The following is a 57,671-nucleotide window of genomic DNA, read 5'->3' as shown; positions in this document are numbered from 1 at the left end:
AACTATATTTTCTTGTTTGTAAGTTTCAAAACCATTAAAATAAACTTCTAAACTGTAGTTTGAATCGGGTTGTAATTGATTGAAAGCAAAAAAACCATTTTCTTGGGAAATAGCAGTGTATTTTGTTCCAGTTGAATTTTGAGTTACAGTAATAGCAGCTAATCCAATGGGATTATTCTGGTCATTATCTATAGTGCCTCTCAACACGCCTGTGGTTTCCTGTGCGTAGGAATTTGCAATTATAAAGAAACAGAACAAACAAAATAATTTTTTAATCATAGTTTTTTTGTAAAATGTTAAATAAATGTAAAAACAAATACGTAGTAAGTTTATTTTAAGTTTGTTTGTTAAATCGTATAGTTACGATTATCAATAAATTATTTTTTAATAAGTCATTGCTTTTAAGTTGTTTATGTTAAAATATAGTATGTTTGTTTTAATTTTTTTATTATCTAATAAATACGATTAATGCCAAAAAATAAAAATGTAGAGTTTCATTCTTTTGAAATTGAACTAGCTACTTTATCAAAATGTTTATCGCATCCCGCACGAGTTATGATTATTTCGATACTATCGAAACACAAGGACAGAACCTGTAAAGAGTTAGTAAGCGAAATCCCTTTATCACAATCTACGGTTTCGAAACATTTAGATGATTTGATAAAAGTAAAATTGATTTGTAGAAAAATTAGCGGTACCCAATCGCTTTATTCTTTAGAATGGAATCATATCGAGAGAGTTTTTACTCTTTTTAATCGATTGAATACTAAAATAATGCCGAATAGGCCTAAAAGAAATTGTTGTTAAATAGTGTAGAAAGACTTTTTTTATTGAAATTTTGAAAGCAAAATAATAGAAGTAGGCGATGTTTTTGAATTACAAACTGAAAAAGAAATGAAAATATATTTTCAATGTGTTCAAATTCCTGAAGATATTAGAAATGAAGTTGAACTGATAATAGTTTATATGACTATCCGTACCTAATACCAAATTGTTTCTAAAGCAGCAATCAAGAGTGTATCCGATAGTTTGTTTCCAAAATAGCCTCTATTAAATTTATAACAGAACTTATCAAGATAATTTTGTACATATTGCTGGTTTGCACAATTATGATGAATGCCTAAAAGTACTTTTTTAGCATTACTGATTGTTTTATTTACCTGAGGAAATATCTTTGCCGACTTTTTCTTGTCTGGTTCTACGACAACATATAATTAAATTATTATTTAATAGTTTGAGAATTTGTTCGACTTGTTTTCATGCTACTAGGATTGTAATGGTTATGTTACCGTTAAATTTATATGTAGATTTTCCTTAGTTAAGTTTTTTCGAAATCAAAAATGTACTTTTGTAAAATTAAAATTTTTATTATGAAAAAAATATTTTTGTTTTGTGTCTTTATTCTTATGTCAAATTTGCAAGCGCAGCAAAGACCCAAATTAGTAGTTGGTATCGTTGTGGATCAAATGAAAATGGAATATTTATATCGTTTTTCAGATGATTTTTCATCAAATGGATTCAAAAGATTAATGGATAAGGGGTACACATTTCATAACATGCATTATAATTTTGTACCCACCTATACTGCCCCTGGTCATGCCAGTATTTTTACTGGAGCTACACCATCTACTCATGGCATTGTAGGGAATGATTGGTTTAATAAAGCGACAGGAAAGGATTTGTATTGCACTGACGATGCCTCTGTGAAAACAGTTGGGGATGGTTTAGAAAATGAGGGGGCTATGTCTCCAAAAAACCTTTTAAGCACTACCATCACTGATGAGTTACGAATGGCAACAAATTTTGAAGGCAAAGTAATCGGGTTGAGTATCAAAGATCGTGGTTCCATTTTACCAGCAGGTCACTTTGCCAATTGGGCTTTTTGGTACAGTAAAACAGGAGCCTTTATTTCAAGTACTTTTTATGGTTTAGCATTACCGGATTGGGTTACAGAATTCAATGAAGAAAAACGATACATGAATTATATCAATAGAGGCTGGGATTTATTTAAGCCGGTTGCTACTTATAATGAAAGTCTTGCAGATGATAATCCATATGAAGGAAAATTGGATAAAACTAAAAGACCTGTTTTTCCTTATGATTTGAAAGAAATTTATAAAGAAAAAGGGGCTGATATTTTACGTTCTACTCCTTTTGGCAATGATATTTTAGCTGACTTGGCGATGAAAGCTATAGAAAATGAATCCCTCGGAAAAGATGATATAACAGATTTTTTGACTGTTAGTTTCTCTTCTACTGATTATGTTGGTCACACTTTTGGGCCTCGTTCTATGGAGTTGCAAGATACTTATTTACGTTTAGATGAGACTATTGCTCAGTTTTTAACCTACTTAGATAAAACGGTTGGAAAAGATAATTATTTGCTTTTTTTGACTGCTGATCATGCAGGCGCCGAAAATCCAAATTATTTAAAAGATAATAAATACAATGTAAAAAATATACCTTCTAAAGATATTGTTGCAGCATTGAAAAAGTTTTCTAACGAAAGTTTCGGTGCTGATTTAGTTTTGGATTATTCTAATTTTAATCTGTTTTTTAATACAGAAATTATTAAGAATAAAGGATTGGATATGAATGTTGTAAAACAAAGTTTTAAAACGTTTTTGATGACACAGGAGCAAGTTAAAAGAGTGTATACTGAGGAAGAAATTTTAGCTTCTTCCGGAGATGATTATTTTTTGAGTTTTATTTCTAAGGGATATGATCCGAGACAAAATGGTGAAATTGTGGTGTTAGATAAGGCGGGTTATATGCAGTATCAAGCTACCGGAACTACGCACGGAACACTTAATAGCTATGATACTCATGTACCGTTGCTTTTTTATGGTTGGAAAGTTCCTAAAGGAGAGTTGCATGCTAAAAAGTACATTACGCAAATTGCTCCTACACTTTCACAAATGCTAAAAATTCCTTTTCCAAATGGTACGGAATCTGAAGTGTTAGACACACTTTTAGATGACGATAAATAAACCTAAGTTGAGTTTAATAATAAAACGCCCGTCTTAGGATAAAGACGGACGTTTTTTATTTTACTTGGATTTTCAGAGTCTTGTTTATGCTAAAATTTATTTTCTATTTCAGCAGCTTCTAGCATTAGATGATGCAAGTCAGTGTTTTTTATAAATGGTTTTAGTAAATGGCTTCCAGGACCATATAGGGCTAATTCAGTATAATCAGCGGAATGATCCATACTAATCCAACCTACTGAATTGTGTTTCTTTTGAATTTCTGCCAGCACTTTGAACGGTAGATGTTTAGGATTATATAGGCCTTCTTCCAGTTTAATATTCGAATAAAAATTTAAAATTTCCTTAGCTTCATTTTCTTTTAGAATTGTTCTATTTGCATATTCAATTCTTTCTATCACTTGTGATACGGTAGTTTCCTGACCAATTCCATTTAAAATCCAATCGTTTGTTTGTTTGTACTTTTGAATGCTGTCAAAATTAGCATCAGCATCTTTTCCGTAAATAATTCCAGGATTAGCATTTCCATGATCTGTAGTAATGATGACTAGAGTATTTGTGTCTTTTTCTGCAAAATCAATTGCTACTTTCACCGCATCGTCATGGGCAACTTGATCATAAAGTAAGCCCGTGATGTCATTTCCATGTGCGGCCCAATCTACTTTTCCAGCTTCGACTTGAAGCACAAAACCATTGGGGTGGTCTTTCATTTTATCAATTGCACGTTCCGTCATTTCAGCTAAAGTAGGAATGGAACCCGATAATTCCTTGCTACTTTCTCTATCTTTTGAGTAAGGAAGGCCATCATTATGAAATAGGCCAAGTATTGGTTTACTGTTGTCGCTAGCCAGCATTTCACTTTTATTTTTAACTACCGAAAATCCGTTGTTAGAAAATTCTTGGTACATATCGCGTTTGTCTTTACGGCTTTCGGATGAAAAATAATTATTTCCGCCACCCATCATGATATCAAATTTCAAGTCTAGATACATTTCAGCAATACTTTCCTGGCTGTTTCTGCTTTTTGAGGCAATACAAAAACCGGCTGGTGTGGCATGTGTGATAGGTACTGTAGTTACACAACCAGCCATTTTTCCTGCTTTTTTAAATTTTTGCCATATTGGGAGGTATTCTTCTCCATTTATTCCAACATTTAACGAGCCATTTTTGACTCGGAAACCGCTTCCCCATGAAGAACTTGCAGCAGCAGAATCTGTAACGATGGAAGAGGCAGAAGCCATATCCATTAATGCGCGAGTTACTTTATTGTCTTTGTACAATTGAATCCAATTGCTTCCCTTTCCCATTTTTCTATTCAGGTACAGATCAGCCATATTTAGGGTTCCGATACTCATTCCGTCGCTAATAATCACAATGATGTTTTTGGCTTTTTTATTTTTGTTTAAAGTATCAAAATCTTGTGCATTGCCTTCAAAAGGATTTAGTACAGTTGCGCCAATTGCAAATAAAGAGCCATTCTTGAAAAATTTTCGTCTATTCATTGTTTCTTTTTTTTGTAAGAATTCCAAATGTAAAGAAACTACTTCATGCAGTATGTTAAGGATTGATTATTTTTTTGGAATGAAACAGGTTTCAAATTGCTATGGGTTTAATAATAAAAAAATCCCATTTGCATGGACAAATGGGATTCCTATTTTAGACTGTCGCTGCTATGGGTAACGGAATCTGGTTTTTAAGTAAATCTTCAAAACTTTCGCGGGCACGGATTAAATGGCCTTCTCCATTGAGCCATAAAACCTCTGCAGGCTTGTATCTGGAGTTGTAATTTGATGCCATTGAGAAGCAGTAGGCTCCGGCGTTTCTAAAACATAAAATATCCCCTTCTTTGATTTCTGAAATCCTTCTGTTGTTTGCAAAAGTATCCGTTTCACAAATGTATCCTACTACGGAGTAAAAACGTTCTTTTCCTTTGGGGTTAGAGATGTTTTCGATATGATGTTGCGATCCGTACAACATTGGTCTGATAAGGTGATTAAAACCACTGTCTATTCCAGCAAAAACAGTCGAAGTAGTTTGTTTCACTACATTAACTTTAGCTAAAAAGAAGCCAGCCTCGCTTACTAAAAATTTGCCGGGCTCAAATATCAAGGTTAATTCTTTTCCATATTCAGTACAAAACGCATTGAATCTTTTGGATAGTTTTTTGCCTAATTCTTCGATGTCCGTTTCGATATCGTCTTTTTTATATGGCACTTTAAATCCACTTCCAAAGTCTAGGAATTCAAGATTTTTGAAGTTTTTAGCCGCATCAAATAATATTTCGGCAGCATATAAAAAGACTTCGATGTCTAAAATATCAGAACCAGTGTGCATGTGAATGCCAACAATATTCATTTTGGTGTTTTCTACAATACGAACAAGGTGTGGCAATTGATGAATCGAGATTCCAAATTTACTATCGATATGTCCTACAGAAATATTTGTATTTCCACCAGCCATTACGTGTGGATTGATTCGAATACAAACAGGTACGTTAGGATGTTTAGTCCCAAATTGTTCTAATATTGATAAATTATCAATATTTATTTGAACTCCCATCGCGTTTACTTCTTCAATTTCTTCGAGAGAAACTCCGTTTGGAGTATAAAATATTTTTTCGGGTGCATAACCGGCATGAAGGCCTAATAGGACTTCTTGAATAGAAACGGTATCTAGACCAGCTCCCATATCCTTTAATAACTGGAGTATTGCAACATTTGACAATGCTTTCATGGCATAATTGATGCGTAACTTGTCTACTTTAGAAAATGCTTTAGTTAATCTATTGTATTGAGATTGTATTTTTTCGGCATCATAAACGTATATTGGACTGCCAAATTGTTCTGCTAATTGAAGTAAGTCTTTTGATTGCATGGTTATTAATTTTCAGCAAATTTATTACTCTTTATTTAGTCCCACAAGCTAATGAATGAATTCTAACAAATTCTAACAAAAAGTTATAAATTGAACATTTATTATTGATTTAAAAAAAATAACCCTTGACAAATTTTTCTGTCAAGGGTTAAAAAATGATAGCAAGAATTATAAGTTGGGTAAATCACCATTTCCTTTGGTAGGTAAATTGGTATACCCCATCAAGTATTTATCGACTTCTCTGGCTGCCTCTCGACCTTCAGATATTGCCCATACAATTAAAGATTGTCCTCTTCGCATGTCACCTGCAGTAAATATATGAGGAATATTCGTTTGATAATTGGTTGCTTTATAATTGCTTCGGATGTCAGTTTCTAATCCTAATTGATCACTTAATGTTTTCTCCGGACCCGTAAATCCAAGTGCCAATAAAGCTAAATCACATGGCCAAATTTTTTCTGAACCTTCTTTTTCTATCAATTCAGGTCTTTGTCCCGGCGTCATTTTCCAAGCCACTTCAACGGTTTTTAAACCTACAAGTTGGCCGCTTTCATTAGAAATGAATTCTTTGGTATTGATCAACCAGTTTCTATTACACCCTTCTTCATGAGAAGAGGACGTTTTTAATTGTAATGGCCAAAACGGCCAAGGGGTAGTTTCACTTCTTCCAACGGGTGGTTTAGGTAAAATCTCAAAATTAGTCACTGATTTAGCTCCATGTCTGTTTGATGTTCCCACACAATCAGAACCAGTATCTCCGCCACCTATAACGATAACATCCTTACCGGTAGCCATTATTTGACCTGGAATTACTTCACCATATAGTGATTTAGTTTGTTGTGTCAAGAAAGTCATTGCCTGCACCACTCCTTGACTTTCTATTCCTTTGGTAGGCAAACTTCTTCTTTCTGTGGCGCCACCGCATAATACGATTGAATCAAAAGCGTTCAATTCTTCAACACTATAGTTTACGCCAACATTTATATTCGTTTTAAAAGTGATTCCTTCAGCTTCTAAAACAGTAACCCGTCTGTCGATAATTCCTTTTTCTAATTTGAAATTTGGAATTCCGTAACGTAGTAATCCACCGATGGCGTTGTCTCTTTCAAAAACGGTAACGGTGTGTCCTGCACGATTTAACTGTTGTGCTGCTGCTAATCCAGCAGGACCGGAGCCAATAACGGCGACTGTTTTTCCTGTTCTAACTTCTGGAGGTTGTGGTTTGATCCAACCTTCAGCAAAACCTCTTTCGATAATATTTTTTTCAATATTTTCAATTGCTACTGGCTCACTTATAATTCCTAACACACATGACTTTTCACATGGAGCGGGGCATAAACGACCCGTAAATTCAGGAAAATTATTGGTTGATTGTAATATTTTCAAGGCACCTTCCCATTCTTCCTGATGCACCATATCGTTAAAATCAGGAATTAAATTTCCCAACGGACAGGCGCTGTGGCAAAAAGGAATCCCACAATCCATGCACCTGGATCCTTGTTCTTTAATTTTATCTTTTTCTAACTGAATTGTAAACTCATTGTAATTTGATACACGCTCTTCAACTAGTACAGTGCTTTCATCTGTTCTAGTATATTCTTTAAATCCTCCTATCTTTCCCATAACTATAGTGCTAGTAGTTCTTCAATTTTTTTTTCTTCGGCTAATCTTTCTAATGCCTTTTTGTAATCAGTAGGCATCACTTTGACAAAATGGTTGCGTTGGTTTTCCCAATCTTCTAAAATTCTTTTTGCAAGTGGACTATTGGTGTACAATGAATGATTTTTTATTAAACGTCTCAGTTTAGTAATGTCATCATCTTCTAATGTTTCAAAAGCGACCATTTCCATATTACAAAGAGTAGCATCGAATTTTTTATTTGGATCAAAAACATACGCAATACCACCGCTCATTCCAGCTGCAAAATTTCGTCCTGTTTTTCCTAATACAATTACAGTTCCTCCAGTCATGTATTCACAACCATGATCTCCAATTCCTTCCACAACAGCTGTTGCTCCCGAGTTTCTCACGCAAAAACGTTCTCCAGCCATTCCGTTGATATAGGCTTCGCCGGTGATTGCTCCATAGAGCGCCACATTACCAATGATAATATTCTCCTCTGGCTTGAATGTGGCAGCGGGTGGGACTTTAATAATTAATTTACCTCCGGAAAGTCCTTTCCCCAAATAATCATTACAGTTTCCATGTATTTTAAAGGACAAGCCATTAGTTGCAAAAGCACCAAAACTTTGACCTGCTGAACCTGTGAAATCTACCAATATGGTATCATCTGGTAATCCTTGTGCACCATATATTTTTGAAATTTCATTACTCAATATAGCGCCAACGGAACGATCTGTATTTTTAATATCAAATGTAACTCTCGTTTTCTCTTTCCTGTAAATGGATGGAATAGCGGCTTTTATGATGTCAAAGTCAAGCACGTGTTCTAGTGCGTGATCTTGTGTTGTAGTATTGTGGTTTGGAACCTCTTTTGCTTTTTCAGGTTTATACAAAATAGCCGATAAATCTAATCCGCTGGCTTTATAATGCTTGATGGCTTTATTGACATTTAATTTTTGAGATTGTCCCACCATTTCTTTTAAGGTTCTATATCCAAGTTGCGCCATGATTTCTCTTAACTCCTCAGCAATAAAATACATAAAGTTAATAATATGTTCCGGTGTTCCTTTGAAATTTTTTCTCAGTTCTGGATCTTGTGTCGCAATACCTACGGGGCAGGTGTTCAAGTGACAGGCTCTCATCATAATACAACCGGATGCGACTAAAGGAGCAGTCGCAAATCCAAATTCTTCAGCTCCAAGTAAAGCTGCAATAGCTACATCACGTCCTGTTTTCAATTGTCCGTCACATTCTAATACGACACGGCTTCTTAAATCATTCAAGATTAAAGTCTGTTGTGCTTCGGCAAGGCCAAGTTCCCATGGAATACCGGTGTGTTGTAGTGAAGTTAATGGTGCAGCTCCAGTTCCTCCATCATATCCTGAAATCAAAATCACATCGGCTTTTGCTTTGGCAACACCGGCAGCGATCGTTCCAACGCCCACTTCTGAAACTAATTTTACATTAATTCTAGCTTCACGATTGGCATTTTTTAGATCAAAAATTAATTGGGATAAATCTTCAATAGAGTAAATATCATGGTGGGGTGGAGGCGAAATTAATCCAACATAAGGAGTAGAATTTCTTACTTCGGCAATCCAAGGCACTACTTTTTCGCCGGGTAATTGTCCACCTTCTCCGGGTTTTGCACCTTGAGCCATTTTTATTTGAATCTCTTTGGCATTGGTCAGATAATTAATAGAAACTCCAAATCTTCCGGAAGCGACTTGCTTGATAGCACTATTTCTTGAATCTCCATTTAAGTCTTTTTGGAATCGTTTTGGATCTTCTCCACCTTCTCCAGAGTTGCTTTTTCCACCAATTCTATTCATAGCAATTGCTAGATTTTCATGGGCTTCCTGACTGATTGAACCATAGGACATGGCTCCAGTTTTGAATTTTTTTACAATTTCGGTCCAAGGTTCGACTTCATCAATTGAAATAGGATCCAGATTATTGAACTCAAACAAACCTCTAATTGTCATTAGATTTTCACTTTGGTCATTGACCATATCAGAGTATTCCTTATAACTTTCAGGACTATTTAAACGTACCGCTTGTTGTAATTTAGAAATCGTTGTTGGATTAAACATGTGTTTTTCTCCGGATCTTCTCCATCTATAAATTCCGCCAATTTCCAGAGGCAGTAAATTACTCACTTTCGAATTTGGAAAAGCTTTCTGGTATCTTTTTTTGATTTCTTTTTCGATTTCCATTAGACCAATTCCTTCAATTCTGGAAGGAGTGTAGGGAAAATATTTAGAAGTGAATGTTTTATTTAATCCCAAAATTTCAAAAATCTGTGCAGCTCTGTACGAATGTAGCGTAGAGATGCCAATTTTATTCATAATTTTCAGGATCCCTTTTGCAATCGCTTTATTATAGTTTTTAATGGCATAATCTGCTTTAATACCAGTAATAAAACCTTCATTTACTTGGTTGTGAATAATTTCATTCACCATATAAGGATTAATTGCACTTGCACCATAGCCAAATAATAAGGCAAAATGATGCGGCTCTCGTGGTTCTGCAGATTCAATGATGATTCCAAACTTAGAACGAGATTTCAGGATGTTCATCGAATGATGAATATAGGAACAAGCCAATAGCATTGGGATTGGAGCCATTTTTTCGCTCACGCCTCTATCCGAAATGATTACAATATTACATCCTTCAGAAACGGCTTTGAAAGTAGCTTGAACCGCGCGTTCTAAAGCGCGTTCTAAACCATTTACTCCTTTTTCGATATCGTATAAAGTTGTAATTGTTACTGATTTGAAATCAGCATGATCAATGTTTTTTACTTTATCTAAATCCTCATTTGAGATTACTGGATTTTGGATTTTTAGTTTCTTACAATGTTTTGGAACAATGTCAAATATGTTATAATCTCCCCCAATAGCCAGACTAATATCAGTTATGATTTCTTCGCGAATCCCATCTAGTGGTGGATTGGTAACCTGAGCAAATAACTGTTTGAAATAGTTGTACAAAAGCTGTGGCTGATCTGACAAAACCGCTAAAGGAGTATCATTTCCCATAGAACTTAATGCCTCTGCCCCTCGGATTCCCATAGGATTTATGATGGTCTTTAAGTCTTCTAGTGTATATCCAAAGAGTCTTTGTCTGGTCTCAAAATCAATATTTTCTACAGGAATTTGATTATGAGTATACGGTATTTGAGATAATTGTACTAAATTTTCATCCAGCCATTGCTGATAAGGACGTTTTGTGACAATTGCATTTTTGATCTCGTCATCTTCTATAATCCGGCCTTCATTCATGTCAACCAAAAACATTTTTCCGGGTTCTAAACGACCATGTTGCACTACATCTTCGGGTTTAATATCAAGAACACCAATTTCTGAAGACATAATTACGAAACCACTTTTAGTCAATGTATAACGAGAAGGACGCAATCCATTTCTATCTAACAAAGCACCAATAACATTACCATCAGTAAAAGGAATAGAGGCTGGGCCATCCCAAGGTTCCATGATGCAAGCATTGTATTCGTAAAAAGCTTTTTTATCGGCGGACATCGTCTGGTGTTTTTCCCACGCTTCAGGGACAACCATCATCATAGCTTCCGGCAAGGAGCGGCCTGTCATCAATAACAGTTCAATTACCATATCCATTGAAGCTGAATCTGATTTTCCTTCTAAAATGATTGGAAATAATTTTTTGATATCGTCACCAAAAACATCACTTTTCATCAATTCCTCACGAGCACGCATGCGACTAATATTACCACGTAGTGTATTGATCTCACCATTGTGGCACATGTAACGGAACGGTTGCGCTAATTCCCAAGATGGGAATGTGTTGGTAGAAAAACGTTGATGAACCAAAGCTAATCGGGTTACCAAATCGTCATCTAGTAAATCCGTATAATACCTACTGATGTCTTCCGGCATCAATAATCCTTTATAGATGATTGTGGTGGTGGAACAACTGGAAAAATAGAACATGTGGCTTTCTGAAATCCTTGAATTTTGGATCGCATGTTCTGCAATTTTTCTCGCTGCAAATAATTTAGCATTAAATTGTTGTTCCGTAAGGTCTAAGCCTTTTTTACCCACAAACACTTGTTTCACGGTTGGTTCTTTCTCACCGGCAATTCGGCCTAAATTAGTGGCATCAACCGGTACGTCTCTCCATCCTAATATTTCTAAATTTTGATCGCGTATCGAAGTTTCGAAAGTCGTTTTACAAAAAACAACTTGGTTTTTACTTTTGGGCATAAAGACCATTCCTACGGCATATTGTTTTGTCTCGGGGATTTCAAAATCACAAACTTTCTTAAAAAAATCATGAGGGATATCAAATAATATTCCCGCTCCATCTCCCGTTCTGCCATCTGAACTCACCGCACCTCGATGTTCTAATTTGATTAGAATATCCAATGCTTTGTGTATGATATCATTTGATTTGATTCCATTTAGATTACAAATGAATCCTGCTCCGCAATTGTCGTGTTCAAATTCGGGCAAATAAAGGCCTTGTTCTTTAACTTTCATGCTTAATATTTTTTATACAAAATTAAAGATTTAGTAACATATAATAGGGGTAAAAGTTAAAAACGGCTTGTTTTTACAGTTATAGTAGAAAAAGGTTAAATAAAACATAATAATAGGATTTTAACGCATTCGATTTGATTTTTCTACAACGAGAAAACCAAATAGGAGCCGATGGATTGATAGTTTTGAAAGAAATATTTTACCGATCATTTTGCTTTTGAATTTATAACAAATTTGGAGTTAATCTTTATATTTTTTTATTTTGAAAGGAGTTGTAGTTTCGTTTGGACTATTGAAATTTAGACTCCATTTAAATCAAAAAAAAAATAACAGTTACGTTTAATTTTGCTATTTTTGTGGCACTTTTATTCTGAAATAAATTCAGAATCCAGACAAATTCTATATTATGAACATACACGAATATCAAGGAAAAGAGATTTTAGCTAGTTACGGGGTTCGCATTCAACGCGGAATCGTTGCTAATAGTCCAGTAGAAGCGGTTGCTGCTGCCAAACAATTAACTACCGAAACTGGTACAAGTTGGTATGTTGTAAAAGCCCAAGTTCACGCAGGTGGACGTGGAAAAGGTGGTGGAGTTAAGCTTGCTAAAAACTTACAACAAGTAGAAGAAATTGCAACACAAATCATCGGGATGCAATTGATTACACCTCAAACTTCTGCAGAAGGTAAAAGAGTACATAAAGTTTTAATTGCTGAAGATGTTTACTATCCTGGGGAAAGTGAAACTTCAGAATTTTATGTTTCTGTATTATTAAATAGAGCAACTGGACGTAATATGATCATGTATTCTACTGAAGGTGGAATGGATATTGAAGAAGTTGCGGAGCATACACCACATTTAATCTTCACTGAAGAAATTGATCCTTCTGTTGGATTACAAGGTTTTCAAGCAAGAAGAATCGCTTTTAACTTAGGTCTTTCTGGTAATGCTTTCAAAGAAATGGTAAAATTCATCGATTCTTTATATAACGCTTATATTGGATCTGATGCTTCGATGTTTGAAATCAACCCGGTTTTAAAAACATCTGATAATAAAATTATGGCTGTAGATGCTAAAGTAAATATCGATGATAATGCTTTATACAGACAAAAAAAATATGCTGATATGCGTGACATTCGTGAGGAAAACCCAATCGAAGTGGAAGCAAAAGAAGTAGGTTTGAACTATGTAGATCTTGACGGTACTGTGGGATGTATGGTGAACGGAGCTGGTTTAGCGATGGCAACTATGGATTTAATTAAATATGCTGGTTTTGAACCTGCTAATTTCCTTGACGTAGGTGGAACTGCTGATGCAAAACGTGTTGAAACTGCTTTCCGTATTATCTTAAAAGATCCAAATGTAAAAGCTATTTTGATTAATATTTTTGGTGGAATCGTTCGTTGTGACCGTGTGGCGCAAGGAGTTGTTGATGCATACAAAAATATGGGAGATGCCATTAAAGTGCCTATCATTGTTCGTTTACAAGGTACCAATGCAGCTATTGCAAAAGAATTAATTGATAATTCAGGAATGCCAATTTTATCTGCTGTTGAATTTCAAGAAGCTGCAGATCAAGTAAAAGCTGCACTTTCTTAATTAGAAAATTGTTATAAATTTGAAATCCTGTTTGCTAAGGCGAACAGGATTTTTTTTGGATTAATTTTTAATTATTTTGACCGAACAAATCATAATAATAATCGAAAGTGCAAAGTTTTCTGGCTTATAACAATTATCTTTGTTTTTAATGTTTTTTAGTATTATGAAACTCCACATAAAAAATAATTTCACTTCTGAATTGCCTGCTGACCCCATTGAAATCAATACACCAAGACAGGTTCAGCAATCGGCATATTCGTATGTGTTGCCCAAAAAACCATCCAACCCATCACTAATTCATGCTTCTAATAAAGTGGCTCATGCCATTGGCATTTCTGATGAAGACCTACTTTCAGCTGATTTTTTGGACATTTTTTCAGGAAGCACCGTTTATCCGGAAACAAATCCTTTTGCCTTGTGTTATGCCGGACATCAATTTGGGAATTGGGCGGGACAATTGGGAGATGGTCGCGCCATCAATCTCACCGAAGTTATTCATGAAAATAAGATATATACTTTACAACTAAAAGGAGCAGGTCCAACTCCATATTCCAGAACTGCAGATGGTTTTGCGGTATTGCGTTCTTCCATACGGGAACATTTATGCGCTGAAGCCATGCATTATTTAGGTGTTGCCACAACACGTTCGCTATCGCTTATGCTTTCTGGCGATCAGGTATTGCGCGATGTAATGTATAATGGAAATCCTGCCTATGAAAAAGGCGCTATCGTTTGCAGAGTGGCTCCGTCATTTATCCGTTTTGGTAGTTTCGAAATGTTTGCTTCTCGAGAAGATTATGTTAATCTCAAATTACTGGCTGATTTTACGATCAAACATCATTTTCCTCACATTCAAGGGGAAGATATCGAAAAATATCTCGCCTTTTTTCAGGAAGTAACCCGAACTACACTTAAAATGATTGTACACTGGCAACGCGTTGGTTTCGTTCATGGCGTTATGAATACTGATAATATGTCTATTCACGGGATCACGATTGATTATGGGCCTTACGGTTGGTTGGAAGATTATAATTCCGGCTGGACACCTAATACAACGGACAGTCAACATAAAAGATACCGTTTTGGCAATCAACCTGAAATTGCACTCTGGAATTTGTATCAATTGGCGAATGCGTTGTATCCTTTGATTAAAGATGCAAAACCACTTGAAACTATTTTGGACGCTTTTAGTACGGAATACGAAAAGGAGTATTTGGATATGATGCGAAATAAACTCGGTTTCCAAATTAAAAAAGAATCCGATATTGTTTTGATTCAGAGTTTGACCCAATTGCTGGAACGGGTAGAAACAGATATGACGATTTTCTTTAGAAATCTGAGTGATGTTACTAAAGCTGATCTTGCAATTACCGCTTTCGATTCAATAAAAGACGCTTTTTACAATGAAAAGGATTTGGATGAAACGGTGTTGAAAGATTGGTACGATTGGTTGGAGAAATACAGCATTCGAATCAATGAAGAAATACTTTTGGATACAGAAAGAAAAAATCAAATGAATGCCGTAAACCCAAAATATGTATTGCGGAATTACATGGCGCAATTGTGTATTGATGACGCGGATACAGGAGATTATGCTTTGTTGAAAGAATTATTCGAAATGCTCAAAAATCCTTATGATGAACAACCAAATTTTCAAAAATGGTTTGCCAAAAGACCCGATTGGGCTAGAGATAAAGTGGGATGTTCTATGTTAAGTTGTAGTTCTTAAATTGAGATTAACTATTAAAAAAAGGAAATCTATTTTATGCCAATTGCTTCATGACCTCTTAATAAAATCTTATTTTTATTTTCTAAATTCTCTTTCGTTTTTCCCAAGATGTTGATAATGTCAAATTTTGTATCGCTTTTCCTTAAATTGTAAAATGCTTCTGAATTAGTGACTTCAACTTCTAAAATATAGTTGCGGTCTAATTTGAAAGTATCAATATTATCTTTTATAAATGTTCCATTTACCATATAAATGATATCGTTACTTTTTATATTGGTAAATTCAGTTTTGATTTTTTCTAAAGTTAGAAAGTCGTATTTCTTGGGTTTTTTTAAACTAATAAAAAGTTGACCTTGGTACAAAACATTATCTATTAAAGTGTCATTTTTAATAACATTTACAGATTCAATTTCACTTTGGTTAATATATTCAATTGCATTTCTTGCAATTAAGTTAGAATCAATAAACACCGCTGGTTCTTCTGTTTTATTGTTTTGTCCAAAAAATAGTGTTGTAAAAAATAATGTGTAAAGGATAAAGAGGCATTTCATATTTGAAGGTTTGAATTCATTGATACAAACAAACTTACAGAAAATCCTGAACTCTCATTCAGGATTTTGCTTTTGTATTACTTTCCAATTTCTTGAGTCACATCCGATTCATATATTTTGAAACCTATATTATTAGTTTGAGCAATTTTCAAAAGTGCTTTTGCTACTGTTTTGGCTTCAATCGCCTTATATTTTTTCAAGTTGCCTTGAAATACAAATGAAAACGTTTGCATGAAAAAGGCACCCAATCTTTCGCCAAATCTAAATTCTGCTCGGTTTCCTAAAAGTAGGGAAGGTTGCACTACAACAGCGCTTTTAAAATTACAATCCTTAAGAAAATTTTGAATTTCTCCTTTTGTTTTCAAATAGAAATTTCCAGAATTTGCATCAGCACCCAAAGAGGAAACAATCAAATATTGGTTGGCTTTATTGTACAATGCAATAGTGGCAAACTGGCGTGGATATTCAAAATCTACTTTTCGGAAGGCTTCTTTATTTCCTGCTTTTTTGATTGTGGTACCAATGGTACAAAAGAAATCATCGCCAATAACTAAATGTTTATACGTTTCCGGCTTGTCAAAATCAATAAGGTGTTGGGTTAGTTTTTTATGCTTTATGCCGGTATCTCTTTTTACGAAAGTGATTACTTTTAGATAGTCATTGCTATCTAAAAGTAAATTCAACAATTGAGATCCTATCAGACCGGTGCTTCCAATAACAAGGGCCGTTTTCACTTAGGATTTTTTATTCTTTCCGAAATTAAATTTCACTTTCTCCACTATTTGGACTTTTGAATTTCCTTTTGGATACTGTTTTTTAGAAGTGTTTTTTGTAGCAGGTCTTGATTTTGAAGGTGCTTCATCACCTCTTGATTTTTCTTCGTCTCTTGGTTTTGCCTTAAACTCGGGTCTATCTTTAGCTCCTTCTTTTGCAGGAATTTGAGCTTTGTGCTTGGCTAAAACATCATTTGGGTTTTTTGGATTTTCTTTGGTTCCACGCAAGTGAATAACCAATGCATTTAGAAAATTACGCAACACCTGATCACCACATTCTATGTAGTTTTCATGTTTTTCATCGCGAAAAAAAGCACCCAATTCGGATTTAGTGATTCTAAAATCTACCAATTCCAATATTTCAACTATTTGATCGTCACGCAACATTAAAGCGACGCGAAGTTTTTTAAAGATATCGTTGTTTGTCATCATATTCTAATTTTTTATAAAGGTACGGTTTAAAAGCAATTGCAACACAATTTTAGATTTAGAATTGGTTGCAATTCAAAATCTGAATTAGAGTATCTAAATCTTCTTTCCTATGATTGGCAGTAATTACAATTCTATTTAAATTTTGAGTATCTGTTGAGTATTTAAAATTGGTTACTATGATCTTATTTGCGGTCAAAATTTCAGTAAGTCCAATGATTTTCGGATAAATAAGCGGATACTTGGGGTCAAAATGAATGGCTTTGTTTTTAATTAAATGAGCATCTATATACTGAATATTTTCTTTTAGTTTTTGATGCTGTTGCAAATAAATTGCTGCTGCATCAGCCATGGTTTGTACAAATGCGGCATTCATTCCAGCACTGGAAATATAAGTATCACAAGTTTTTATCTGATTAATAAATTCAGAATCACTGGCAATTACGCCTCCTGTCAATCCAAAGGCTTTCCCTAAAGAGGCCACTATGATTTTTCTTTTGATGTTAGGAAGATTGATGGTCGAATAAATTCCGCAACCATTTGTTCCCAAAATTCCAAGCGAATGCGATTCGTCAATAACCAAAGTGATTTCTTTATTGGACGGAATCGAATTTAAAATCGAAAGATCAATTGGTCTTATCTGAAAGGATGGAACAGAATCCGTTAGAATCGTAATTTTTTCAGTTGCGGTATCCAGTAAACGAGGATTTAATTCATTTTCAGTAAAAACAGGTAAGCTGTTAGGAGCTTTGATGGCGGCGTGTGTGCCTGGAAAATGAAAAAAACAATTGGTTTGCGACTCGAGTATTTCAACAACTATTTTCCCTGCCAGCATACCGGACGAAAGCGTAAGTGCAGCATCTGCTTTGATAAAATGGGCTATAAAGCGTTCTCCGTTTTCATAAGCGGTCAGTTGAATATTGGCACTTCTGGAACTTCCGTAAGCCGTTCCCCATTGCAAAATATTTTTGATAATTAAGTTTTGAAATTCGGGATGCGTAGGCAAACCCAAATAAGCTGTTCCGCCAAAATAAAGATATTCCTCATTTTCTACTTCAATTATTCGATCTGGAAATTGATTGACTTTCATTTAAAACTACATTAAAGTTACACCGGTTCCATTCAAGTCAGAATAGCTTATTTTGCCGAAATCAATGGTAATACCAGTGGCAATATCCTCGGATAATAGTAGTGCGCCATCCATATCTACATAATCCAATTGCGGTAATAAGTGCGCAATTGCGGATATTCCAACTGTTGATTCGGTCATGCAGCCCACCATGGTTTTTAACCCTAATTTCTTGGCTTCCTGAATCATCCGTCTTCCGGGAGTTAGTCCGCCACATTTTACTAATTTGACATTTATCCCATGAAAATGATTGTGACATTTGGCTACATCTTCTTCTATAATACAACTTTCGTCGGCTATAATTGATAACACAGAATGTTTGAAAACTTCCTTGTGTCCTTCCCAATTGCCTGCCTTCATGGGTTGTTCCAAAAACTCGACACCTAATTTTTTTAGTTCAACGGCATTGTTTATGGTTTCTGCTACACCCCAGCCGCAGTTGGCATCAATTCTAAAAACAGCATCAGTATGTTTCCTAAGTTCAGTAACAATGGCAATATCTTCCTTTGTACCTAATTTTATTTTATAAATTGGCCAAGGTAATTCTTTCATTTTAGCCACCATTTTTTCTATCGATGCAATTCCTATTGTGTAATCCGTCAATGGATTTTTATCGGTAGTGTAATTCCACAATTGGTACAGTTTTTTTTCTTTTTTACGGGCATACAAATCCGTAAAGGCCATATCCAAAGCGCATAAGGCAAACATATTGTCTTTTAAATACGGATGAATCGCTGCCCAAAATTCTTCAGGGGTTTCATCTGTTGAGTTTTCAATTAGCATGCGGATTTTTTCCAAGTCCTGCATCATCACCGGAACAGTTGTCTTGTAGTACGGATTGGAAGTTGCCTCGCCAAAACCTGAATAACCATCACTTTGTAATTCCACAATCAAAGAAGGCTGAAAGTCTATCGATTCTCTCGAAATCGTGAATGTATGTTTCAGTTTAAGGTTGTATGCTCTTAAGATTAGTTCCATAAGGAATGTGATTTTAATGTTTGTTGTGTTTACTTGCAGCAGAATAATTTAGTAACCAAGCCATAAAACAGCTTTTACAAAACCATCACGCCATAATTTTTCATTGTGTTGTCCGCCTTTTACAATTTTCTTTTCATTCAAATTAAGGCAGGAACATCTATTGGAATTCAGTAAATATTCCATTTTATTCAAATCGGTCACCATATCTTCACTTTCATTGTCTCCACATAGAAAATAGATTTTAGACTTTATCTTTTTAGACTTTTCAGTCAGATCATAAATATCTTTGGTAAACCAAAAGGAAGGGGAGAATACTCCCGCTTTTCCAAATATCTCGGGGTATTTTAAAACAGCGTAATACGAAGTAAGACCGCCAAGGGAACTTCCCATGATGATAGTGTTTTTCTTGTCGGTTTTGGTTCTGAACGTTTTATCGATGTGCGGTTTTAAGGTTTTTACGATAAATTCTAAATAACGGTCTGCTTTTCCTCCTCCATATTTCTCGTTTTTAAAAGGCGTCAGTTCATCAATGCGTTTTTCATTTCCATGTTCAACTCCTATAACAATAACGGGTGCTTTTAGGCTATCCAGTTTTTCGTCTATATTCCATTCACCTGAATAAGAAGTTGTAGCGTCAAATAAATTTTGAGCATCATGCATGTAAATTACGGATAATTTTCTTTTGGATGTGGCATAATTTTGGGGTAAATACACCCAAATTTTCTTTGTCGATTGAAGCTGTGGAGCCTCGATAGTAAAAGTGGAAACTTGTTTTGATGCCGTACGCTGCTTCGAAGTTCTAACTGAAGGTCTTGGCTCTTGAGCGTTGATTTCTGGTATCAAAAAAAGGATAAACAGCAATAATAGGTATCGTTGAATCATTAGTTCGTTTTGTAATTCAATTTAAAAACAATATTTTAGCTAAAAATAATAATTTGATGGATACATTCGAAGAAAAGAGAAGTTTACTTTTGGAGATGATTGCTTTTTCTACAGTTGATGGTCATTTACACAAGAAAGAATATGATTTTTTGTTTATTGTAGCCAATGAATTGAATATAGAAAAAGGAGGTTTCAATGATTTGTTTCATTTAGAATTGCCACAGTTGCCCATTAAATCCGAATTTCAGCGGATACAGCAATTTTATAGATTGGCTTTACTGATGCATAGCGACGGAATTTTGCACAAGAAAGAAGCTGTTAACATCCAACAAATAGCAATTGAAATGGGACTTAATCCTGCTGCAACAAAACGAATTCTGAAGCTGATGGATGAAGCGCCAAACGCAATTATTAATTCTGAAGTCTTATTGACTGTTTTTCAAGAGCAACATAATTAAGTTAATTGTTGCTGCAATCTCTTGATGTCATCCCGTAATTTTGCCGCCTGCATAAAGTCCAGATCTTTTGCGGCTTTTTCCATCGATTTCCGTTTTTCCCGGATAAGTTTCTCGATTTCCGTTTTTGATAGATATGTAGTTTTCGGTTCGGCTGCGGCATTCAAAGTGAGACCCAATTCATAGTCTACCAAAGGATTTTTGGTAAATGCACTTTCTATTTTTTTGTTTAATGCCTGTGGTGTCTGATTGTTTTCAGTGTTATAATTGATTTGTTTGGTTCTGCGATAATTTGTTTCATCAATGGTTTTTTGCATGCTGGCGGTTATTTTATCCGCATACATAATTGCTTTACCGTTTAGGTTTCTTGCTGCGCGACCAATTGTTTGCGTAAGTGAGCGGTGGCTTCGTAAAAAACCTTCTTTGTCTGCATCTAAAATGGCCACCAAAGAAACTTCCGGTAAATCCAGACCTTCACGAAGTAAATTGACACCAATTAATACATCAAAAATTCCTTTTCGTAAATCTTGCATGATTTCTATTCGTTCCAAAGTGTCGACTTCAGAATGAATATAGCGACAGCGAATATTGACTTTCGTTAAATATTTTGCGAGTTCTTCTGCCATTCTTTTGGTTAAAGTTGTCACTAAAACGCGTTCGTCAATTTCTGCCCGAACCTGAATTTCTTCGATTAAATCATCAATCTGGTTTAAACTTGGTCGGATTTCGATAATGGGATCCAATAATCCTGTCGGACGAATTACTTGTTCCACAACGACACCTTCCGTTTTTTGTAATTCATAATCGGCTGGTGTTGCTGAAACATAAATTACCTGATTTTGCATGGCTTCAAATTCTTCAAACTTCAAAGGACGATTGTCCATTGCTGCAGGAAGTCGGAAACCATATTCCACTAAGTTCTCTTTTCGGCTTCTATCCCCACCATACATCGCACTAACTTGTGAAAGTGTTACGTGACTTTCATCCACCACCATCAAGTAATCTTTTGGAAAATAATCCAGTAAACAAAAAGGTCTTGTTCCGGGTAAACGACCGTCCAGATACCGGGAATAATTTTCAATTCCGGAGCAATAACCTAGCTCCCGAATCATTTCCAAATCAAAATTGGTGCGTTCTTCTAATCGTTTAGCTTCCAGATGTTTTCCAATTTCTTTAAAATAATCGACTTGTTTTACTAAATCCTGTTGGATTTCCCAAATCGCACCTTGTAAAACATCCGGTGAAGTCACGAACATATTGGCCGGATAAATCGTCAGTTTATCAAATTTTTCAAGAACTTGAGAGTTCTTGGTGTCAAAACTTTCGATCTCTTCGATTTCATCACCAAAAAAATGAATGCGGTAGGCTTCGTCAGCATAACTAGGATACACATCAACGGTGTCTCCTTTTATTCTAAAACTTCCAGGATTAAAATCGGCTTCCGTTCTGGAATATAAACTTTGCACCAGTTGATGTAATAATTTGGTGCGGGAAATAATTTGTCCTTTCTCAATTGGTATCAAGTTTTTCTGAAATTCGACAGGATTTCCAATACCGTACAAACACGAAACGGAGGCCACAACTAAAATGTCTCTTCGTCCAGAAAGCAAGGATGCAGTGGTTGACATTCGCATTTTTTCCAGTTCTTCATTGATGGATAAATCCTTTTCGATGAAAACGCCGGTTACAGGCATAAAAGCTTCGGGTTGGTAATAATCGTAATAGGAAACGAAATATTCCACGGCATTATTCGGGAAGAATTGCTTGAATTCCGAGTATAATTGTGCCGCCAACGTTTTGTTGTGTGCCAAAACCAAAGTGGGTCTTTGTACTTCCTGAATTACATTGGCTACCGTAAATGTTTTTCCGGATCCGGTAACACCTAATAAAGTTTGGAATTTATCACCATCAATAATCCCCTGAACTAATTTGTCAATCGCTTGTGGTTGGTCGCCTTTGGGCTGGTAATCGGATACTACTTGAAAATTCATTGGTGTTAAGTGGCAAAGTTTTAGAGCTGTAAAGATACAAGTTTGGATTCTTTTTTTTACCAAAGGATGAACCAAAAAAAAACCATTCGCGTGGGCGAATGGTTTTTAGTGTAAAACAGGGAGTTCTAGAAACTCAAGCTTAATCGAGCGAAAAGAAATCTTCCGTTTTGACCAAATTGAGAGGTGTTTCTTGAATATGCAAATTGATTTGCATTTGACAAGTCAATTGTTGTTGCATTGGCAGCATAAGTTACATTGCCATTTGTGTCAACACCATTTGCTCTTTTTGCAGTTTGTGTACCAAGATTTACATCAGGATAGATATCAAAAATATTGTTAGCCCCAATTACAACTTTTGTAGTTTCCGTAATTTTGAAACCAACAGATAAATCAGTGATTATTTTTGCGCCCCAGATTGGATGCTCAATTTCGACTGCTAGACCATTTATTATTGCTCCTTCAACTCTTCCATCTCCATTTACATCAGCCGTATTTGGATCAGTAACCTGGCCGAAGTAAACATTTCTCAAAAAGAAATCGAATTTTTTATAAGTAAAGGAGTTGGTTAAATTTCCTTTAACTCTTGGAATGGCTTCTTCTAGATAGACTCTGCTCATTTCAGAAAAATAGCGGTTGATTTGACCATTAGCAACTAAAGTAGGTGAACCTTTAATCGCACCCACTTGTCTTGTTTGAGAAAAAGTAGTAGCTAAATCAGATTTGATTACTATGGCTCCTAAATTTAGCTTATGTGTTATAATGATATCAATTCCTTTAGACTCTGTACTAATAGCATTGGCAAAAAAGGTTGCCGCATTTGCTCCAGCGAGATCAAATTGTTGTTGAAGTTCTCTCTGTGGTGTTCCGTCAGCAAACGTTCCCGATGGACGAGAAAATTGATCAGTCAAAGTTACTCTGTCATCTATTCTTACAATATAAGCATCGGCAGTCAAAGTAATGTTTCCTTCTGGAATTTTAGCGGTAAAACCAATACTAGCACTTTTAGATTCTTCTTGTTTCAATTGTGGGATTCCAAGGGCTTGCGCTGCCGGGGAATCATTACTAAATGTACTTACTTCAAATGGTACACCACCAACAAATTGAGTCGCTGTAGCATTAAAATTGATTTGATGTAAGGAAGGAGCGCGAAAACCTGTGGAAACAGCACCACGCAAATTAATGTTGTCTGTTAGTTTATAACGACTGGCAACTTTAAAATTAGTAGTGTTTCCAAAATCAGAATAGTTTTCAAAACGAACGGCTCCGTTCAATAACCATTTTTCTGTAACATCATATTCAAGATCTCCATAAATAGCGGTACTGTTACGACCTTTGTCAATAGCATTTGTTGGCCTGAAACCCGGAAATACTTGGGAGCCATTCCCTCTAATAGATCCAAAGAAATCAGTTACTATCAGATTAGCGGGCGTTACTCCAGGTAAAGCAACATTACCGTTTATATCATATAAATTATATGATTCAGGTTGTCCTGCACCAATACTATAGTTTTCATTTCGGTATTCAGCTCCAAAAGCAACGTTCAAATCACCAAATTTTCGGTTCATGTCGAAATTAGTTGTGTTTTGGCTAAAGGCTAATCCACCTGCGTCAAATTCAGTAGGAGAGTTTTCTCTTAGAGAGGCATTTACGGTATTTTCAACTCCATAATCAAATGCATTTCTTCCAAAAGTATTGCTTAAGTCAAAATTCCAATTTTCGAAAATTATACCTCTAAGACCCGCTGCTGCTGAAATGTCGTTAATTGTCGAGTGGATTTCAGGCAAAAAACCATTTGGATACAAACCGGTATACGATCTAGATTGATTTGGTCTTCTGTAAAAACCGGCAGCTTCACCAGTTCTGTAGCTGTTCCCTCCAAAAGCATACAGTTCTAATTTATCAGTTAAAGGATAGGCAGCATTTACAAAGAATTGTGAGCTTTGAAGTGATGATTGACCTACTCGCATATTAAAATCATTTCGTACTAAACCTCTAAAGGCTAGTTCGTCAGTTGTGGCATCAACTCCTAATAAAGTTCTCATCCCGGATAAATTTCCATTCGATGCGGCAGTTTGAATAGCAGTTTTTGTTGTTGCATCAAAATAACTTACTTGTTGCGCATACGTATTAATTGTGTTCAGCAAACCGTTGTAAAAGCCAGGGGTAGTGTTTAACGTATTCGCATACAAACTATTAATGTTAACACCTGCTATTCTGGCTCTTTCTTCAACAGCATTGTATCGGTTAAATAAATTTCCTTTAACTTCTTTAGCACGACTTGTTTGACCTCTCAATTGAGCACTTGCCGTAATATTAATGAAACTTTTTTCCTTTCCTAAATTTGTTCCGTAGTTCAAATCAATTTGAATGTTGTTTCCATCATTTCCACCGGTATGGTCGTTAGCATTTTTAGAAAAATGACTTCCTCCAAAAAGGTTTATTTCTAATTTTTTAGTATCTTTTTTCATGTTGATGTTGATTACACCAGCAATAGCATCTGAGCCATATTGAGCTGAAGCCCCATCTCTTAATACTTCAATTTTTTCGATAGCAAAAGCGGGAATGGAATTCAAGTCGGTACCTACAGCTCCTCTGCCAGGTGATCCATTGATGTTTACTAAAGATGACGTATGACGTCGTTTTCCATTGATCAAAACCAATACTTGGTCTGGTCCTAAACCTCTTAATTGTGCAGGGTCAATGTGATCTGTTCCATCAGCTACAGTTGTTGTATTTGAGGTAAATGATGGCGCAACCATATTTAAAATCTGATTCAAATTCGTTTGAGCACCTTGTGAAGCGATTTCTTTCATAGAAATAACATCAATAGGTACTGCAGATTCCGTTACGGTTCTGGTAGGATTACGGGAACCCATAATAACTATATTTTGTAATGTTTCGCCACTTCCCGTTAAAGTAATGTTTAGTGTACTTCCTGTGATTTTAACTGATTTTGTTTCTAAACCTACATAGGAGAATTGTAAAATATCTCCAATTTTTGCAGTAATGGTGTATTTACCCTCTATATCTGAAGTCGTGCCTTTTGCAATTCCTTTGATCATAATGGTTGTTCCAGGTAAGGTGGCGTTGGAGTCGTCAGTAACAACACCGGAGACTCTAATTTCTTGGGCAGTTATTCCTGCTGAAAAAATTAAAGTTAGAATAAAGAAAAGTTTTTTCATTTTTAGTCATTTAAAGTTAGATTCGTAAAAATACTACTTAAATAACGTTAATCAGAATAATAACAAGCAAGATATTTGTTAAATGGTAAATAATTATTATTTACATTTTTTTTTATGAAAAAACTAGTTTGAGTTCTTTTTGTTGAAGATGTACTATTTTTATTGATAAAGATCTTTCATTTCCAACCAGAATGAGGAGTAATTAGGATGATTTTTTAAAATTTCCAAGCTTTCTGTTGTGCTTTACTGAGGAAAGTCCAGGCTATGATTCGGCTTGTTTTTTGGCCTTGAGCCATATCGATTGTTTTAATTTCGACTGCACTTACCTTGTTTAATGTTTTATAAAGACTGGAAAGATTTTCTTTTTTAGAGACCAAAGTGGTAAACCATAAACACTGCATTGGATATTTTGCACTTTCGAAAATCATCTGGGTAACAAAACCTAATTCACCACCTTCACACCACAATTCAGCATTGTGACCACCAAAATTTAAAACAGGTTTAGCTTCACCTCGCTCGGCTGTACCGCGGGTAGTAGTTTTAGCATTTTCTAAATTGTTGATTTTTCGAACCGTGCTTTTCGTGGCTTCATCCTGTGATGCATGAAAAGGAGGATTACAAATAGTGAACGTGAATTTGTCTTCGGGAGTGATTATATTTTTAAAAATAAAACGCGATTCCGTTTGTTGCTGTAAACTTATGGCATCAATCAATTTTGGATTTTCTTCAATGATGGCACTGCAATTTTCAATTGCTTTTAAATCGGTATCAGTTCCTACAAAACTCCATCCGTACGCTGAATTACCAAGTATAGGATAAATGCAATTCGCACCCACACCAATATCTAAACCTTGAACAGTTTCTCCTTCAGGAATGATTCCGTTGTTGCTTGAAGCTAATAAATCAGCGAGATAATGGATGTAATCTGCTCTTCCGGGAATGGGCGGACAAAGATAATTTTTAGGAATGTCCCAGTTTTGAATGTCGTAATGGGATAATAACAAAGCTTTATTAAGTGCCTTAACCGCATCAGGATTACTAAAATCAATAGTTTGGATTTTATACTCATTGACAGAAACGAAATGCTGCAATTCTGGGAATTTTACTATTAATTCATCAAAATTGTATCCAAATCTATCCAGATTTCTAGGATGTAAATTCGTCTTTTCGGTAATCGTTTTCGCTTTCATTTTCTTTATTTCGATGCAAATATAGGCATAACTATTTTGTAAATGGATAAAGACGTTTTCGGCCTATTAAACAGATGAAAAATAAATCATAAAATTAGGATATTGTGTTTTTTCGAAAACTAAAAACGGTTACTTTTATAAAAAATACAGATAGTATGACTTTTAGGCTCACTTCATTTCATTTCAAAAAGAGATACTTAGCGTACAGTTTTGTGTTTTTCTATATTGTTATGTGTCAATCTTGTATGACGATGCGATTTTCCAATAAGGAAACAGCAAAATTTTTTGGTGCCTCTAAAACGGAATTTCAGGATAAAACAATTGCTTTTGAAGGTTATAAAATACATTATGTGGCAACAGGTAGTATGCAAAACGCGACCTTGTTTTTTATTCACGGCTCGCCTGGCAGTTGGAATGCCTTTAAAGAATATCTTCAGGATACTTTATTGCTTAAAAAATACCGAATGATCGCGATTGACCGACCGGGTTTTGGATTCAGTGGTTTTGGCGATGCTCAAAATTTAAGGGTACAATCTCAAAGAATATCAGAGTTTATAAAAAAAATCGATAATAAAAAGCCGCTGATTTTGGTGGGACATTCCGTAGGCGGGCCCGTTGTGGCTCGGTTAGCCGTGGATAATCCATCTTGGTACAAAAGAATGGTGATATTGGCAGGCTCATTAGACCCAAAAGCTGAAAATCCAGAGAAATGGAGAACGGTTATTAAGGCGTCGCCTTTGCGGTATTTGATTCCCGGTGCATTGCGTCCTTCTAATGATGAGTTGTGGTGGTTGAAACAGGATTTGGTAGACTTAGAACCAGCGCTAAAAAAAATCACATGTGATGTTACGATTATTCATGGAACAAAAGATGTTTTGGTGCCGTACAGCAATGTTGCCTTTATGCAAAAAAAGTTTGCCAATGCTAATTCAATCGATACAATAACGATCAAAAAAGCGAATCATTTTATTCCTTGGAGTCATTATAAAATTATAAGAAATGTATTACTGAATATACAATAAAACTAATCCAGGCATTCCATCATTAATAAATCACCTTCATTGTGTTCTATTGTTACGATTCCGTCTTTGAGGACGTGGTTGCTGCTGCCGGTTCTGTAACCAATAGTCAAACTATCATCTTTCAGCGGATAAAATAAATTATCAGAATGAATTCCAGTGACATGACCTACAGGGATTAATGAAATAGGAGTGTCTGCTGTATACCATTTTTCGAATTTTTTAGGCAAAAGGAATACTTTTGAGTGATCGTCCAGAATAACAATTTTCAATAAATTTCGATATCTCGTAATGTTGGTAATATTGGTTATGGTATGATCAGCTCTTCGTCCGGTGGCCCAAACGACGTTTACAGCAGGAATTTTTCTTTCGATTAAATAGTCAAAAGCTTTTTCTAAATCGGTTTTATTCTGATCTGGCGTATGTATAATTTCGATGGGATATTGAGATGTTTTGTAAATTTCAGGATCAAATCCTCGGTCAAAATCTCCTAAAAGCACATCGACTTTAATGTCTAGTTCCATAACGCGGACCATAGCCGAATCTAATACGACCACGAGTGGTGACCATTCCAGTAATTGGCCCAATAGTTCCGGGTTACAGGAAGCGCCGTTGGCAATGATTAAAGCAGGTTCTTGGTCGTCGCGAACGATATGGTGTGAAGACATTATAAATTATGAATTATGAATTATGAATTATGGTGTAAAAGTAAATAAAAGTTCTCGTTTTATCTCTCACGTACTAGCCCGGATGGCAATAAAAACCAAAACTGTTTAGAACCGGTTTTTGGTTGCAATGAACAGCCGGATTAGCTCCAAATTATTCAATTGTATAATTACTGACATCAACTTCGCTAAGCGAGAAATAACCCAAAGGATAATTAGCCGCATTTGTGGTGTTGATGATGTTTCCTCTTACGGTAGCAGGCGGAGATTGAAACGGTCCGCCACCATTATTTCCTGCGATACTCACTAATACACTCATATAATTGTAGTATGCTTTAGAAATTCCAAAGTGGCTTATTTCAATTTTATCGTCTTTTTTTAAATCATCATTTTGTGAGATACTGAAAAATTCGTTTCCGTTGAAAAACTCATCTTGATCTACATAAAAGTTTGATTTTACTTGGTTTGAATACACATATTTATAGAGGTAATAATTGGTTTCACCCGCTGGATCTTTGAAGAATGTTTTAATTTCAATGTCAGTCCCTGTAAAGCCGCCTTGATTGTTTTGAATAATTTTTGTAATTGGCGTAACGGGTTTCAGTGTTTCGGTTGCAGTATACGTATTACCATTGCTGATAACGGTCAGCGTATAGGTTTTGTTGATTACCGGTATAAAAGTAGCGCATTTATATTCGCCGGTATTCGCAATTTCCGAAAAAGCAAAAACCACATTAGCACTATTTTTTATAGAGACTGTTGCACCGGAAACTTTTGGAATTGTTGTACTATAAAACCCGGTTGTAGTGGTTAGTTTTATTTTTTGTTGACTTCCCGAAGTTCCTTTTTTCCAATTAATTACTGCTTCAATAACCAGTTTTGGTGGGGCATTGTCTAAATCTACTTCGACAACATCTTCGCAACTTGCCGAAAAAATAGCGATGAGAAGTACCAGATATAGTGTTGTTTTTTTCATGATTTTATTTTTTTATTTTGTTGCCTTATGGGCTAGTAAGCTTAAAATTTAAAGTTATAACTCACCGCTGGAACTACACCAAAAATCGAAGTTTTTACAGCTTCATTGGTTCCGGTATCTGCATTTTGTCTAAAATTGATAGAAGCGGCATTTTTCCGATTGTACAAATTGTAAATGCTAAAAACCCATTCGCCTTTCCATTGGCGGTCTTTGTTGCTTTTTGGAGTCAAAGTAGCGGCAATGTCAAGATGATGGTAAGCGGGGAGCCGATTTCTATTTCTCAATCCATAACTGGGTACATTGATCCCTAAGTATTCATATTGTCCAACAGGATACGTCACCGGTTGACCAGTTTGCAGCGCAAAATTAGCTCCAAAAGACCATTTTTCATTTAGATTGTAGGAACTGGTTATTGCAATATTATGCAGTTTGTCATATACGGAATTGTACCATTGGCCGCTGTTGATTCCTGTTTCTATTGGTGTTCTTCCGGGAGTTTGTTGCTCTGATTTGGATAACGTATACGAAATCCAGCCATTAAATTTCCCTTCGTTTTTTCGGAACATGATTTCTAAACCATAGGATCGTAATTGCCCATTCAGGATTATTTGTTCAATGGCTTTATTGGCAATCAAATTAGCACCGTCAATATAATCTAAGCGGTTTTGTACTTCTTTATAATACGTTTCTACTTCAAGGGAATACATGTTATCGTTGAAATTTTTAAAGTAACCTAAAGCCACCTGATCGGCAATTTGAGGTTTTATGAAATTATCGCTTGGCGTCCAGACATCAAGTGGAGTTGGCGATGTGGTGTTCGAAATTAGTTGTAAATACTGTACCATTCTGTTATAACTCGCTTTTATGGATTGGTTGTCTTTGATTTGGTAGGCTAGTGAAAAACGTGGTTCCAGATAATTATAACTTTGAATGACTTTGTTTTTGTCGTAGAATTTGGAGCCAATTGGAGTTGCTTTTTCATAAATCTGTAATTCTGAATTGAAGAGAACCGGATTGTCATTTTCATAAATATTCACTGTAGATTGACCTAAACGGTAAAACATACTGTACCGAAGTCCGTAGGAAAGGGCTATTCTGTCGGATATTTCGTGATCAGCGTTGATGTAAACCGCGGGTTCAAAAGCATATTTTTTATCCAATTGGTCGAAATTTATTCCGGAGTCCGCATCAGATGGTTTGATGGTTCCCGGATTGAATTCGTAATAAATCCCGTTTACTCCGTAATTCAATTTGAATTTATCCGAAATATAATTTCTGAAATCGTATTTGATATTGTAATTTTTAATGCCGGAATCCCATTTAAAACCTACGAAATCTAAATCCAAACCGTAATAGTAATCGCTGTAAATGAGCGATAAATTAGAAAATAATTTTTCAGAAAATAAGTGGTTCCAGCGCAAGTTTACTGTGGTGTTTCCATAAACATTGGTAAAACTTTTGTTCAGGCTGAACACATCTCGGCCAAAATAACCCGATAAATACAGACTGTTGTTAGCATCTAATTTATAACTCAACTTGGTATTTAGGTCATAAAAATAAGCCGTATTGTTTTTTTGTTCTTCGGAAAGCTTCAGGAATAAATGCGCATAGGAACTTCTGCCACCAATCAGGAAGGAACCTTTGTCTTTTACCAATGGTCCTTCGGCCAAAATGCGGCTGGAAATCAATCCGATTCCTCCATTGACATGAAAATTTTTGCTATTGCCATCTTTTTGATAAATATCCAACACCGAAGAGGCTCTTCCGCCATAGCGGGCAGGAATGCCGCCTTTGTACAACTTCAAATCTTTGATGGCATCCGGATTAAAAACAGAGAAAAAACCAAAAACGTGGGAAGAGTTGAATATGGTAGCTTCATCCAGCAGAATCAAATTTTGATCGGCACCGCCACCACGAACATTAAATCCAGAAGCGCCTTCACCAGCATTTGTGACTCCGGGAAGTAATAAAATAGATTTCAAAACATCAACTTCACCCAGCACAACGGGCATTTTCTTGATCGCTGAAATGGAGAGTTTATTGACACTCATTTCGGGTTTTTTGATGTCTATTTTGTTTCTATTATCCGTAATAATGACCTCTTTCAGTGCTGTTTCATCACTGAATAAATTGAAATTGTTTTTTAGGTTTTGACTCAAGTAGATTAACTCTTCCTTGCTTTGAAATCCCAAATAGCTAATTTGTACGTTATAGATTCCTTTTGGAACTGTGATGGAGTAAAATCCATATTCATTGGTAGTTACTCCGGTTTTGAGTTCAAGGATTACAATGTTGACTCCTATTAAAGTTTCGTTGCTGTTGGCGTCAATAATAGTTCCGCTTAGCGTAAATTTCTCTTGAGAGAAGCTTGAAAAGGAGCATAGTAATACCATTAAAAAGGGAATAATTTTCTTTGGAGTCATTGTTTAAGTTTTTCTAAATACAAAAATGCAAATTACATTAAACAGAACAGCATTTGACATATAACAACTGTTAAGGTATTGCTAAGGTAAAAAAAAAGACAACCGTTTCCAGTTGTCTTTTTAATATTATGTAGTAAAAAATTTAAGCTAGTTTAGCATCTAAATTTTCTTGTATCGCTGCTAAGAAAGCCTCGGTAGTCAAGTAATCTACGGCAGTCAATCCTTCAGGTTTTACTAACATAGCTAAATCTTTAGTCATTTTTCCGCTTTCAACAGTATCAATACATACTTGTTCTAGAGTATGACAAAAATCAATTAAAGCTTGATTTTTATCCAGTTTACCTCTGTGTTCCAATCCTCTTGTCCATGCAAAAATAGAGGCAATCGGGTTAGTAGAAGTAGCTTTTCCTTGTTGGTGTTGTCTGTAGTGACGAGTAACTGTTCCGTGAGCCGCTTCTGCTTCTAGAGTTTTTCCATCAGGAGTAACTAATACTGAAGTCATTAATCCTAACGAACCAAAACCTTGTGCAACAGTGTCGGATTGTACATCACCGTCATAGTTTTTACATGCCCACACAAAACCGCCACTCCATTTCATTGCAGAGGCAACCATGTCATCGATCAAACGGTGTTCGTAAGCAATTCCTGCTTCAACGAATTGTGCTTTGTAGGTAGATTGATATACTTCTTCAAAAATATCTTTGAAACGTCCGTCATAGGCTTTCAAAATAGTATTTTTTGTAGAAAGATATAAAGGCCATTTTTTTGTCAAAGCCATTTGGAAAGAGGAATGTGCAAAACCGTAAATACTTTCATCCGTATTGTACATGGCCATTGCGACTCCGTCTCCTTTATAATCGAATACTTCCCAAGTTTGAGTTTCTCCCTCTTCAGGAACAAAAGTCATAGTTAGTTTCCCTTTTCCTTTAATAACAGTATCTGTAGCTTTGTATTGGTCCCCAAAAGCATGACGACCAATAACGATAGGCTGTGTCCAACCCGGTACTAAACGAGGTACGTTTTTCATGATAATTGGTTCACGGAAAACGGTTCCACCTACAATATTACGGATAGTTCCGTTTGGAGATTTCCACATTTTTTTTAAACCAAATTCGGTAACACGGTCTTCATCAGGAGTAATTGTGGCACATTTAATACCAACATTGTATTTTTTTATTGCCTCAGCAGAGTCAATAGTGATTTGGTCATTGCTAGCATCTCTGCTTTCCATTCCTAAATCGTAATATTTAATATCTAAATCTAAATAAGGAAGAATTAATTTTTCCTTGATAAAGGACCAAATAATTCGTGTCATTTCGTCACCATCCAATTCAACTATCGGATTAGCTACTTTAATTTTTGTCATAATGTATTGCTATATGTAATTCTTAATTTTTAAACGTAGGTACAAAGGTAATAAAACGTTATCGTAAAAGAAAATGCGTTTTCACTTGTTTAAAATGAATTGTCAAATTATTACTTTAGGATAATCAAAATAAGAATATGGAAAATATATTCCTTATTTCTTGTCAAAAAATAAGTGCTTAAATCGCATTCAATTTTATAAAATTAGTAGATTAATATTGAGTAGCTTGACTTTAAACCAAAAAAAAGTCCTGACATCGTCAGGACTTTTATAATAGAGAGATATTTGACTATCTTCTTTTGTCTTTAATTTTAGCTTTTTTACCAGTAAGTTCTCTGAAGTAGAAAATTCTAGCTCTACGAACTGCACCTTTTTTGTTGATCTCTACTTTTTGTAAAGCTGGTAAGTTTACCGGGAAGATACGCTCTACACCAATAGCACCTGACATTTTGCGAATCGTAAACGTTTCTGTATTAGCAGAACCTCTTCTTTGAATAACAACTCCTTTAAAAAACTGAGTTCTTGTTTTTTCACCCTCTCTAATCTCGTAGTAAACAGTGATCGTATCTCCGGCTGCAAAAACTGGGAAATCTTTTCTTGTTACAAATTCGTCTTGAACGAATTTCATTAAATCTGCCATGATAATTTTTTTAATTATGGTTTGTATTAAATCAACATTCACGGATTTCGCCAGAGGTTGAACTAATGTGGGCGCAAAAGTAAATAAAAAAGTTTAAAGTTTAAAGTTTTTCTTGTTTAAAGTTTATAAGTTCTTGAATACCACCTTTAAACCTTTAACTTCAAACAAATTTTTAATCTTCCAGCAAATCCGGTCGTCTGTTCTTCGTGTGTTCGTAGGCCATATCCTCACGCCATTTGTCAATTTTAGCAAAATTCCCGCTGGTCAAAACCTCCGGAACTTTCCATCCGTTGTAATCTGCCGGACGAGTGTATATAGGACCTGACAATAATCCGTCCTGAAAACTATCCGTCAATGCAGAGGTTTCATCACTCAAAACGCCAGGGATCAATCGGATCAATGCGTCTGATAATACTAATGCGCCTAATTCACCACCACTCAAAACGTAATCACCAATAGAGATTTCCTTGGTAATAAAATGATCACGTACCCGCTGATCTACTCCTTTATAATGTCCGCAAAGGATAATAATATTTTCATACATAGACATCGTATTAGCCATTTTCTGGTTTAGGGTTTCCCCGTCCGGCGACATATAAATGATTTCATCGTAGGTTCTCTCGCTTTTCAAATGCGTAATACAGGCGTCGATAGGCTGTACGGTCATCACCATTCCGGCGCCACCGCCATAGGGATAATCATCTACACTTTTTTGTCTGTTGGTCGTGTAATCCCGCAGATTATGAAAATGAACTTCCACCAGACCTTTGTCAATAGCGCGTTTCATGATCGAAGCCTCAAACGGACTTCGCAATAATTCTGGCAGAACAGTAACAATATCAATGCGCATAATTTTAGATCTAAGTTTGAAAGGGGCAAAGGTACAAAGAAGCCAAGGTTTTCAAATAACCATTTAACCAATTCAGCTATTAAACTTTTCTTTAGGACTTATTTCCAGCTTTACACTGTATCTTTCCTTGCTTAAAGAAAGCAAGAAAAGGATGCCGTTTCAATCTGGGCTAGGTTTTTGTCCAAGTAGGATGTTTTTAATTCATAGTTGTGTCAAACATGGCAACAGTATTTTTTTTGTGGTGCTTTCTAAACGCTATCATAAAGGAAATATGTGTTAAACATTGCGCTCAAATATTTGAAAATGAATATTTGAATTCGTGTATTGTAAGCTATATTTGAAGGGGGTTATTACGCTTTGAATCATTAAACCCAACAAGTCACTTTTGTTTGTATCAAACGTTAGCAATTGTAGAATCTGTTATAAAACCAAACTTTATCTTTCAACGTATATAATTTAATATTTAATTATACAGTTTACGGCGATGGGTAAAAAAACAGATAAATGGATTTATGTTTCTGTAGTTGTATTGTTTTTTACTAAATCATTTTCTCAATATGAATTCAGTAATGGAACTATACCCAAAGAAGTTTCATTGCACAATTACACTACAGTTGCAGATGTTGGTCAAAGAAATTTAGATATTCACTATGTCGTTGCCAACTTTAATTCATTTGATCCTAAAAAACTTCAAACTGAAAATGATGATTTAGGTTTTTCTCAAAATAATTTTTGGTCAAAAACGGAGCTTATAAACTCTAGTGATCGGACTTTGAATTATTATTTAGAAACGGCCAGACCTATAACGGATTTAGTAGAATTGTATTTTATTGATAGCACTTCGGGAAAAATCACCAAAATGGTAAGCGGTGATAATATGCCCTTTGCTGAACGAAGTTTTGATAATCGTAAAACTATTTTTAAAATTAAAATTTTACCAAATTCGAGGCAGCAATTATTTTTGCATCTAAAAAGTGATGGTGAAGTTGTCAACATGCCGGTCATGTTGTACTCTTCAGAAAACTTTATAAAGTTGATCTCAAACGAGCAGTTATTTTTTGGTATATTCTATGGGATTTTAGCAACTGTTTCTGTTATTTATTTTTTCTTCTATTTTGCTTTACGCCAAAAAGCATTTTTATATTATAGCTTATACGTGGTTTTTATCGGCTTAATGCAGTTCTCTTTAGATGGTTATTTTTATAAGTTAATTACCCCTCAAGGCGGTTGGTTTTCGCTTCGTGCAGTGTTGTTTTTTGCGATGATCGCAGGTTTTTTACTGGGCAAATACAGTGAGGTTTTTTTGAATATCAAAAAACATAATAAAATAATTTACTTTTTATTTACTGTCCTTTATTTTTTAACTTTTGTTTTAATTGTATGTATTTTATTTGTCCCTAAGGCTTTAGCTTTGTGTTATCCATTGGCAAATGTGTTGGGATTGCTGATTCTTATCTTGATTATAAGTTCTGTAGTGTATTTGTATTGTAAAAAAATACATGTAGATGGTTTTTTTACAATAGGCATTTTCTTTTTGGTGCTCGGCTTTGGCATTTTTATTCTCAATAACTTCAGTCAAATTCCCAATTCGTTTCTAACAGAAAACAGCTCTAAATTAGGTACTGGTTTGGAAGTTATTTTTCTTTCCCTTTCTATGGCTAATTTGATTCGGAATCTTAAAAATGAAAAAGACAACCTCAATCGTCTTGCTTTGATTCGTTCTGAAGAAATGAATGATTTGAAATCTTATTTTTTATCAAATATTAGTCATGAATTACGTACTCCATTGAATGCTATTATGAATTTGATTGAGTCAATTTCTAATGAAGTTGAAGATGATACGATCAAACATAAATGCAAAATCATAAAGTATTCTTCGAATAGTTTATTGAGTTCGGTCAATGATATTCTTGATTTTTCTAAAATCGAAAAAGGGGAATTAAAACTGGAAAATAATCCATTTGATCCCGTACAGGTTTTAGAGTATTTAAAGAATAATGCAATCAATATAGCTAAAGAAAAGGGACTTGAGTTTCAATTCTCGAAATCAGAGAATATTCCTGATTTTTTGATTGGAGATGCGAATCGATTGGTTCAGATCGTTAATAATGTATTAAGTAATGCCATTAAATTCACCTTAAAAGGGAGTGTGAAGTTTACTATTGATGCGGAATTATTGCCCGGCAACAGGGCGAGCTTGATATTGATCATTTCAGACTCTGGGGTGGGAATTTCTCCTGATAAAAAGGAACGTATTTTTGATTCTTTTTATCAAAAGAGTAGTGATAATAAGAAAAAATTCAGCGGACTTGGATTAGGACTTTATATCGTGAAAACATTGGTAGATATGCAAAACGGAAGTATTAAAATGGATAGCGTGATTAATGTGGGAACCACCTGTGTCCTGACAATTGATTTTGAGGTCTCTGAACAAAAAAAAAGCATAGGAACAACTGCTAAAATAGGAATTGAAAATGATTTAGAAGGGAAAACCATTTTAGTGGTTGAAGACAATCCCATAAACCAGATGGTGATCAAAATGATTACTAAAAAATGGTTGAATACCACAGTTATGTTTGCTAATAATGGTCAGGAAGGAATAAAGGCATTAATTAAAAATCAATTTGATATTGTACTGATGGACCTTCAAATGCCAGTAATGGATGGTTATGAAGCTACAATTGCAATAAGAAATGGAGCGGCAGGTTTACGAAACAGCCATATTCCTATTATTGCTGTTACAGCGGATGTCATGGAGGCCACAAAACAGCGGGTTAAGGAAATAGGAATGAATGATTATTTGTCTAAACCAATCAAAAAAGAAGTGCTATATGAGGCAATCAAAAAATTAGTTAACTAAATCGCAATCGTACATAAACGTGTTTGATTCCTTTTTTATCGGAGTCTCTTTCGTCAATTTCTAGAATATCGGTCAATGATTTTAACATTGGAGTTAATTTAGAAAAGCCATAATTTCTAGGATCAAACTCTGGTTTTTTCTTCACAATAAGATTTCCTACGTCACCGAGAAATGCCCATCCACTGTCATCACCTATATCTTCAATGGTTGATTCTATTAATTCAATGGTGTGCAAATCAATTTTGTTTAACGTTTTTGGGGCAACTTTTTTAGGATCAGTGGCCGTTGGTTTTTTTGTTTTTTTCTTGATTGCGCCATCCAGAACCTCAATATAGATGAAGCGATCACAGGCAACAATAAATGAATTGGGCGTTTTTTGCTCTCCAATACCAATTACTTTCATACCGGATTCTCTAAGTCTAATTGCTAAACGGGTAAAATCAGAATCACTGGATACAATACAAAAACCATCCACTTTGTCAGAATATAATAAATCCATTGCGTCAATAATCATCGCTGAATCTGAAGAGTTTTTTCCTACAGTATAGCTGTATTGTTGAATAGGCGTAATGGCATGCTCTAATAAAACACTTTTCCATCCACCGGCATTAGGTTTCGTCCAATCAGCATAAATACGTTTAGTGGTTGGAGTGCCAAATTTAGCAATTTCTTCCATCATTCCCTTTACATTGCTGTAGGGAACATTATCAGCATCAATTAGAACCGCTAATTTTAACTCTTTTGTGTCCTGTGCCATAAACTTTAGTATTGAAATATTTATTCAAAGATACAATGTTTATTGATAAAACGATTTTGAATCAAGATCGTTTCAAAGTTTTGTGAGATATCCTTTTTGTTGTGTTATTAGCAGGAATGAAGCATTTTTTTTTAGATAGTGTAACAGATATCGTATATAGTAGGAAATTGTCAGGGATTATCGTTGTAATAAACTAAAAATAAATTTGTTTTCAAGTCCTTTATAAAATATAAATAATTATTTTTGCAACTTCTTAAAAATTAAAATTATTACTTCATATATTATGGTAAAAGATTTATTCGAAAGGATTCAAAACAATAAAGGACCATTAGGAAAATGGGCTTCACAAGCGGAAGGTTATTTTGTTTTTCCTAAATTAGAAGGTGAGTTAGGTCCAAGAATGCAGTTTGATGGGAAAGATATTTTGAATTGGAGTTTAAATGACTACTTGGGTCTCGCTAATCACCCGGAAGTACGGAAGGTAGATGCTGATGCGGCTGCACAATATGGAGCGGCTTACCCAATGGGAGCCCGAATGATGAGTGGACATACCAAATATCATGAGCAATTAGAAAATGAATTAGCTGCTTTTGTAAGCAAAGAATCAGCATATTTATTGAATTTTGGCTACCAAGGAATTATGTCTACAATTGATGCTTTAGTAACGAAAAATGATGTCATTGTGTATGATGTTGATGCACATGCTTGTATCATTGATGGTGTTCGTTTGCACATGGGAAAACGTTTTACATACCGTCATAACGATCTTGCTAGTATGGAAAAAAACCTGCAACGCGCCACAAAATTAGCTAAAGTAACTGGAGGAGGAATCCTTTTTATAACGGAAGGCGTTTTTGGAATGCGTGGACAGCAAGGGAAATTGAGAGAGATTGTGGATATGAAACAAAAATATAATTTTCGTTTGCTTGTTGATGATGCACATGGATTTGGGACACTGGGAAAAACAGGTGCCGGAGCAGGTGAAGAGCAAGGAGTTCAGGATGATATTGATGTTTATTTTTCCACTTTTGCTAAATCAATGGCTAATATTGGTGCTTTTGTAGCTGCTGATAAAGACATTATTGATTACCTTAAATACAACATGCGTTCTCAAATGTTCGCTAAGTCCTTGCCAATGATTCAAACAATTGGTTCTCTGAAACGACTGGAATTGTTGCGTAATCACCCAGAATTGAAAGAAAAACTTTGGGAGAATGTTAATGCTTTACAAAACGGATTACGAACCAGAAACTTTAATATTGGAGACACAAACACATGTGTTACTCCTGTTTATTTAGAGGGCAGTGTTCCGGAAGCTATGGTTATGGTGAACGATTTGCGAGAAAATTACGGAATTTTCCTTTCGATTGTAATTTATCCTGTTATTCCAAAAGGAATTATCTTATTGAGAATGATACCTACGACCTCACATGAATTATCAGATATTGAGGAAACACTACTTGCTTTTGAAGCCATTCGTGAAAAATTAGAAAATGGAACCTATAAAGAGATTGCAACTAAAACAAAAGTTGATTTAGACGCTTAGTCTAATGAAAAAAGTTATTCTAATCCATCCTGCTTTCTTTAGCAGGATGGATTTTTTTATACATAACAAAGAAGTGATATCTTAGTACAACAAAAACTAAAGGGTATGGTGATGTCATAAGTAAAGTATATCCTTTGATTTATAATTTCCTTCCAAAAAAACAGCATGCAGGCATTTAAAACTAAAAAATCATCAGCAAAACTGATGATTTTTTTTAATTCAATACATGTCAAATACTACAATTCTAACCGATACGTGCATCTTCGTTTGTGAATTAATGGATTAAAATGTTTCCACAAGTTTAGACTGGGAGCATTATCAGCTAATTCAGGGGTTCTAAAACAATTAATAATCCCTTTTTTTCGGAAAGTTTCATAGTATTCTTTAAAAATAATGGCGGTCACGGCTTTGTTTTGATATTCCGGCAATACGCCTATCAGATAGAAAATGACATCTTTGCTGTATTTTTTTGCCAGTAGTAAATGCAAAAATCCAAACGGAAATAATTTTCCATTGGATTTTTGTATTGCCTCGGCAAAAGAAGGCATCACAATGCTAAAGGCCACGATATTATGATCTTTGTCTTCTACAAATTTTATAAATTCAGGATTGATAAAGCTGATGTATTTTTTCTTGAAATACTCTTTTTGAGTGTCGGAAATAGCCACAAATGAAGATAGGGAAGCATAGGATTTATTAAATAAATCAAACATTTTATCCACATGAGGCATGACCTCTTTAGTTGTTTTGAAATTAAGCGGACTTAATTGGTATCTTTTTTTGACTAAATCATTTGCTTTTTCAAAAAATTGTAGTTTTACGTTTTCAAAAGGAAACTTACTCTCAATATATTCTTTCTCTTTTACATAGCCCAATTGCTCAAAATGACGTGCATAATATTCATAGTTGTACCAAGTAATCATGGTTCCTATTTGGTCAAAACCTTCGGTCAGGATGCCTACTTTGTCTAGATTTGAAAATCCCATCGGGCCTTCAACATATTCTAAATTGTTTTTCCTTCCTAATTCATATACTTTTTCTAAGAGTGCTTTCGTTACCTCGATGTCATCAATGACGTCAAACCAGCCAAAACGTACTTTCTTTTTTTGCTGATCATTTACCTCACTCCAATTGATAATTGCCGTAATTCTGCCTACTATTTTGGTATTTCTTTTAGCAACATAAAAATAGGCTTCAGCAGTTTCAAAAGCGGGGTTTTTTGTTTTATCAAATCCTTCCAGTTCTTCAGCGATTAGTGGTGGAACCCAGTTTTTATTGTTTTTGTATAAAGAAAAAGGGAATTTGATAAAATCAGTTAATTCGCTTTTTGTTTTCGCTTCTTGTATGGTGATCATTGCGTAGGATTGATTCAATGTATAGTTACTGTTTTTTTGAGGCACAAAATTACGAATATAATTAACTTATACATGAAAAAGAAAAAAAAGGGCTATTTTATTCCTTTGTGTGAAGGACTCGTTTTTTAGGTTTTGATTGGTCGGGAATATGTTATGGATATTTCTATCACTATTGCTGTATTTGAGTTTGTCGATGAAGAGCTGGTTTTTCCTTATGGATTGGCGTTGTATAAATAGTTAAAATAGTATATTTATAATTCAAAACTAAAACTAATATTTTATGGAATTATCCTGGACTGAATTCGAAAAAGTAGAGATGCGTATAGGAACAATTCTGGCAGTGAATGATTTCCCCGAAGCGAGAAAACCAGCGTATCAGCTCACAATAGATTTTGGCTCCGAAATTGGAATACGAAAAACATCCGCACAAATAACGAAACGGTACGCGAAAGAGGATTTACTCAACCGACAGATTGTTGCCATAGTCAATTTTCCTAAAAAACAAATTGGAAAATTTAGTAGTGAATGTTTAATTTTAGGAGCAGTTGGTCAGGAAGGGGATGTGATTTTATTGACCCCGGATTTCAAAATTGAAAACGGATTGCGAATTGGCTAATTTGTGAAAGTAATTCTTTTAATCAACTGTAAATTGATTTTCTAAAATAAAAAAGTCCAAAAATCAGATGATTTTTAGACTTTTTTATTGGTAAGTAAGGAACTAAATATTAAATATCATCAAATTCTATATCGGTAAAAGTTGATGTCTGCGGTATGATTTCATCTTCTGATTTCTCAGAGGCATATTCTTTTTTGAAATCTTTTTGGTGTCTTTCTGAAATTACTTCTTCGCCTTTATGGTTCAAAACATAAGAAGTCATTTCGCCAAGAATTTCTGCAAAAGCAGCAAAATCTTCTTTGTATAAATAGATTTTATGTTTTTTGAAATGGAAAGATCCATCTTCTTCCGTAAATTTCTTGCTCTCAGTAATAGTAATGTAATAATCATCTGCTTTTGTCGCTCTCACATCAAAGAAATACGTTCTTCTTCCAGCTCTTAAAACTTTAGAAAATATCTCTTCTTTTTCTAACATGTCATGTTCTCTCATAATCCTTTCTGTCAATTTATGGTTGTTAACTAGTATCCAAAAATCCATAAAAAATATGTATTATACAACAATTATAGCATTTCTTTTTCTGAAAGTTGTTTCAAATACAAAGCAGCATAATACCCTTCTTGATTTATCAATTGATTATGAGAACCTTGTTGGATAATTTGTCCTTTTTCAATAATGATAATTCGATCGGCATTTTTAGCTGATGATACGCGGTGACTCACTATAATCGTTGTTTTGTCCTTGCAGATTTCTTGCAAATTGTTTAATATCGCTTCTTCGGTCTCAGTATCCACTGCTGACAAGCAATCGTCCAAAAGTAAAATAGGGGGATTCTTGATAATTGCTCTGGCGATGGAAACTCTTTGTTTTTGACCTCCGGAAAGTGTAATTCCTCTTTCGCCCAGAACCGTTTCGTACTGTTTGTTGAAGCCCATAATGTTGTCATGTACCACAGCACTTTTGGCAGCAGATTTCACTTCCTCTTCTGAAGCATTTTCTTTCCCAAACATAATATTATTCTTGATACTGTCCGAAAACAAAAAGGCATCTTGTGGAACAATACCAATGCTGTTGCGTAAATCAAACAGATTAATGGCGCTTATTTCATTTCCGTCAATATTTATTTTCCCGGCTGTAACATCATACATTCTGGAAATCAACGATAAAATAGTCGATTTTCCGGAACCTGTTTTTCCTAAAATGGCTAAGGTTTCTCCTTTTTTTACTGTGAACGAAATATTTTGTAACGCTTTGATATTAGTGTCCTCGTAGGTATAACTTACGTTTTCAAAAGAAATAGAACCTTCAATTATGGATTTGTTTTCGTTTTTGTTTTTTATCTCGGGTTCAATTTTCAAAAATTCATTTAACCTTTTTTGAGAGGCTTCGGCCTCCTGAACCATTGACGAAACCCAACCTAGTGAAGCCACGGGCCAGGTCAGCATGTTGACATATAGGATGAATTCAGCGATGGTTCCAATGCTTTTGATCGTTCCATCAATGTACATCAGACCTCCAAAATAGATGACCACTAAGTTACTGATTCCTATAAGGGCAAGCATTAATGGTCCAAATAAAGATTGTACTTTGGCTAAATTCAAGCTTTTGCTTTTGCTTTCATGGGCTAAATTTACCATGTTTTTTTGGTGTTGATCTTCTAATGAATATGCTTTGATCACTCGGATTCCTGAAAATATTTCCTGCGAAAAACTGGAAACTTTAGATAAATATTGTTGAAAAATGGTGCTTCTTACGTTGATTTCGGAACTAAGTTTAAAAATGGCATAGGACAATAGCGGCAAAGGCAGCAAGGTATACAGAGTCAATCTTGGCGATACGTTATACATATACACAATTACAATAGCAAAACGAATTACGGTATTTATAGTATACATCACCGCAGGACCTACATACATTCTGACTTTGGATACATCTTCGCTGATTCGGTTCATCAAATCGCCAGTACGATTTTGTTTGTAAAAATTTTGAGATAAATTCTCATATTGCCGAAACACTTCGTTTTTTAGATCAAATTCGATGTGGCGCGACATCACGATTAGGGTTTGTCTCATCAAAAAAGTAAGAAAACCAGCAATGATTGTTGTGGCAATAATTAGTAAAATATTCGCAACTAATTCCTCGTGAATGACTGACTTGGCTACGGTTTTATCTTTGGCGAAAGCCTCAATTACCTTAAAAGACTTGCTGATCAGCTTGGGTGTAAAAAGCATAAAGATCTGTGCAATAATGGTAAAAACAATCCCCAGTAAAAAACTGTATTTGTATTTGACGAAATATTTATTTAAATAACGTAATTCTTTCATTTTTTATGATATTCTATGTTGAAATAGCTTTATTGACGGTGTAAAATTTTGCTTTTAGTAATTTTAATAATAATTTTTTGATTGTGTAAATTGCTGAATAAACAATTTTCCCATAAGATGTTACCTCATATTTATTTTTTGTGTAATTTTGGATCGTCTTTTTGACAAATTCATAATTTTATCATTATAAAAATTTCACGCTATGAATGCAGCTTTCACTACTGTAAAGGAACTTCAAAAAATGGATCCCGTTTTTGGTCAATTATCATTTGATGATCATGAACAAATTGTATTTTGCAACGACAAAGATACAGGTTTAAAAGCAATTATTGGTATTCATAATTCGGTTATGGGTCCTGCTTTGGGTGGTACGCGGATGTATAATTACGCGAATGAATGGGAAGCCCTAAACGACGTACTGCGACTTTCACGCGGAATGACTTTTAAAGCAGCAATTACAGGATTGAATATTGGTGGCGGTAAAGCGGTGATTATTGGCGATGCCAAAACACAAAAAACCCCGGAGTTGATGCGTAAATTCGGTGAGTTTGTTCATTCTTTAAGCGGAAGGTATATTACTGCTGAGGATATGGGAATGGAAACTAAAGATATGGATACAGTTAGAGATGTAACGCCGTATGTTACTGGAATTTCTGAATCAAGAGGTGGTTCCGGAAACCCATCACCTGTTACGGCTTACGGAGTATATTTAGGCATGAAAGCGGCTGCAAAACAACAATTTGGGTCGGATGTTTTGAGTGGTAAGAAGGTATTGGTACAAGGAATTGGTCACGTTGGCGAAACATTAGTTGATTATTTGACTAAAGAAGGAGCTATTGTCACCATTGCTGATATCAATGAAGAAAAACTGAATGAAGTAGGAGCGAAGTACCATGCAGCAATTTTCAGAGGAGACGATTTGTACAGTGCTGATGTTGATATTTACGCGCCTTGTGCCATGGGAGCAACGTTAAATAATAATACTGTTTATAAAATTAAAGCCAAAGTTATTGCTGGAGCTGCTAATAATCAATTAGCGGATGAGAATGTTCATGGCGCAATTCTGCAAGAAAGAGGCATTTTATATGCTCCTGATTTTTTGATTAATGCCGGAGGAATTATCAATGTGTATGCTGAATTAGCACATTATGATAAAGCGGAGATCATGCGTAAAACAGAAAATATTTACAACACAACCTTAGAAATATTTGATTTTGCCCTCGCAAACAAGATGACAACGCATCATGCGGCTTTGACTATTGCTCAAAATCGCATCAATCAAAGAAAAATAGAAAATAGTAAAAAGTAGTTTTTAAGGTTCAATTTTCAGTATTCAGTGAATATTTTTGTACCATTCACTGAATACTGTTGATTGAATACATTAAAATAACCGATTATATATTTTATTTTAAAAAATGAAATACTTATTTTTGCACGCTAATTAATAAAAGTTCTTACAAGGTGGTAAATAGAAGACACATTCGCGTCAAGGTTATGCAGTCCATTTATGCGATGCATCAAAGCGGTTCAGATAATCTGGAAAAAGAAGAAAAATTCCTTTTTTACAGTATCGACAATATTCAAGATTTATACCTTATAATGCTTTCTTCGCTGATTGAAATTTGCAAAACAGAAACTATTTTTTTGCATAAATCCAGTTTGAAACATCTTGCAACTCCTGAGGAACGTAAACCAAACGAAAAATTCATCAAAAATAGAATCTTTCAAATTCTTTCCGAAAATAATTCATTAAGTATCGCGCTGGAAAACCGTAAAATCAATAATTGGACGTTAAATGACGATTATATTTTATTGCTTTTGAATGATATTAAAGCCAGCACATTGTATGCGCAATACATGAATAATGCGGTGAACACCTTTGAGGAAGACCGACAGTTTATTGTTGATTTATTCATGGATGTAATTGTGCCTAACGAGAAATTGTATGAGTATCTGGAAGATGACAAATTGACTTGGGTGGATGATATTCCGTTAGTAAACACACATATTATCAAACAATTGAAAGCGATCAAATCTGGTGAAGATGATAATTTCAGAGTGCCAAAGTTATATAAAGACAATGAAGATAAGGATTTCGTGAAAGACTTGTTCCGAAAAACAGTCTTGAATGAAACGGAATTAGCTAAGGAATACGTGGATAAAACGCCCAATTGGGACAGTGATAGGATTGCCGAAATAGATACTATCATTTTAAAAATGGCAATTTGTGAGTTCTTGAAATTCCCGTCTATTCCCGTAAAAGTAACTCTTAACGAATATTTAGAGGTTGCCAAAGAATATTCTACACCAAAAAGTAGTATTTTTATCAACGGAATTTTAGATAGTCTTGTAAAAGAGCTTCAAGCCAGTAAAAGAATTATAAAAGCCGGTCGTGGCTTAATGTAATAATTAACAAATAAAAATAAAAATAAAATTATGGAACAATTAACTCAATTTGCACCCTTTATATTAATGTTTGTGGTGATCTATTTCTTCATGATTAGACCGCAACAAAAAAGAGCGAAAAATGAAAAAGAATTTGAAAGCACACTTAAAGTAGGGGATAAAATCATTACAAAAAGTGGTCTTCACGGAAAAGTTTCTGAACTAGCGGATACAACGGTAGTAGTAGAGACAATGTCTGGAAAATTGAAAATGGAGCGTTCTGCAATTTCTATGGAAATGAGTGCAGTATTGAACAAAAAATAATTTTTGGTTTCAGAAATTAAAAAAGTCCCATCCGGTTTCGGATTGGGACTTTTTTGGATAAAAAATAATCGGATTATTTTTTGTTTTTCTTTGCTTTCTTTGCTTTTTTAGATTTTGCTTTTGCTTTCTTCGCTTTTATTTTGACTTTTACTTTTGCTTTTTTTGCTTTATCTTTTTTTGCTTTTTTTGCCTTTTTTGCTTTCGCTTTCGCTTTTTGTTTTGCTTTCTCTTTTGCGTTCGCTTTTTTAGCCTTTTTCTTGTCTTTGTCTTTCATGTCTTTTATTTTTAACTTCTTTTTAATATCTTTTTTGTCGTCTTTTTTATTTAGCCCTTCCATAGTTGTATCGTCTTTGTCTTCTAATGAAATTTCTATGGTTTCTTCTATTGTTTCAGTTATTACTACTTCATTAAGTGGTGCTATAGTTTCTTCAGAAGGTTTGATAACTTTGTTTTTGGATGCTCTTACAGGTTTATCAATTTCAGGCTTTACTGAAGTAGGGACTGTTGAATTTTCTTCTTTTTGTATCATAGTGAGTATTATTAGTGTCGTTTGGATTTTATTTAAAATTTTTAATGTTAATAAATAGTTAAGTAATTGTTAGCAAATATAGTGATTTAATTTACTTTCCAATGTTAAGCTTTTCAATATTCTAAATTGGAAGGTTTGGGTATGCCATAAATAGTGCGCAAGAGACAGTTGTATATGAAATACAAAGAATAAGATTTTAAAAGTAGTTATTCCGAATGATTTGTAACTTAAGGAAGTCAAAAGTTTAAACATAATAAGGTGAAAAGTAGTAATATTGTAAAACAGTAGTTTAAATTCAGTCTGTTGCGTTATTTTGTCTAATGGTACTACACGAACTTATATAATGGTTGTTAGCTATATTGTTTTCGAGGTGTTTTTAAAATTAAAAAGCCCCATTCTAAATTCTTAGAAATGGGACTTAATGTTATTGGTATTTGTCATTAAACTTAATGTTTTCTTAAGGTATTTGTATTCTTTTTTCAATACTGGAACTTCTCTTTTTGCTGTTTTAATATACTCTAAGAATTCTTATTGTTTGTAAGGATAGAATCTCTGAATTTCTGCTGTTAATTTTGTTGTAGGAATAATTAATTTGAGAAATTATAATTAGGCATACTAATTATTATTTTTATCTCAAGAATAGGTATTGGTTTTTGAATATTCTAAATTAGGCTTGTTTTATAATTGAATCTCCTAATGCTGTCAACTCAGCAATTTTTACGATTACTTCAACTGCTTTTTGCATGCTTTCAGCAGGAACGTATTCGTATTTTCCGTGAAAGTTGTGTCCTCCTGCAAATATATTAGGACATGGTAATCCTTTATAGGACAATTGTGAACCGTCTGTTCCACCACGAATAGGCTTAATAAGCGGTTTGATTCCTATTTCTTTCATTGCTTTTTCAGCAATATCTACAATGTGTTTTACAGGCAGAACCTTTTCTTTCATATTGTAATATTGATCTTTAATCTCAGTGATAACTATGTCTTCACCAAATTGTTTTGCAAATTTCTTATTGATTTTTCGAACAATTTTCTCGATTAATTCTTTACGCCTTTCGAACTTTTTCTTGTTGTGATCCCGAATAATAAGTTCTAAAACGGTTTCTTCGATGCTTCCTGTTATGTGATGCACGTGAAAGAAACCTTCGTATCCTTTAGTTTCTTCAGGTGTTTCTCCGGAGGGGAGTTCATTGATAAAATCATTGGCAATCAGCATAGAGTTGATCATTTTCCCTTTGGCATAACCAGGATGTACGCTTTTGCCTTTGAAAGTGATTTTGGCACCAGCTGCATTAAAATTTTCATACTCTAATTCGCCTACCTGGCTACCATCCATAGTATACGCCCATTCAGCTCCAAATTTATCTACATCAAAATGGTGGGCACCACGACCAATTTCTTCGTCTGGTGTGAAACCAATTCGTATTTTTCCGTGTCTGATTTCCGGGTTATTGATCAGAAACTCCATTGCGGTAACAATCTCTGTAATTCCGGCTTTGTCATCAGCTCCTAGTAATGTTGTGCCATCTGTAGTGATTAGTGTTTGTCCTTTATACTGCAGTAAATCTTTGAAATAACTTGGGGATAATACAATGTTTTTATCCGCATTTAATACAATATCTTTTCCATCATAATTGCGCACAATTTGAGGTTTTACATTGGCTCCACAAAAATCCGGAGAAGTGTCAAAATGAGAAATAAACCCTATGATTGGCACTTCATGAGCCACATTACTGGGCAAAGTAGCCATAATATATGATTTGTCATCTATTGTTACGTCTTGCATTCCTATAGCTTTTAATTCGTCAACCAGTTTATGGGCTAAAGTCCATTGTTTTGGGGTGCTTGGAGTAGTTTCTGAGTTTGAATCAGATTCGGTATCAATAATTACATAACTGATAAAACGGTCTATGATATGTTGCATTTTTCTTTGTTTTATGCAAATATAATCATTTTTTAAGGAGCATTTTTAAGTAAATGTTGGTGTGAATTTTGTTTATTTTAATCTTTTGAAATAACAATGCCTGCACTATTATTTTCGTGTCGGTATAGGGAAATAATGAACAATTATATTTTGCCATTGGTATATCAGCGTAAAAACAGTCGCGGAAAAGTTTCCATTTTCCATTTTTTTTGTCCAAAGTTCCAGTGATTTTCCTCCATCAATATAGGTACTATTTTTATATAAAGGTTGGTGATTCCGTCTTTTATTAAACCACTAAAAATAGGAATTAGATTTTTTCGGACTACTATTGCTTTACTGTTGGGCATCATGAATTAAAAGCATTACAATTTGTAATTCCTGCCGAGTCACCATTTTTACGGATCAGTAACTCTAATACGCGTTGTACTCCCGGATATTTTTAGTAATCAAAATGATTTATATAAATTATTTTCTAAATATTTATTTATCGGTTAGATAATTCTATTTTTGTACTCCATAACAACGCACCCATGTACAAATTACTTTTACGTCCCATACTTTTTTGGTTTGATCCTGAAAAAGTGCACTATTTTACTTTTTCATTAATTCACTTTTTGTCTAAAATCCCAGGGTTTTCCTCTCTTTTTGAACTTCTTTATGAAGTCAAGGATCCCCGACTAGAAACAGAAGTTTTTGGACTAAAATTTAAAAATCCCTTAGGACTTGCGGCTGGATTTGATAAAGACGCCAAGTTGTATAAAGAATTGTCCAGCTTTGGTTTTGGTTTTATCGAAATAGGAACACTTACCCCAAAAGGGCAGGAAGGAAACCCTAAAAAACGCTTGTTTCGTTTGAAAGAAGACAGCGCCATTATTAACCGAATGGGTTTCAATAACGGCGGAGTTCAAGAAGCGGTGGAACGATTAAAAAATAATAAAGGCATTTTGATAGGTGGAAACATTGGAAAAAATAAGTTGACACCAAATGAAGAAGCGACTTCAGATTATGAAATATGTTTTGACGCTTTGTATGATTATGTGGACTATTTTGTAGTTAATGTGAGTTCGCCAAACACGCCTAATCTCCGTGCTTTGCAAGACAAAGAGCCATTGACGCAACTGTTGCAAACGCTGCAGAATAAGAATTTGGCAAAGCCAAAGGAAAAGCCAATTCTGCTAAAAATCGCTCCCGATTTGACAGATGAGCAGTTACTTGACATTATTGCTATTATAAAGGAAACTAAAATAGCAGGCGTTATTGCTACTAATACTACAATTTCCCGTGAAGGATTGCAATCCGAAAATAAAGCCGAATTAGGGGGTTTGTCAGGAAAACCATTATCAAAACGGTCTACTGATGTAATCCGTTTTTTAGCTGAGAAAAGCAATAAAGCCTTCCCGATTATTGGAGTAGGTGGAATTCATTCAGCCGAAGATGCGATAGAAAAATTAGACGCTGGTGCAAGTTTAATTCAGTTGTATACCGGTTTTATTTATGAAGGACCAGCTTTAGTGAAAGCCATAAATATGAAAATTTTAGAAAAATTCTAATATCCCATATTGTACTAAAAGCCCTGTCAATAAAGCAATTCCAAAACTTAATAAGGTTCCGATAAGAACATATTCAGTAAGTTTACGGTCCTTGGCTTCTTTTAAATCTCCAAAACGGAAGATAGATTTTGCAGCCAATAGAAAACCGATGGCTTCAAAATGGGCACTAATTACAAAGTAAAAGACAAATAAGCGTTCTAATATTCCGATGTAATTTCCAGCATTGGTTAGAGAATCATCGTTTTTTTTTGTTTTCTGGAGTCCAAATCGAAATGATATTTTTTATCAGTATCGATGTAGGTTGTGTCAGTAAAAGTATTCCGGTTGCAAAGATCCAAAATTGATTGTCAAATGATGCAAAATCGATACGGTCGTTATTGTAAAATAGTGTAATTGCTATGAGCACGATAAGATGTAAAAGTTGGTCAATTAGGAACCAATTGCGTTTTGTTTTGTCTTTTTGAACGTGTAATTTCATAAAATCAATTCCTCCATGTGTTACCGCTAGTACAGTCGCAAACCAAACAAAATTAGTCTTACCAATTAAAATCCAAGCCAGAAAAAAGTGAATAAACGTGTGGATATAAAGATAAATACTTTTATGTTTCCTGTTTTCTTTATCTAAAACCCAAGATGTGGGTTGTAATAAAAAATCACCAAGTAAATGGGCCAATAGTAGTTTTACAAAAATAATCATACACGGAGGTTTTTAATTTTTTTTCGGAAATGATTATCTAATTCCAATACCAGATCAAATTGTGCTCGTTTTCGTCTCCGACTTACAGCGGCTTGATTGATACCTAATTTAGTGCCTATTTCTTCTTGAGAAAGCATTTTGTTTGCCATAGAAACCACAATAAATTCAGCCGATTGCGCCAGCCAATTGTCCATAAAGGTCAATCCTAAACGCAGCATTAAATTTATTTCAGTATCTAAATCGCTAGTGCCGGAATTAATGGCTAAGGTCGTTTTTAGTTTTTTTAAAGTTTCAAAAAGTTCCCCCGATCGAACGAATGCAGTTTCGTTACTTTCGGAAATTGTTGCTCCAGAATAGGTTTTATCACCAAAACCAATACTCATTCTCGCATCGAGTTTCAGCGTTTTTAGATACGCCTTAATTTGCAAAGCTGTGAGTAGTGCTTCTTCAGGATTTGTAATTTCTATTTGAAATTCGTCACCCCGATAAATTTCCCATTCACTCGGATTTTTACCTTTGGTATTCAATAGCTCTTTCAAGCCATCAATCCATATTGCAGAAGGTAGTTTTCTCGAATTAATAATGTCTCCTGTGATTATACTTATCATATTTCAACTGTAATTAAAAAATCAAATTCAATTTCAAAAGGTTAGAATCAAATTATTACCAAATTACGTAATAATATTTATTATTACCAAATTACGTAATATTTTAATTTATTACCAAAATAGGTAATAATATCAATTTTAGAAATTTTAAAAATCATAATTTAATAATCTTAATTGTTTTTCTATCTTTGGCTTTCTATGGAACCAATAAAAATTATAGAATGTCCACGGGATGCCATGCAAGGCATCAAACCTTTTATTCCTACGGCAAGAAAAGTGACTTATATTCAGTCTTTGTTGCGTGTGGGTTTTGATACTATAGATTTTGGAAGCTTTGTTTCACCAAAAGCAATTCCGCAAATGCGGGATACAGCAGAAGTTCTGGCACAACTTGATTTATCTCAAACCAAAAGCAAATTATTGGCTATTATTGCCAATACACAAGGAGCAACTCTTGCGGCTGTTCATCCTGAAATACGCTATTTGGGCTTCCCATTTTCGATTTCTGAGAATTTTCAAATGCGGAATACCCACAAAACCATAGCTGAATCGTTAATTACCTTACAGGAAATTCTTGAAATTGCAGCTAAAAGCAACAAAGAAGTCGTGGCGTATTTATCAATGGGTTTTGGAAATCCTTATGGTGATCCATGGAATGTTGAAATTGTTGGCGAATGGACTCAAAAATTAGCCAGTATGGGAGTCAAAATCCTGTCGCTTTCGGACACAGTAGGAAGTTCTGCCCCTGATGTAATCTCGTATTTGTTTTCAAATTTAATTCCACAATATCCAGAAATAGAATTTGGTGCTCACCTCCATACCACACCTGATAAATGGTTTGAAAAAATTGATGCCGCCTATAAAGCAGGATGTCGCCGTTTTGATGGAGCCATTCAGGGTTTTGGTGGTTGTCCAATGGCTACTGATGATCTGACTGGGAACATGCCCACGGAGAAATTATTATCATATTTTACTGCCCAAAAAGAATATACAAATAGCAGTCCAATGAGTTTTGAAAGTGCTTATAATGAGGCTTCTAAGTTGTTTGGAGAGTTTCATTAGAAATAAAAGAAAGGAAACTGGAGTGGAACTCTTTTATTTTGGCAATAATAAGTTTATCATTGATGCGTTAATCATACGAATCAAATTTTTTTCTTTAACGAATCATACCATGAGACTACTGGCTTTCAATAGAGTTATAGGAATACTAATATTGTTGTTGTTTTCTTTTTCATGCGCGAGTGATTTAGATTATGATCAGGTGGACACTTTAAAGTTAGAGCCTGTTTTTGTATCTAATTTAGCACATTTTGACATTCTGGCAAAAGATTTTGTCACTAATGGAGTAGAGCAAAGCGTGATCTTTGATGCACCCGTATTGGATGTGTTTAATGATGATTTTTTTAGACAGCGATTAAAAAAAGTGGAACTTTCATTTGAAATGGAAAATACCATTAGTAGAGCATATTCAGTGGATCTAGTGTTTTTGGACAAAAATTACCAACGCGTTCACGCTATAAATTTTACTGTTCCGGCTTATACCGGTTCGGAAAACAAAATGACTAAGACAGAAACTTTCGAAAACTCCCAGCTTGATTTATTAAAAAGAACTACCAGAATTGCTTTTACACTGACAATGTCGCCTGGTGCACCATTGAACGAGGATAGTGCTGGGAGTTTGAAACTGCGTTCAGGTGCAACCGCTTATTTAGTGCTGGAATGAGAAAAGTAATCTTAATTTTTATTTTATTTCTAGCTGTAGATGGCTTTTCGCAAAACAAACAAATTTTATATAATTTCACTTCAGTTCCTCAGTCTTTGATGACTAATCCGGGAGCAGATTTCAAATATAATTGGTATTTTGGAGTTCCTTTATTGTCCGGAATTTCTGCAAATGTAGGCTCAAGCGGATTTTCGGCGTATGATTTATTTGCGGATAACGGAGTCGATTTTAATGTAAAATTACGCAATGCAGTATTCTCATCTTCTAGAAAAGACAGAGTAGCAATCAATGAACAAATAGAACTTTTTAACGGAGGTTTTAAAATCAAAGGAGAACAAAATGATTCTTATATTTCGTTTGGGATGTATCAGGAATTTGATATGTTAAGTTATGTTCCTAAAGACATTGCCATTTTAGCTTTAGACGGAAATGAAGGTTATCTGGGTAAAGTTTTTAATTTAGGAGATCTGAATGTCAAAGCAGAATTGCTAACGGTATTTCATGTTGGATTTCATAAAAACATCAATGAAAAGTTTATTTTAGGAGTACGAGGTAAAATTTATTCGAGTATTTACAATGCTAATTCTACCAAGAACTCAGGCTACATTTACACTATTCCTTCCACTACAGGAGCCTATGAACAGATAATTTATTCACAATTACAACTCAATACGTCTGGAATTGCTCAATATAATGATGAGAATTACGAACCTAATGTGGCGAAAGACATTACTAAAAGAGCTTTTTTAGGAGGTAATTTAGGTTTGGGATTTGATGCTGGTTTTACCTATTATCCAAAGAAAAACATACAGCTTACGGCCAGTGTTATTGATGTGGGTTTTATTAAACACAGCAAAGAAGTAGAGAGTTTAACATACAAAGGAACCTATAAGTATGAAGGTGTGATTCCGAATTTCAGCTCCGGTAATTCACCAGGAAACGGATACAAGGAATTCAATGATGCCATTCCTTTGGACACCTTATATGCTGATTATACGACTTGGCGCCCGGCAAAATTCAATACTTCGGTTCAGTATTCGTTTGACGAAGAAAGACCAGAAGATTGTAATTGTCTTAATTATGATCCGGAAACTATTTATAAAAGTGCAGTTGGCGCCCAATTATTTGTTATGTCTACACCACGAACTCCACTAGTCGCTTTTACCACCTATTACAGGCGAAAACTCTTCAAGGCATTGCAAATGAAAGCCACATACACCATAGATTCGTATTCGTACAAGAATATAGGATTGGGATTGTCCAGTCATTTTGGACCAGTAAATTTCTATATTCTTGCTGATAATCTTTTGGAATACCGCGATGTTACCAAGGCAAATAGTCTTTCTTTTCAACTGGGGTTAAATGTTATTTTCAAAAACAGTAAAAGATAAAGTACTATCTAACATTACTTCGTTAGTTTTTAAGTTGCTATTTTTTCATAATTCAAGAGTTGCCGAATGATTGCCCTATTTTATGCCTAGTTGCGTTTTGTTGCCAACAACTATTTCCTCGCTTGAAATTTCAATGATTTAGCCGTTGCAAATGACTTTGCTTTTTGGTCGGGATAATTTTTTAAGGCTTCAATTGCTGTTCTGCTTTTGGATTCCGGATACAGTGAAATAGTTGAAACTAATACAATTGCTACACTCATCAAAATTCAGTTTCCATAATCACTAATAATGAAATAAGCACTAGTTGCGGAGAGTAATAGTAAGAACATTAGTTCCTTTACCATTTCGAATAGGGATTTCAAAAACTGATTTTTATTCTGATTCACTATTGTATTCGAGCCTAATTTTGTTCTCGAAAGTAAAACGGCTTCATTAGAAAGTCCTTTTAATTGGTGTGGGTTTTTGTCATAGCAAAATAAATTAAACCTATTTTTTGGATTGGAAACTAAGACGTATTTTAGAACCAAAGAATTGACTTTGAACTGCAATTTAATTATTTATTGGGAAATGATAGCGATTTTTTGCTTAAAATTATCTATATTTGCACGCAATTAAACTCCAACTACAATTGCAATGATCGCACACAACTCTAAGATTATCGGTGAAGGATTAACTTACGATGATGTTCTATTAGTTCCCAACTACTCAAATGTGCTTCCTCGCGAAGTGAGTATTCAATCCAAATTTTCAAGAAATATAACGTTAAATGTTCCTATTGTATCCGCTGCTATGGATACCGTAACCGAAAGCGCGATGGCAATTGCGATGGCTCAAGAAGGCGGAATAGGCGTTTTGCATAAAAATATGACCATCGAACAGCAAGCTGCGAAAGTTAGAAAAGTAAAACGAGCCGAATCCGGTATGATTATCGATCCGGTTACTTTGCCATTAACTTCAACAGTAGCAGATGCCAAAAATGCCATGAAAGAATTTGGTATTGGAGGTATTCCGATTGTAGATGAAAATCAAATATTAAAAGGAATCGTTACCAATAGAGATTTGCGTTTTGAAAAAAATAGTTCAAGACCTATTGTTGAGGTTATGACCAGTGAAAACTTAGTAACTGTTGCCGAAGGTACCTCTCTGGAACAAGCAGAAGTAGTTTTGCAAGGTCATAAAATTGAAAAACTTCCAGTAGTAAATGCTGATTATAAATTAGTGGGTCTGATTACTTTTAGAGACATCACTAAATTGACTCAAAAACCAAATGCAAACAAAGACAAATACGGACGTTTACGTGTAGCTGCAGCGTTAGGTGTAACTGCCGATGCTGTTGAAAGGGCTACTGCTTTGGTTAATGCCGGAGTAGATGCAGTTATTATCGATACTGCTCATGGACATACAAAAGGAGTTGTCGATGTACTAAAATTAGTTAAAGCGAAATTCCCTAACTTAGACGTTATTGTTGGTAATATTGCCACTGCTGAAGCAGCCAAATATCTAGTTGAGAATGGTGCAGATGGAGTAAAAGTAGGGATTGGTCCAGGGTCTATTTGTACGACTCGTATTGTAGCAGGCGTTGGTTTTCCTCAGTTTTCAGCTGTTCTTGAAGTAGCTGCGGCGATCAAAGGTTCTGGAGTTCCAGTTATTGCTGATGGTGGAATTCGTTACACTGGAGATATTCCAAAAGCTATTGCTGCAGGAGCTGATTGTGTAATGTTAGGATCATTATTAGCAGGTACCATGGAATCTCCAGGAGAAACTATTATTTTCGAAGGCAGAAAATTTAAGTCGTACCGTGGAATGGGTTCTGTTGAAGCAATGCAAGAAGGTTCTAAAGACCGTTATTTTCAAGATGTAGAAGATGATGTAAAAAAGCTGGTTCCGGAAGGAATTGTAGGAAGGGTTCCCTACAAAGGGGAATTGAACGAAAGCATGCAACAATTTATTGGTGGTCTTCGTGCCGGAATGGGGTATTGTGGCTCTAAAGACATTCCAACTTTACAGGAAACCGGTCGTTTTGTTCGCATAACAGCTAGCGGAATCAATGAAAGTCACCCTCATAATGTAACCATTACAAAAGAAGCGCCTAATTATTCAAGATAATTTTTAGTTTTTTTAAACAATAAAAAAAGGCATAATTAATTCCGCTTAAGGTTTTAATTATGTCTTTTTGTCCCGTCCTGAAATAGCGATACACAAAAAGTATCCTAATGGAAAAACATGAAGAAACACGCTATGTGAAGCGG

Annotated in this window: 47 protein-coding genes and 1 pseudogene (1 of these 48 running past the window's edge); 17 read left to right on the top strand and 31 right to left on the bottom strand. The window is 34.8% G+C overall.

Features of this window, described 5'->3' with window-relative positions; translation table 11 throughout:
* Positions 1-279, bottom strand: partial view of a TonB-dependent receptor gene (locus EKM02_RS09785; RefSeq protein ID WP_126454645.1) — the 5' portion only. Its footprint begins 2,847 nt before the window's first position; only the first 279 of its 3,126 coding nucleotides appear in the window; the start codon lies at positions 277-279; its stop codon lies beyond the left edge, outside the window.
* A 189-nt stretch (positions 280-468) separates the two neighbouring features.
* Between EKM02_RS09785 and EKM02_RS09780 the strand changes: the two genes are divergently transcribed.
* Positions 469-807 (top strand): ArsR/SmtB family transcription factor, encoded by a 339-nt coding sequence (locus EKM02_RS09780; RefSeq protein WP_126454643.1) that lies wholly within the window; start codon positions 469-471, stop codon positions 805-807.
* Positions 808-980: 173 nt separating this feature from the next.
* Here the strand turns inward: EKM02_RS09780 and EKM02_RS09775 are convergent.
* Positions 981-1,211 (bottom strand): annotated as a pseudogene (locus EKM02_RS09775) (transposase); the annotation flags it as partial.
* A gap of 159 nt (positions 1,212-1,370) precedes the next feature.
* On the opposite strand from EKM02_RS09775, the gene pafA reads away from it, so the two are divergent.
* Positions 1,371-2,990, top strand: coding sequence for an alkaline phosphatase PafA (gene pafA / locus EKM02_RS09770; protein ID WP_126454641.1), 1,620 nt, complete (start codon positions 1,371-1,373; stop codon positions 2,988-2,990).
* Between the two features lie 89 nt (positions 2,991-3,079).
* Here the strand turns inward: pafA and EKM02_RS09765 are convergent, their stop codons facing one another.
* The 4 genes from EKM02_RS09765 to gltB all read right to left on the bottom strand — a co-directional run bounded on the left by EKM02_RS09765 (position 3,080) and on the right by gltB (position 12,004).
* A complete protein-coding gene (locus EKM02_RS09765; protein WP_126454639.1) occupies positions 3,080-4,489 on the bottom strand; it encodes an alkaline phosphatase in 1,410 nt (469 codons plus the stop codon).
* Positions 4,490-4,643: 154 nt separating this feature from the next.
* The gene (gene lysA / locus EKM02_RS09760) at positions 4,644-5,861 is read right to left on the bottom strand and encodes a diaminopimelate decarboxylase (protein ID WP_126454637.1); all 1,218 of its coding nucleotides are present in this window, start codon (positions 5,859-5,861) and stop codon (positions 4,644-4,646) included.
* Between the two features lie 168 nt (positions 5,862-6,029).
* Entirely contained in the window at positions 6,030-7,484 is a 1,455-nt protein-coding gene (locus EKM02_RS09755; RefSeq protein WP_126454635.1) for a glutamate synthase subunit beta, read from the bottom strand.
* Positions 7,485-7,486: 2 nt separating this feature from the next.
* The gene (gene gltB, locus EKM02_RS09750; protein WP_126454633.1) at positions 7,487-12,004 is read right to left on the bottom strand and encodes a glutamate synthase large subunit; all 4,518 of its coding nucleotides are present in this window, start codon (positions 12,002-12,004) and stop codon (positions 7,487-7,489) included.
* A 406-nt stretch (positions 12,005-12,410) separates the two neighbouring features.
* Between gltB and sucC the strand changes: the two genes are divergently transcribed.
* Positions 12,411-13,604, top strand: a complete 1,194-nt coding sequence (gene sucC, locus EKM02_RS09745) for an ADP-forming succinate--CoA ligase subunit beta (protein WP_126454631.1) — start codon at positions 12,411-12,413, stop codon at positions 13,602-13,604.
* 160 nt (positions 13,605-13,764) lie between these two features.
* Entirely contained in the window at positions 13,765-15,333 is a 1,569-nt protein-coding gene (locus EKM02_RS09740; protein WP_199878480.1) for a protein adenylyltransferase SelO, read from the top strand.
* Positions 15,334-15,362: 29 nt separating this feature from the next.
* Here the strand turns inward: EKM02_RS09740 and EKM02_RS09735 are convergent, their stop codons facing one another.
* The 6 genes from EKM02_RS09735 to EKM02_RS09710 form a co-directional block, all read right to left on the bottom strand.
* Complete coding sequence (locus EKM02_RS09735; RefSeq protein WP_126454627.1) at positions 15,363-15,884, bottom strand: hypothetical protein; 522 nt, start codon at positions 15,882-15,884, stop codon at positions 15,363-15,365.
* Positions 15,885-15,961: 77 nt separating this feature from the next.
* Entirely contained in the window at positions 15,962-16,618 is a 657-nt protein-coding gene (locus EKM02_RS09730; RefSeq protein WP_126454625.1) for an oxidoreductase, read from the bottom strand.
* Positions 16,619-17,086, bottom strand: a complete 468-nt coding sequence (locus EKM02_RS09725; RefSeq protein ID WP_126454659.1) for a DUF1456 family protein — start codon at positions 17,084-17,086, stop codon at positions 16,619-16,621. It abuts the gene before it with no gap.
* Positions 17,087-17,144: 58 nt separating this feature from the next.
* Complete coding sequence (locus EKM02_RS09720; RefSeq protein WP_126454623.1) at positions 17,145-18,176, bottom strand: aminotransferase class I/II-fold pyridoxal phosphate-dependent enzyme; 1,032 nt, start codon at positions 18,174-18,176, stop codon at positions 17,145-17,147.
* Positions 18,177-18,182: 6 nt separating this feature from the next.
* Positions 18,183-19,193, bottom strand: coding sequence for a dipeptide epimerase (locus EKM02_RS09715; RefSeq protein WP_126454621.1), 1,011 nt, complete (start codon positions 19,191-19,193; stop codon positions 18,183-18,185).
* A gap of 48 nt (positions 19,194-19,241) precedes the next feature.
* Positions 19,242-20,075 carry an alpha/beta hydrolase gene (locus EKM02_RS09710; RefSeq protein WP_126454619.1) on the bottom strand — a complete coding sequence of 278 codons (834 nt, stop codon included), beginning with the start codon at positions 20,073-20,075 and terminating at the stop codon, positions 19,242-19,244.
* Between the two features lie 56 nt (positions 20,076-20,131).
* Here EKM02_RS09710 and EKM02_RS09705 point away from each other — a divergent pair, with 56 nt between their 5' ends.
* Entirely contained in the window at positions 20,132-20,533 is a 402-nt protein-coding gene (locus EKM02_RS09705) for an excinuclease ABC subunit B (RefSeq protein ID WP_126454617.1), read from the top strand.
* On the opposite strand, the gene uvrB is transcribed toward EKM02_RS09705, so the two are convergent.
* The 3 genes from uvrB to rlmF all read right to left on the bottom strand — a co-directional run bounded on the left by uvrB (position 20,530) and on the right by rlmF (position 26,893).
* Positions 20,530-22,521, bottom strand: a complete 1,992-nt coding sequence (gene uvrB / locus EKM02_RS09700; RefSeq protein ID WP_126454615.1) for an excinuclease ABC subunit UvrB — start codon at positions 22,519-22,521, stop codon at positions 20,530-20,532. The two genes, EKM02_RS09705 and uvrB, sit on opposite strands and share 4 nt — an antisense overlap.
* Positions 22,522-22,646: 125 nt before the next feature.
* Positions 22,647-25,703 (bottom strand): TonB-dependent receptor domain-containing protein, encoded by a 3,057-nt coding sequence (locus EKM02_RS09695; protein WP_126454613.1) that lies wholly within the window; start codon positions 25,701-25,703, stop codon positions 22,647-22,649.
* Positions 25,704-25,918: 215 nt separating this feature from the next.
* Entirely contained in the window at positions 25,919-26,893 is a 975-nt protein-coding gene (gene rlmF, locus EKM02_RS09690) for a 23S rRNA (adenine(1618)-N(6))-methyltransferase RlmF (RefSeq protein ID WP_126454611.1), read from the bottom strand.
* Positions 26,894-27,048: 155 nt separating this feature from the next.
* Here rlmF and EKM02_RS09685 point away from each other — a divergent pair, with 155 nt between their 5' ends.
* Positions 27,049-27,915, top strand: a complete 867-nt coding sequence (locus tag EKM02_RS09685) for an alpha/beta fold hydrolase (RefSeq protein WP_126454609.1) — start codon at positions 27,049-27,051, stop codon at positions 27,913-27,915.
* Positions 27,916-27,917: 2 nt separating this feature from the next.
* On the opposite strand, the gene EKM02_RS09680 is transcribed toward EKM02_RS09685, so the two are convergent.
* The 6 genes from EKM02_RS09680 to trmD form a co-directional block, all read right to left on the bottom strand.
* Positions 27,918-28,580 (bottom strand): thiamine diphosphokinase, encoded by a 663-nt coding sequence (locus EKM02_RS09680; RefSeq protein WP_126454607.1) that lies wholly within the window; start codon positions 28,578-28,580, stop codon positions 27,918-27,920.
* 151 nt (positions 28,581-28,731) lie between these two features.
* Complete coding sequence (locus EKM02_RS09675; RefSeq protein ID WP_126454605.1) at positions 28,732-29,553, bottom strand: DUF4249 domain-containing protein; 822 nt, start codon at positions 29,551-29,553, stop codon at positions 28,732-28,734.
* A 41-nt stretch (positions 29,554-29,594) separates the two neighbouring features.
* A complete protein-coding gene (locus tag EKM02_RS09670) occupies positions 29,595-31,976 on the bottom strand; it encodes a TonB-dependent receptor (RefSeq protein ID WP_126454603.1) in 2,382 nt (793 codons plus the stop codon).
* Between the two features lie 142 nt (positions 31,977-32,118).
* Complete coding sequence (locus tag EKM02_RS09665; protein ID WP_126454601.1) at positions 32,119-33,342, bottom strand: isocitrate dehydrogenase (NADP(+)); 1,224 nt, start codon at positions 33,340-33,342, stop codon at positions 32,119-32,121.
* Between the two features lie 289 nt (positions 33,343-33,631).
* Complete coding sequence (rplS, locus tag EKM02_RS09660; RefSeq protein WP_126454599.1) at positions 33,632-33,982, bottom strand: 50S ribosomal protein L19; 351 nt, start codon at positions 33,980-33,982, stop codon at positions 33,632-33,634.
* Positions 33,983-34,154: 172 nt separating this feature from the next.
* Positions 34,155-34,832, bottom strand: a complete 678-nt coding sequence (gene trmD, locus EKM02_RS09655; RefSeq protein ID WP_091166587.1) for a tRNA (guanosine(37)-N1)-methyltransferase TrmD — start codon at positions 34,830-34,832, stop codon at positions 34,155-34,157.
* Positions 34,833-35,316: 484 nt separating this feature from the next.
* Here trmD and EKM02_RS09650 point away from each other — a divergent pair, with 484 nt between their 5' ends.
* Positions 35,317-37,692 carry a hybrid sensor histidine kinase/response regulator gene (locus EKM02_RS09650; protein WP_126454597.1) on the top strand — a complete coding sequence of 792 codons (2,376 nt, stop codon included), beginning with the start codon at positions 35,317-35,319 and terminating at the stop codon, positions 37,690-37,692.
* Here the strand turns inward: EKM02_RS09650 and EKM02_RS09645 are convergent.
* Positions 37,685-38,449, bottom strand: a complete 765-nt coding sequence (locus EKM02_RS09645; protein ID WP_126454595.1) for an NYN domain-containing protein — start codon at positions 38,447-38,449, stop codon at positions 37,685-37,687. The two genes, EKM02_RS09650 and EKM02_RS09645, sit on opposite strands and share 8 nt — an antisense overlap.
* Before the next feature lie 283 nt (positions 38,450-38,732).
* On the opposite strand from EKM02_RS09645, the gene EKM02_RS09640 reads away from it, so the two are divergent.
* Positions 38,733-39,995: an aminotransferase class I/II-fold pyridoxal phosphate-dependent enzyme gene (locus EKM02_RS09640; protein WP_126454592.1), complete on the top strand. Its 1,263-nt coding sequence runs from the start codon at positions 38,733-38,735 to the stop codon at positions 39,993-39,995.
* Between the two features lie 236 nt (positions 39,996-40,231).
* Here EKM02_RS09640 and EKM02_RS09635 read toward each other — a convergent pair whose 3' ends face one another.
* The gene (locus EKM02_RS09635) at positions 40,232-41,350 is read right to left on the bottom strand and encodes a GTP cyclohydrolase (protein ID WP_126454657.1); all 1,119 of its coding nucleotides are present in this window, start codon (positions 41,348-41,350) and stop codon (positions 40,232-40,234) included.
* A gap of 280 nt (positions 41,351-41,630) precedes the next feature.
* On the opposite strand from EKM02_RS09635, the gene EKM02_RS09630 reads away from it, so the two are divergent.
* Complete coding sequence (locus EKM02_RS09630; protein ID WP_126454590.1) at positions 41,631-41,966, top strand: tRNA-binding protein; 336 nt, start codon at positions 41,631-41,633, stop codon at positions 41,964-41,966.
* Between the two features lie 109 nt (positions 41,967-42,075).
* Here EKM02_RS09630 and EKM02_RS09625 read toward each other — a convergent pair whose 3' ends face one another.
* Positions 42,076-42,456, bottom strand: a complete 381-nt coding sequence (locus EKM02_RS09625) for a PUR family DNA/RNA-binding protein (RefSeq protein ID WP_126454655.1) — start codon at positions 42,454-42,456, stop codon at positions 42,076-42,078.
* 71 nt (positions 42,457-42,527) lie between these two features.
* Positions 42,528-44,288 (bottom strand): ABC transporter ATP-binding protein, encoded by a 1,761-nt coding sequence (locus EKM02_RS09620; RefSeq protein ID WP_126454588.1) that lies wholly within the window; start codon positions 44,286-44,288, stop codon positions 42,528-42,530.
* Between the two features lie 202 nt (positions 44,289-44,490).
* Here EKM02_RS09620 and EKM02_RS09615 point away from each other — a divergent pair, with 202 nt between their 5' ends.
* The 3 genes from EKM02_RS09615 to yajC all read left to right on the top strand — a co-directional run bounded on the left by EKM02_RS09615 (position 44,491) and on the right by yajC (position 46,997).
* Positions 44,491-45,597: a Glu/Leu/Phe/Val family dehydrogenase gene (locus EKM02_RS09615; protein WP_126454586.1), complete on the top strand. Its 1,107-nt coding sequence runs from the start codon at positions 44,491-44,493 to the stop codon at positions 45,595-45,597.
* Positions 45,598-45,782: 185 nt separating this feature from the next.
* Complete coding sequence (nusB, locus tag EKM02_RS09610) at positions 45,783-46,694, top strand: transcription antitermination factor NusB (RefSeq protein WP_126454653.1); 912 nt, start codon at positions 45,783-45,785, stop codon at positions 46,692-46,694.
* A gap of 30 nt (positions 46,695-46,724) precedes the next feature.
* Positions 46,725-46,997: a preprotein translocase subunit YajC gene (gene yajC / locus EKM02_RS09605; protein WP_126454584.1), complete on the top strand. Its 273-nt coding sequence runs from the start codon at positions 46,725-46,727 to the stop codon at positions 46,995-46,997.
* 73 nt (positions 46,998-47,070) lie between these two features.
* On the opposite strand, the gene EKM02_RS14920 is transcribed toward yajC, so the two are convergent.
* On the bottom strand, positions 47,071-47,526 hold the full coding sequence (locus EKM02_RS14920; RefSeq protein ID WP_199878479.1) for a hypothetical protein: 456 nt from the start codon (positions 47,524-47,526) through the stop codon (positions 47,071-47,073).
* A gap of 667 nt (positions 47,527-48,193) precedes the next feature.
* Complete coding sequence (gene pepT, locus EKM02_RS09595; RefSeq protein ID WP_126454582.1) at positions 48,194-49,453, bottom strand: peptidase T; 1,260 nt, start codon at positions 49,451-49,453, stop codon at positions 48,194-48,196.
* Between the two features lie 530 nt (positions 49,454-49,983).
* Between pepT and EKM02_RS09590 the strand changes: the two genes are divergently transcribed.
* Complete coding sequence (locus EKM02_RS09590; RefSeq protein ID WP_126454580.1) at positions 49,984-51,003, top strand: quinone-dependent dihydroorotate dehydrogenase; 1,020 nt, start codon at positions 49,984-49,986, stop codon at positions 51,001-51,003.
* 235 nt (positions 51,004-51,238) lie between these two features.
* On the opposite strand, the gene EKM02_RS15205 is transcribed toward EKM02_RS09590, so the two are convergent.
* Both EKM02_RS15205 and EKM02_RS09580 read right to left on the bottom strand, forming a co-directional pair.
* Positions 51,239-51,700: a DUF3307 domain-containing protein gene (locus tag EKM02_RS15205; RefSeq protein ID WP_317124980.1), complete on the bottom strand. Its 462-nt coding sequence runs from the start codon at positions 51,698-51,700 to the stop codon at positions 51,239-51,241.
* Positions 51,697-52,308: a hypothetical protein gene (locus tag EKM02_RS09580; RefSeq protein WP_126454578.1), complete on the bottom strand. Its 612-nt coding sequence runs from the start codon at positions 52,306-52,308 to the stop codon at positions 51,697-51,699. The genes EKM02_RS15205 and EKM02_RS09580 overlap by 4 nt, the downstream gene beginning before the upstream one ends.
* Before the next feature lie 198 nt (positions 52,309-52,506).
* Between EKM02_RS09580 and EKM02_RS09575 the strand changes: the two genes are divergently transcribed.
* From EKM02_RS09575 to EKM02_RS09565, 3 genes are read left to right on the top strand one after another with little or no spacing between them, the layout of a single operon-like run.
* Positions 52,507-53,370 carry a hydroxymethylglutaryl-CoA lyase gene (locus EKM02_RS09575; RefSeq protein WP_126454576.1) on the top strand — a complete coding sequence of 288 codons (864 nt, stop codon included), beginning with the start codon at positions 52,507-52,509 and terminating at the stop codon, positions 53,368-53,370.
* Positions 53,336-54,031 (top strand): hypothetical protein, encoded by a 696-nt coding sequence (locus EKM02_RS09570; protein ID WP_233579276.1) that lies wholly within the window; start codon positions 53,336-53,338, stop codon positions 54,029-54,031. The genes EKM02_RS09575 and EKM02_RS09570 overlap by 35 nt, the downstream gene beginning before the upstream one ends.
* A complete protein-coding gene (locus EKM02_RS09565) occupies positions 54,028-55,422 on the top strand; it encodes a DUF5723 family protein (protein WP_126454573.1) in 1,395 nt (464 codons plus the stop codon). The genes EKM02_RS09570 and EKM02_RS09565 overlap by 4 nt, the downstream gene beginning before the upstream one ends.
* A 110-nt stretch (positions 55,423-55,532) precedes the next feature.
* Here EKM02_RS09565 and EKM02_RS14795 read toward each other — a convergent pair whose 3' ends face one another.
* A complete protein-coding gene (locus EKM02_RS14795; protein WP_158614736.1) occupies positions 55,533-55,682 on the bottom strand; it encodes a hypothetical protein in 150 nt (49 codons plus the stop codon).
* A 6-nt stretch (positions 55,683-55,688) separates the two neighbouring features.
* Entirely contained in the window at positions 55,689-55,949 is a 261-nt protein-coding gene (locus EKM02_RS15285; RefSeq protein WP_410503690.1) for a cation-transporting P-type ATPase, read from the bottom strand.
* Between the two features lie 106 nt (positions 55,950-56,055).
* Between EKM02_RS15285 and guaB the strand changes: the two genes are divergently transcribed.
* On the top strand, positions 56,056-57,528 hold the full coding sequence (guaB, locus tag EKM02_RS09555) for an IMP dehydrogenase (RefSeq protein WP_126454571.1): 1,473 nt from the start codon (positions 56,056-56,058) through the stop codon (positions 57,526-57,528).
* Positions 57,529-57,671: the final 143 nt, after the last annotated feature.

The sequence above is a fragment of the Flavobacterium sp. RSP49 genome (genome assembly GCF_003968735.1).
GTDB lineage: Bacteria > Bacteroidota > Bacteroidia > Flavobacteriales > Flavobacteriaceae > Flavobacterium.
Note: the sequence above shows the minus strand (reverse complement) of the source record. Positions and strands in the feature narration are given on the sequence as shown.

What these genes read in the sequence shown, in the direction of transcription:
- EKM02_RS09780 (WP_126454643.1), top strand. Translation starts at nt 469, where the DNA reads ATGCCAAAAAATAAAAATGTAGAGTTTCATTCTTTTGAAATTGAACTA.
- pafA (WP_126454641.1), top strand. Translation starts at nt 1,371, where the DNA reads ATGAAAAAAATATTTTTGTTTTGTGTCTTTATTCTTATGTCAAATTTG.
- EKM02_RS09765 (WP_126454639.1), bottom strand. Translation starts at nt 4,489, where the DNA reads ATGAATAGACGAAAATTTTTCAAGAATGGCTCTTTATTTGCAATTGGC.
- lysA (WP_126454637.1), bottom strand. Translation starts at nt 5,861, where the DNA reads ATGCAATCAAAAGACTTACTTCAATTAGCAGAACAATTTGGCAGTCCA.
- EKM02_RS09755 (WP_126454635.1), bottom strand. Translation starts at nt 7,484, where the DNA reads ATGGGAAAGATAGGAGGATTTAAAGAATATACTAGAACAGATGAAAGC.
- gltB (WP_126454633.1), bottom strand. Translation starts at nt 12,004, where the DNA reads ATGAAAGTTAAAGAACAAGGCCTTTATTTGCCCGAATTTGAACACGAC.
- sucC (WP_126454631.1), top strand. Translation starts at nt 12,411, where the DNA reads ATGAACATACACGAATATCAAGGAAAAGAGATTTTAGCTAGTTACGGG.
- EKM02_RS09735 (WP_126454627.1), bottom strand. Translation starts at nt 15,884, where the DNA reads ATGAAATGCCTCTTTATCCTTTACACATTATTTTTTACAACACTATTT.
- EKM02_RS09725 (WP_126454659.1), bottom strand. Translation starts at nt 17,086, where the DNA reads ATGACAAACAACGATATCTTTAAAAAACTTCGCGTCGCTTTAATGTTG.
- EKM02_RS09720 (WP_126454623.1), bottom strand. Translation starts at nt 18,176, where the DNA reads ATGAAAGTCAATCAATTTCCAGATCGAATAATTGAAGTAGAAAATGAG.
- EKM02_RS09715 (WP_126454621.1), bottom strand. Translation starts at nt 19,193, where the DNA reads ATGGAACTAATCTTAAGAGCATACAACCTTAAACTGAAACATACATTC.
- EKM02_RS09710 (WP_126454619.1), bottom strand. Translation starts at nt 20,075, where the DNA reads ATGATTCAACGATACCTATTATTGCTGTTTATCCTTTTTTTGATACCA.
- EKM02_RS09705 (WP_126454617.1), top strand. Translation starts at nt 20,132, where the DNA reads ATGGATACATTCGAAGAAAAGAGAAGTTTACTTTTGGAGATGATTGCT.
- uvrB (WP_126454615.1), bottom strand. Translation starts at nt 22,521, where the DNA reads ATGAATTTTCAAGTAGTATCCGATTACCAGCCCAAAGGCGACCAACCA.
- EKM02_RS09695 (WP_126454613.1), bottom strand. Translation starts at nt 25,703, where the DNA reads ATGAAAAAACTTTTCTTTATTCTAACTTTAATTTTTTCAGCAGGAATA.
- rlmF (WP_126454611.1), bottom strand. Translation starts at nt 26,893, where the DNA reads ATGAAAGCGAAAACGATTACCGAAAAGACGAATTTACATCCTAGAAAT.
- EKM02_RS09685 (WP_126454609.1), top strand. Translation starts at nt 27,049, where the DNA reads ATGACTTTTAGGCTCACTTCATTTCATTTCAAAAAGAGATACTTAGCG.
- EKM02_RS09680 (WP_126454607.1), bottom strand. Translation starts at nt 28,580, where the DNA reads ATGTCTTCACACCATATCGTTCGCGACGACCAAGAACCTGCTTTAATC.
- EKM02_RS09675 (WP_126454605.1), bottom strand. Translation starts at nt 29,553, where the DNA reads ATGAAAAAAACAACACTATATCTGGTACTTCTCATCGCTATTTTTTCG.
- EKM02_RS09670 (WP_126454603.1), bottom strand. Translation starts at nt 31,976, where the DNA reads ATGACTCCAAAGAAAATTATTCCCTTTTTAATGGTATTACTATGCTCC.
- EKM02_RS09665 (WP_126454601.1), bottom strand. Translation starts at nt 33,342, where the DNA reads ATGACAAAAATTAAAGTAGCTAATCCGATAGTTGAATTGGATGGTGAC.
- rplS (WP_126454599.1), bottom strand. Translation starts at nt 33,982, where the DNA reads ATGGCAGATTTAATGAAATTCGTTCAAGACGAATTTGTAACAAGAAAA.
- trmD (WP_091166587.1), bottom strand. Translation starts at nt 34,832, where the DNA reads ATGCGCATTGATATTGTTACTGTTCTGCCAGAATTATTGCGAAGTCCG.
- EKM02_RS09650 (WP_126454597.1), top strand. Translation starts at nt 35,317, where the DNA reads ATGGGTAAAAAAACAGATAAATGGATTTATGTTTCTGTAGTTGTATTG.
- EKM02_RS09645 (WP_126454595.1), bottom strand. Translation starts at nt 38,449, where the DNA reads ATGGCACAGGACACAAAAGAGTTAAAATTAGCGGTTCTAATTGATGCT.
- EKM02_RS09640 (WP_126454592.1), top strand. Translation starts at nt 38,733, where the DNA reads ATGGTAAAAGATTTATTCGAAAGGATTCAAAACAATAAAGGACCATTA.
- EKM02_RS09635 (WP_126454657.1), bottom strand. Translation starts at nt 41,350, where the DNA reads ATGATCACCATACAAGAAGCGAAAACAAAAAGCGAATTAACTGATTTT.
- EKM02_RS09630 (WP_126454590.1), top strand. Translation starts at nt 41,631, where the DNA reads ATGGAATTATCCTGGACTGAATTCGAAAAAGTAGAGATGCGTATAGGA.
- EKM02_RS09625 (WP_126454655.1), bottom strand. Translation starts at nt 42,456, where the DNA reads ATGAGAGAACATGACATGTTAGAAAAAGAAGAGATATTTTCTAAAGTT.
- EKM02_RS09620 (WP_126454588.1), bottom strand. Translation starts at nt 44,288, where the DNA reads ATGAAAGAATTACGTTATTTAAATAAATATTTCGTCAAATACAAATAC.
- EKM02_RS09615 (WP_126454586.1), top strand. Translation starts at nt 44,491, where the DNA reads ATGAATGCAGCTTTCACTACTGTAAAGGAACTTCAAAAAATGGATCCC.
- nusB (WP_126454653.1), top strand. Translation starts at nt 45,783, where the DNA reads ATGCAGTCCATTTATGCGATGCATCAAAGCGGTTCAGATAATCTGGAA.
- yajC (WP_126454584.1), top strand. Translation starts at nt 46,725, where the DNA reads ATGGAACAATTAACTCAATTTGCACCCTTTATATTAATGTTTGTGGTG.
- EKM02_RS14920 (WP_199878479.1), bottom strand. Translation starts at nt 47,526, where the DNA reads ATGATACAAAAAGAAGAAAATTCAACAGTCCCTACTTCAGTAAAGCCT.
- pepT (WP_126454582.1), bottom strand. Translation starts at nt 49,453, where the DNA reads ATGCAACATATCATAGACCGTTTTATCAGTTATGTAATTATTGATACC.
- EKM02_RS09590 (WP_126454580.1), top strand. Translation starts at nt 49,984, where the DNA reads ATGTACAAATTACTTTTACGTCCCATACTTTTTTGGTTTGATCCTGAA.
- EKM02_RS15205 (WP_317124980.1), bottom strand. Translation starts at nt 51,700, where the DNA reads ATGATTATTTTTGTAAAACTACTATTGGCCCATTTACTTGGTGATTTT.
- EKM02_RS09580 (WP_126454578.1), bottom strand. Translation starts at nt 52,308, where the DNA reads ATGATAAGTATAATCACAGGAGACATTATTAATTCGAGAAAACTACCT.
- EKM02_RS09575 (WP_126454576.1), top strand. Translation starts at nt 52,507, where the DNA reads ATGGAACCAATAAAAATTATAGAATGTCCACGGGATGCCATGCAAGGC.
- EKM02_RS09570 (WP_233579276.1), top strand. Translation starts at nt 53,336, where the DNA reads ATGAGGCTTCTAAGTTGTTTGGAGAGTTTCATTAGAAATAAAAGAAAG.
- EKM02_RS09565 (WP_126454573.1), top strand. Translation starts at nt 54,028, where the DNA reads ATGAGAAAAGTAATCTTAATTTTTATTTTATTTCTAGCTGTAGATGGC.
- EKM02_RS14795 (WP_158614736.1), bottom strand. Translation starts at nt 55,682, where the DNA reads ATGAGTGTAGCAATTGTATTAGTTTCAACTATTTCACTGTATCCGGAA.
- guaB (WP_126454571.1), top strand. Translation starts at nt 56,056, where the DNA reads ATGATCGCACACAACTCTAAGATTATCGGTGAAGGATTAACTTACGAT.